This is a genomic window from Flavobacterium sp. HJSW_4, assembly GCF_042436695.1.
In the GTDB taxonomy this organism is placed as follows: Bacteria; Bacteroidota; Bacteroidia; order Flavobacteriales; family Flavobacteriaceae; genus Flavobacterium.
The window spans coordinates 57,672-114,489 of record NZ_JBHNPP010000018.1 but is presented as its reverse complement, the minus strand read 5'-3'; the positions used below and the strand labels follow the sequence as shown (position 1 = coordinate 114,489).

The window sequence follows — 56,818 nt, the reverse complement described above, 5'->3', positions numbered from 1 at the left end:
AGGACTCGAACCTAGAAAGACGGCACCAAAAACCGTAGTGTTACCATTACACCATAGACCAGCAGTGCGGTTAAGCGGGTGCAAAATTAAAACTTTATTTAATTTATGCAAACTTTAAATGAAAAATTTTTAAATAAAAAAAAGTCTCTCATTTCTGAGAGACTTTTCTGTTGGTCTACTAGGACTCGAACCTAGAAAGACGGCACCAAAAACCGTAGTGTTACCATTACACCATAGACCAGCAGTGCGGTTAAGCGAGTGCAAATTTAAGTCTTTATTTAGTTTGTGCAAACTTTTTGAGCAAAAAAAATCATTTTTTTTGTTTTTTTTCACATTAAAATCTGCTTCATTACCAAAAACACCTCATAGCCAATATATTACTTTCAACTTATAGTTTTGTAGAATTTTTTGTTAATGCTCGTTTCTTTACACAAAAAAACATTTTCTTTGTAGGATAGAAAAACATTCAAATTTTTAACACCTAAATATGGCACAATTCAATTTCAATAAATGGAATACAATTATTGGTTGGTTTGCATTTGCAATCGCTTTAATAACTTATACATTAACAGTTGAACCTACAATGAGCTTTTGGGATTGCGGAGAATATATTGCTACCGCAGCCAAACTTGAAGTAGGTCACCCACCGGGAGCTCCGCTTTTCCAAATGATGGGTGCATTTTTTGCAATGTTTGCAATAGACGCCCAGCATGTGGCGGTAATGGTTAACATGATGTCTGTTTTCTCTAGCGCATTTACCATATTATTTATGTTCTGGTCATCTTCTATGATTTTGAAAAAGATCGTAGGGCGTTTTGCAGAAATTGACCAAAACAATTCGATTGTTATTTTAGGCAGTTCTTTTGTAGGAGCCTTAGCTTATACATTTTCTGATAGTTTCTGGTTCAATGCAGTAGAAGCCGAAGTTTACGCAATGGCTTCTTTATTAATTGCATTGCTTTTCTGGCTTGGTTTACGTTGGGAACAAGACATGGACAAACCGAAAGGAAACAAATGGCTTTTAATTATTTCTTTGGTTATTGGTCTTTCGTTTGGAGTTCACTTCATGGCTCTTTTAACTATTCCTTCTATTGGATTTTTATACTATTTCAAACATTACGAAAAAGTTACAATCAAAAATTTCATTATTGCTAACATTGTAGTTATTGGAATTTTATTATTCATTTTCAAATTACTTCTTCCTCTTACTATGGCATTTTTCGGAAAAACCGAAATCTTCATGGTAAACAGTATGGGACTTCCATTCAACTCAGGAACTATTTTTGTAGCATTAGTATTTATTGCGTTTTTCTATTTTGGATTAAAATACACAAGACAAAAAGGCTTAATATTCTACAACACTATTATATTATGTATTTTATTCATTTTGATTGGTTTCTCAACTTGGTTAATGCTTCCTGTTCGTGCAAATGCGAATACAGTTATTAACGAAAACAAACCATCTGATGCTACTGAGGTTTTAGCTTACTATAATCGTGAGCAATATGGTGTAAACCCTCTATTTTACGGACCTCAATACACTGAACTTTTTGCTGGTCTTGATGCTAAAACACCTTATTTAGATAAAAAACCAAACTACGAAAGAGATTATAAAACTGGTAAATACATTATTACCAATAATTATAAGAACGCAGAACAAAATTCTGATGACAACCAGAAAGCGGTTCTACCAAGAATGTGGAGTACTGAAACTGGTCATATTCAAAACTATATCAACTTTACAAATCCTCCGAAATTCCGAATCAATCCTAATTACAATTATGATGAAGATTTGGCAAAATACGGAATCGATGCTAGCCAATTAAGTGAAGATGAATACAATAAAGCTACAGCTCAATTACGCAATGAAGTAGAAAAAACAGTTTCTGAATTCAGAAAAGCTTATGCTCAAAAACAAATTGACAACGAAGGTTATGTAAAATTCTTAAGAAGTTACGGCGAATATTTACTTATAGAAAAACCAACTACAGCAGACAATTTCAGTTTCATGTTTGAATATCAATTTGGATACATGTACTGGAGATATTTAATGTGGAATTTTGTTGGACGCCAGAATGACGTTCAAGGTAAATATGATAATCTTGACGGAAACTGGATTAGCGGTATTAAAGCTTTAGATTCTGTTCATTTAGGTTCTCAAGACAATTTACCTTCTGATGTATTAAACAATAAAGGACGCAATGCTTATTATTTCCTTCCTTTTATTTTAGGATTAATTGGTATTATGTACCATGCAAACAAAGATTTAAAGAGTTTCTATGTTCTTTTGGCTTTATTTTTATTTACAGGAATTGCATTAAAAATATATTTAAATGAAAGACCTTTTGAGCCTCGCGAAAGAGATTACGCTCTTGTAGGTTCGTTCTATGTCTTCGCCATCTGGATCGGATTTGGTGTTTATTCGCTCTATGAAAGTCTACAAAAATACTTGGCTCCAAAAATTGCTGGACCAGTACTTATTGCAGGAAGTTTATTGGCTGCACCTGTTTTAATGGCGGCTCAAAACTGGGACGATCACGACAGATCTGGAAGATATACAGCAGTTGCAATGGCAAAAGCTTATTTAAGTTCTTGCGATAAAGATGCTATTTTATTTACGATTGGAGATAACGACACCTTCCCTCTTTGGTACGCACAAGAAATTGAGCATTTCAGAACCGATGTTAAGATTGTAAATACGAGTTTATTTATGACAGATTGGTATATCGATCAAATGAAAGCGAAGTCTTATGAATCTAATCCGTTGCCAATTTCTTTCCAACATAGTCAATATGTGGGAGATAATTTGGATTACACGGCTTATATTCAAAAAATTGATACCCGTTGGAATATTAAAGATTTCATCGATTTCATCAAAAACCCTAAATCGACTGTTGGTTTACAAAACGGACAAACTATCCATTTCTACCCAACAAACAAGATTAGAGTAAATGTGGACAAAAATGTGATTATCCAAAATAAAGTGGTTAATCCTAAATATTACGATTCTATTGTTCCTTATTTAGATATTGATATCAAAGGAAGTGCATTATACAAAAACCGTTTAATGATGCTTGATATCTTAGCGAATAACAACTGGAAAAGACCAATCTACTTTAGTGGTGGTGCTTTTGACGATGAAGATTATTTATGGCTAAAAGATTATCTGCAATTGGACGGAATGGTTTACAAATTGGTTCCAGTTAAAAACGCTCCTTCTAAAGATGGCGGACCATTAGATATGGGACAAATCGATGCAGATAAAATGTACGATATTGTAATGAAATGGGATTGGGGTAACAGCGAAAGTGAAAAAATCTATCACGATCCTGAAACTAGAAGAAACAGTATTACATACCGTACAAATCTTTCAAGATTAATGAATCAGCTTATTGCTGAAGGCAAAATTGACAAAGCTAAAAACGTGATTAACTTAGCAATGACCAAAATGCCTTTAGACAAATATGGCTATTATTCATTAGTTGAAGCTTTTGGAGACGGTTATTATAAAGTTGGAGAAAAAGCTAAAGCGCAAGATCTTCTAAACAAATTGGTTCAGAAATATAAAGAGAACTTGAACTATTACAGCACATTGACTCCTTCTGATCAAACCGATTTAGCAGTAGATATTATTACTGATATTGAACGTTACAGAAGCTTATTGCATGTAATGGATGAAAATAAAGACACTGCTTTTTACAACCAACACAAAACTACATTCAACACTTATGTAAATGTATTTGAGCGTTTTGGACGTGAAAAAGAGTAAATAATATACGAAAATCTTACTTATTAAAAAAATGCAGCGCTGTTTGATAAATAGCGCTGCATTTTTTAATTTTATACATATAATACAATCTTAATTCAAATGAGCTTTTATTGGGTAAAAACTAATGCATTTATCAAAAAGGTGTTTTCTAAATATTGCTGGGACATTCCTAACAACGAAAAGAAAATATACCTCACGTTTGATGATGGCCCAACTCCAGAAATCACAGACTGGGTTTTATCTGAACTAAAAAAGTTTGATGCAAAAGCTACTTTTTTCTGCATTGGAAAAAACATTAAAGCAAACCTAGCTTTATTTGAAAAGTTAATTACCGATGGACATTCAATTGGCAACCATACCATGAATCATGTTAATGGATGGAAAAGCCATACGAATGAATATATCGAGAATGTAAAAAACTGCGCCGCTATTTTAGATGAGCAAGAAAAAACTCCTCACCGCCTACTATTTCGTCCTCCTTACGGAAAAATCAAAAAAGCACAGTCTAAAATCCTTAGAAGTTTAGGCTATAAAATTGTTATGTGGGATGTTTTAAGTGCCGATTTTGACCAAAGCATTACGCCAGAAAAATGTCTTGAAAACGTAACAAAGAATGTGAAATCAGGTAGCGTAATTGTATTTCATGACAGTATTAAGGCTTCTCCAAACTTAAGATTTGCCTTGCCTAGAACACTGCATTTTTTAAAAGAAAACGGATATAAATTTGACATTATTCACTAAATAACATCAATAAAAAGAAGTTATTTAGACGTTAAATTGTTCCTGAACAATTCCGATAATAGTATTCGCATCAAGCTCTCCAGATTGTCTCCAGATCATTTGCCCTTCTTTATAAATCATTAAAGTTGGAAGTCCTTTAATGCGAAGCGCTTCTGCTAGTTCCTGATTTTTATCTACATCAATTTTGATTACTTTGGCTTTATCACCAAGCGCAGCAGCTACGTCCTTAATAACAGGATGCATAGAAACCGAAGATTCATTCCAATCTGTGTAAAAATCAATTAACACTGGAACTTGGGCATTTATTAGTTCTCCAAATTTTGACATAAAACCAAAAAATTTAAGTTTTTTAAATCTTTAAAAAGAAATAAATATAATACAAATTTAGCATTTTTAACGAATTAAGCGACATTACGGCCTTTTTTTAGTTCAATGACTGTTATTTCAGGCATAATTCCAACTCGTCCTGGATAAGCGTGAAAACCGAATCCACGGTTAACATAAACGTATCTTCCGACGTTTTCGTACAATCCAGCCCATTGTTTATAAATATATTGTGCCAAACTCCATTTAAAATATCCTGGAATTTCAATTCCGAATTGCATTCCGTGCGTATGACCTGCAAATGTCAAATGAAAATTCTTTGGATGGTCTTTAATTTCAGCATCCCAATGACTTGGATCGTGACTCATTAAAATTTTAAAATCGTCTTGATGCACATTTTCAGAAGCTTTGTTTAAATCTCCTGCTTTCTTAAAATTCACACCCCAGTTTTCTACACCTATCAAAGCAATTTTGTCATCGCCTTTTTGAATATAAGTGTGTTCATTCAGCATAAGATTAAAACCAATCTGACCGTATAAACTTTTAATTTGATGGAAATTTTCGTCTTTTTCTTTCTCAGACGGCCATGTTACATATTCGCCATAATCATGATTTCCTAAAACAGCAAATTTTCCATATTTATAATCCTTTATACGATTGAAAGTTTCCAACCAAGGATGCATTTCTGTAGCATGCGTATTTACAATATCTCCTGTAAATAAAATCAAATCTGCTTCTTGCGCATTGATCAAATCAATTGCGTAATTAATCTTCTCTGGATTATCAAAGCTTCCGCTATGAACATCAGAAATTTGAGTGATTTTAAAACCGTCAAAAGCATCCGGAAGATCTGGAAAAAACACAGTTTGTTTGATTACTTTGAAGTTATATTTGCCTTCGAAAATTCCGTAAATAATAGACAAAAACGGAATCGCAGCCAATCCTAAAGCGATTTGGCTAACAAATTTTCTTCGATCTGGCATCATTTCCTTTCGCGGAGTATTGTACACGAAATAATTAAGTATGCTGGCTCCTATTCTAATAATATCTTCACCAAACATTATTAAGGTAAGCACAATTTTAGGCACATATACTGCCAGCATCAATCCTGTGGTAAACATAAATTGCTTAGTCTGTCCAACAGATCGGTCTACTTGCGAAAAAGAATATATGATATAGATTAAAATAAGTAAGCTTATAACTTGATAGCTAATCAAAACCCAGCGTGTTTTGATTAAAGTTCGAAAAGCCTGATATGAATAGAACTCAATAAATAATAAAAGAGCGCATAGAATTATAAAACGAAAGATCATTTAATTTATAGTTTTAAACAAAGTAACAAAGAATGAGAATTCTATTTCTTTTTATTATAAAAAATTTAACGCTGTAAAATAAAAAAGCTGAAAGATGGCTCTTTCAGCTTTAACCTACCAACCTTTAAAACTATTTAATCTTAAGACTTAAAATCTTGTTTTATTTTGCTTTTGGTGCTTCTGGTTTTGCAGTTTCTGCTTTTTTCTCACCTTTAGCTTTTTTGTCTGCTTTCTTTTCTGCTTTTTTATCGTGTTTTTCAGTTTTTGTTTCTTTTGCTTGCGCTGGGGTTGTTTGTGCGTTTGCTATTACAAATGTTCCTAAAACTGCTACTGCTAAAATTGCTAATTTTTTCATGATCTTAATTTTTATGATTTGTTATTTTCATTATTTATAAGTCAAAGATAGAATCGCAAAATGAAGACAAAATGAAGATAAAGTCTTACAGGAAATTTTAACTTTTAATTAGCTTTTTCAAACAACAATGTAAAAGTAGTTCCTTGATTTAAAACCGATTTAACTTTGATTTGAATATGATGAAAAGCAGCAATACTTTGTGCAATAGCAAGTCCTAACCCCTGCCCTTCTTGATCTGAACTAATTCTAGCAAAACGACTGAATATTTTTTCAAGTTGTGATTCGTCCATTCCTATCCCTGAATCTTTTACCGAAATAAAATAATGTTCATTGACAAAACCGTCTTCTATAATTATTCCGCCTTTAGGCTTATTATATTTTATAGCATTCGTTACGAGATTATATATAAGGATATGAACTAAGGTTTTATTTCCTATAAAAACAAAATCATTCTCCATTTCGTTCATGAATTGAATATCTCTATCCTCAATTCGATCTTGAAGATCTTCCTGCAAATCAGAAACGATTTCTCTAAGATTAATTTCTTCGTTTGCTTCATATTGATTGTTATCTATTCTAGAAATCAACAGCAAATTATTAATGATTTTTTTCAGCATGTCTAAGGTCTTCAGCGAACCTGCAATTTTATCAACGGCATTATCGTCTAAAGATTCATTTTGCAACAAGTTTTCAAGTTTGTTTTTAAGGAGTGCAATTGGCGTTAAAAGTTCATGTGAAACATTCGAAATAAATTGTTTTTCCTTTTTAAAAACTTCCGTAATTCGATCCATCATTTGGTTTAAAACAAAATCCAATTCTCTAAAATCTCTTGAAGTTGCTTTTATCGGAGTATGATCAAATGTTTCGGGTTCGTTTACACGCCTTATTTTGGTATCAATAATTTTATAAAACGGTTTTAAAAGATATTCGATATAAAAAGTATCAGCCAAAAAAGTAAAAAGAAGAATGACCACAAAAACAATTATAATGAAGAGCTTGATAACAAAAGTCAAATCGTTAACCTCGCTCAAACTACTTCCAATTTCAAGCTGATAATCTTCGCCTTCGTACGTAAAATGATGCTGCAAGATTCGATACTCGCTTTCTTCTCCTTCTATTTTTCGGTATTCATTACTGAAAGTTGTTTTCTTTTGGTGCGGTTGTATTGAAACTCTAGACAACACCAAAAACTCACTATGAAGCGTCGAAAATTCAGAAAAAGCATCTGTTGAATCGTTTGGATCTTCTATAAAATCATTTATTTCTTCTTTATTAAGATGCTCAATAAACTTTTTCTTTTTTTCTAATAAAGTGTTATTGATATGATGATAAACCACATTTTCTACCAAAATAGGAAGCATCAGCCATAAAATCAAAATGACCAATAATCTGGTCAGGGCATTAAAAATGGCTAATTGATGTTTTATTTTCACAAGAATCGATTTATTCGTTTATACGATACCCTACATTTCGAACAGTTTCGAACCAATCTATAGCAGTATGTTTATCCAGTTTTTTTCGGAGATTACGAACATGCACATCTATAAAATTGGAATCTGAATTGACTTCCAAAATATCGCCCCAAATATGCTCTGTTAATTGCAATCTTGTAATAACACGGTTTTTATTGAGAACCAAATACTGAAAAATATCAAATTCTTTTTTGGTTAGATTGATTGGCTGATCGCTAAAGCTTACTTTATAATCCTGAAGTTGCAACAAAAAACCGTGAATGCTCAAATTATTTAAAGTAAACCCATGAATTCTGCGAATAACTGCAAATAATCTAGCGGCCAATTCTGTCAAAGCAAAAGGTTTTGTCAAATAATCATCGGCTCCTAGATGAAGTCCGTTAATCCTGTCATCCAATTCTCCACGCGCAGTTAGCACAATTACCGCAATTTTCGATTTTGTTTTTCTGATTGCCTGCAAAACTTCAAAACCATCGCCATCGGGCAAACCAAGATCCAAAAGCATAACATCATAATCATTACTTCCAAATTCGTCTAAAGCATCAGCACAATTATTGGCAATTTTACAAATATAACCTGCGTTGCATAGAAAATCATACACTTCTACAGCAAGCTCTTTATTATCTTCAACAATTAAAACATTCATAAACCTAACATTTAAGCGCAATTAAAATTAATCAATTATAAAAAATGGAGTAGCGCATTATTAAAAAATTAACGAATGCAAAAAAGCTGATAAATTTCTTCATCAGCTTATTCAATCGCATTCTCATAATCATTATTCCTGTTTTGCCTTCGTTACAATGCTTCGAAAACAAAACGAGAGCAATTTTTATTTTTTAGCTTTTGCAGTTTCTGGCTTAGCAGCTTCTGGTTTGGCTGCCATTGGTTTTGCAGCTTCTGTTTTCGCTTTTTTATCAGATTTGTGTTTAGGATGTTTTGTCGCTTTTACTTCTTTTGCTGGAGCTGTTTTTCCATCTTTTGCAGGAAATGCGTGAATCATTGCACTTGTTCCTAAAACTGCCACTAGTAACATTAATAAATTTCTCATGATTTCTAATATTTATGAATTAATAATTTTTATTTTACAGATCAAAATTACCTTCTGAAAATGAAGCCTAAATGAAGAAATCACTGAATAAAAAATTTTAACTTGATATTAACGCTTTGCTGGTTTTCTACCACATAAGTTATATAAGTTCATTTAAATTAAACGGTAAAGATCTAGACGCACTGCAGTGCGTCTCTACTAAAATGAACTTATATAACTTATATCGTTCAAAAAATTAATTTTCGAAAACCAAATCGTTTTTTAAAACCCAATTGTTTATTTTTACAGACTAATATTTTTAATATGTCAACTCAAAAACGCCTTTTTCTTCTAGATGCTTATGCACTAATTTTTCGTGGTTATTATGCCTTTATAAAAAACCCGAGAATCAACTCAAAAGGAATGGATACATCTGCAATTATGGGTTTTATGAACTCACTTTTGGATGTTATTAAAAGAGAAAAACCAGATCATTTGGCCGTTGCTTTTGACAAAGGCGGCAGTCATGTAAGAACTGAAATGTTTGTTGAATACAAAGCAAACCGTGATGCTACACCAGAGGCAATTAAAATTGCCGTTCCCTATATTCAGGAATTATTAAAAGCCATGCACATTCCGATTATTGAACTTGAAGGTTGTGAAGCCGACGACTTAATTGGAACTATTGCAAAACAAGCAGAAAAACAAAATTACAAAGTCTTCATGGTAACGCCAGATAAGGATTTTGCTCAATTGGTTTCTGAAAATATCTTTATGTACAAGCCTGCCCGAATGGGTAACGGAATCGAAATTTGGGGTGTTCCTGAGGTTTTGGCAAAATTTGAGATTGAAAGACCTGAGCAAGTAATTGATTTTCTTGGAATGATGGGTGATGCTATCGATAATATTCCAGGATTACCAGGCGTTGGAGAAGTAACAGCTAAGAAGTTCCTGAAAGAATTTGGAACAATGGAAAACCTTTTAGAAAATACCCATTTACTAAAAGGGAAGATGAAAGAAAATATCGAAGCAAACAAAGAAAAAGGTATTCTTTCTAAAAAACTGGCAGCAATTATTACAGATTGTGATGTTGCTTTTAATGAAGAAGATTATGAGCTTTCTCGCCCAGATATCGAAAAAACAGATGCTATTTTTCAGGAATTAGAATTCAGAAGAATGGCTGAACAGTTTGACAATTTATTTAAAACAGACGGCACTCAGACTGCAACTTCAGATGCTAAACCAGCGAAAAAAGCAGCGGCTAAAAACGAAGATCAATTTGATCTTTTTGGAAGTTCAGATGAAGATGGAGATACAGATGCGCCGAGAACTTCTTTCTATAATACTTTAGAAAACACAGAACATTCGTATCAGACTGTTCAAGGTGATTTAGGAATTAAATTGCTTTTGCAAAATTTACAAAAACAGCCTTCGGTTTGTTTTGATACTGAAACAACAGGAATCGATGCGCTGCATGCAGAATTGGTCGGAATGTCTTTTGCTTATGAAAAAGGGAAAGCATTTTATGTTCCGTTTCCAGAAAATCAGGAAGAAGCAAAAATTTTAGTGGATAAATTTGTTCCGTTTTTTGAAAATGAAAATATTGAGAAAATCGGACAAAACTTAAAATACGATTTAAAAATCCTTTCTAATTACGGAGTTACTGTAAAAGGAAAACTTTTTGATACCATGATCGCTCATTATCTGATTAATCCAGATATGCGTCATAATATGGATATTTTGGCGGAAACGTATTTAAAATATTCTCCAAAATCTATTGAAACTTTAATTGGTAAAAAAGGAAAAAACCAGCTTACTATGCGCGATGTTCCTTTGGAAGACATTAAAGAATATGCTGCTGAAGATGCCGATATTACTTTACAATTAAAAGAAATCTTTACAACGCAATTAGATAAAACTGAAACGAAAAAGTTATTTGATGATATCGAAATTCCGTTAGTAAGCGTTTTAGCAGATATGGAAACGGAAGGTATTCGTTTAGATGTTGATTTCTTAAAAGGAATGTCAACAGAAATGGATGTCGAAATCAAATCTTTGGAACAAAAAATCTATGAAACGGCTGGAGAAAAGTTCAACTTAGCTTCACCAAAGCAGTTAGGAGATATTTTATTCGAAAAACTTAAAATTGGCGGAGCAAAACAAAAGAAAACTAAAACGGGTCAATATGCAACTGGTGAGGAAGTTTTGACTTATCTAGCAAATGACAACCCAATTGTAAAAGATATTTTGGATTGGCGTCAAATGGTAAAACTTCAGAGTACTTATATTTTGGCTTTACCAGAACAAGTTGACAAAAAGACTTTACGTGTTCACACCGATTATATGCAGGCGGTTGCGGCAACTGGTCGTTTGAGTTCTAACAATCCAAACTTGCAGAATATTCCAATTCGTACCGAAAGAGGACGTCAGATTCGTAAAGCTTTTGTCGCTCGCGATGAAAATTACACTTTAATCTCTGCCGATTATTCTCAAATTGAATTACGAATTATTGCAGCTTTAAGCGGAGAAGAAAATATGATTGCCGCTTTCCAAAACGGAGAAGATATTCACAGAGCTACAGCAGCAAAAGTATTTGACGTAGCTTTAGAAGAAGTTTCGCGCGAGCAAAGAAGTAATGCTAAAACAGTAAACTTCGGAATTATCTATGGTGTTTCTGCTTTTGGTTTGAGCAACCAGACTTCGCTTTCTAGAAGTGAAAGTGCCGCTTTGATTGATGCTTATTACAAAACATATCCGCGTCTTAAATCTTATATTTCAGAGCAAGTAGATTTTGCAAGAGAAAAAGGTTATGTACAGACTATTTTAGGTCGTCGCAGATATTTAAAAGATATTAACTCTGCAAATGCTGTTGTTAGAAGCGCCGCTGAACGAAATGCCGTAAACGCACCAATTCAAGGAAGTGCTGCCGATGTGATCAAAATTGCTATGATCAACATTCATAAAAAACTTCGTGACGAAAACTGGAAATCTAAAATGTTGCTTCAAGTGCATGATGAGCTTGTGTTCGATGTTCACAACGATGAACTCGAAAAAATCCAACCTATGATTAAACACGAAATGGAAAATGCATTTAAAATGTCGGTTCCTTTAGAAGTTGAAATTGGTCTAGGAAAAGACTGGTTAGAAGCGCACTAAAAATTAAATTACCTTAATATTATAAAAAGCCATTCGAATTGAATGGCTTTTTTTATTCAACAAAATAAGCCCCTTTTAAATATGTAAGATTTTTACTTTTATTACATTTGCGGTTTAAATTAAAAAGAAGTTAAAATGAAAAAAAGGTTGTTGTACCTATTTATATTTTATTCGACAATTTCATTTTGTCAAGAGAAAATTTATTATTTGGAAGGAACTTTAGGTAAAAGCACCATTTTCATGACGGTGCAGGTTTATAAATCGGATAGAGAAACTAGTTTAAATGCCGTTTATTTCTATAAAAACTCGCTAAAAGATATTAAACTGGAAGGAAAACTAAAAGACAGCAACAATTTTACTTTCTATTTTAAGCCTGGAGATATTGTTAGTGAAAAATTTTATCTGAAAAAATCAGGCAATACTTTTGATGGTTTTTGGTATGATGCGAAAAACAAACAATTGGCTGTTACACTTAAGCCTGTAAATTTTGACAATTACAAATCGAATATCAAAATTAGATTTGATGACGAACGTTTAAATTTGGTGAAATATAAATTTCTTGAATTTAAAAAACAGAAGACCACACTTTACAACAACAAAGAATTTGTTTGGTATTCTGAAAAACATTGCGACTCAGATTTCTTTAGATTGGGAACTAATTTTTCTGAGAAAAACAAAACCTTGATTAATCCGATTTTAGAGCAAATTCATATCGAAAATACCTTAAGTCAGCTTGGTTGTTCTTCTAGTTTTGAATATAGCAATGGGCAAGGAATAGAAAGCAACACCACAATAAATTATTTAAATGTAAATTTGTTAGGCTTTCAAACTTCTGATTATTGGTACTGCGGAGGCGCGCATCCAGATTTTGGAAGCAGCGGTTATTTAATCGATTTAAACAACGGAAAAAAATATGGAATTGACGATATTCTTGCTTTCGATAAAAGTGTAACTGGAGACAGCGAAAATAATTTTGATGCTTACTCTAAATACCGAAGCGATTATTTTGCACCTAAATTACTTGCTGTAATTAATTCTCAGCAACATTTTGAAAAGCCAAAAAATGAAGATGATTATTGTGATTACACCAATGAAGAATACTGGGATTTTCCGTCTTGGAATTATACAGAAAAAGGAATTGAGTTTACTCCTATCTTTTATAGAGCCGCAAGATCCTGCGAAGAATCTTTTTTAGTTCCGTTTGAGAAGTTAAAAAACTACAAGAATCCGAAATTTCCTTATGAGTTTAAATAAAAAAAATCCCTTCGCTATGAAGGGATTTTTTAGTTTTATTTTTTTCGAGTTGATTCTCTTTCTTTCAATTTTGTCTTGATTACGATTGTTTCGTATTCTGAAACTGTTCCTTCTGGCTCTTCCAATCTTTCGATTAATCTTTTCGCAGCCACTTCTCCAATTTCAACTCCATGCTGACTTACTGTAGTCAAACTAGGTGATAAACGTCTTGAAGCCAAAATACCATCTGCAAAACCAATAATAGAAATATCTTCTGGAACTCTGTAGCCTTTTTTCAAACTTACTCTTAAAGCGGCAACCGAATCATTTTCGTCTAAAGCAAAAATTCCGTCAATTTTATGATCAAAAATGGAATCAATTCTTGCTTTCATGTCATCTTCAGAATCAGTACGAAGAATAATTTTTTCGTTAACCGGAATATTATTGTCTGCTAAAGCTTTCAAATATCCGTCTGCTCTCAATTTTCCAACACTTAAATTATCTACAGAAGAAATTAAAGCAATGTTTTTACATCCTAAATTAATTAAATGTTGAGTCGAGTTTAATGCTGAATCAAAATCGTCTACAACAACTTTATCGCAATCTACTTCATCCGCAATACGATCAAACATCACAATTGGCGTTCCGTCACTAATGATTTCAGAGAAATGATTATAGTCTTGAAGTTTTTGAGCTTCTTGAGAAACCGAAAGAATAAACCCGTCAATAGTTCCATTACTCAGCATTTCAAGTGTATGAATTTCTTTTTCCAAAGACTCATTAGAAATACAAGTAATTACATTATAACCTTTTTTATCAGCTACTTTCTCAATACCGCTAAAAACTTTCGCAAAGAAAGAATTTAGAATATTAGGAATAATTACCCCAATCGTTTTTGTTTTACGATTCTTAAGATTCAAACCAATAACATTCGGCTTATAATTTTTGAGTTTGGCATACTCTTTAATCTTCACCTTGGTTTGTTCACTAATTTCCGGACTGTCATTCAATGCTTTAGACACAGTCGAAACAGAAACACCCAGTTCCTTCGCAATTTGTTTTAGAGTTGCTTTAGCTTTCATCCAATTGAATTTTATGTAATTAATACAAATATAGTAGAATTACCTAAAATAAAACAAAAACAAGCCATTAGTATTTAAAAATATACGTCATTTCGAAATAATAATTAATTAAACGGATATTCTAAAACCGAACTTACTAAAATCTCGTTAATATCTAAATACCAATTAACTAACCAATGTTGTTAACCTAATAAAAAACTTGATTATGAAAAACGAAGTTAAAATTCATGAAGTTGACCCTTCACTGAATAGCAGAAGGAGCTTTCTTAAGCTCAGTGGATTAACATTAGTGACCACAGGTTTGGTTTTAGCTGGCTGCAGCGACAATGACAACGATAATGACATGCCAGACAATTCTTTACCTGGAATAAGAAATGGCGTTTTTGATTTAGGCTCTGGAGATTTTGGAGTATTGACTTACGCATATGCTCTGGAACAACTAGAAGCCGACTTTTATACCAAAGTAGTAAATGCTAGTAGTTTTAACTCTGCCTTTAGCAGCCTTGAAAGAGAAGTTTTAACAGATTTGTATCATCATGAAGTGGTTCACAGAGACTTTTTTAAAGCTACTTTAAATGCATTGCTCCCAAATCCGAGTTCTCAATTGCTTCCTTCCCTAGCCTTTAATTATGGCTCTTTAAATTTCAATAGCCGAACTGAAGTTTTAGCTACTGCAAAAGCATTAGAAGATACAGGCGTTGCCGCTTATAATGGCGCTGGAAAATTGATTAAAACAGCTGATTATTTATTATTGGCAGGAAAAATTGTTTCTGTCGAAGCGAGACACGCCTCTGCGATTAGAAGTTTGATTAATCCGAATTCTAAAGATTTTGCCGGAGATGATATTGTAAATATGTCAACAGGTTTAGATGATGCAAAAGATCCTTCTAAAATCCTGCCGATTGCTGCTGGTTTTATCACTACGAAATTCACAGCTAAATACTTACCATAATCTTAACCGCTAAAACTTAGAAATTATGAACATTTTAAAATTTATAGAATCCTTTACTGATGATAATTTAATAAATAGTACTGGTTCTCGAAGAGACAGTTTTTCACAGTTTGGGAATATCGGAAAAAATTTAGCTTTAGCTTCTATTCCTTTTGGATTATCAGCTCTAACTAATAAAGCTTTCGCAAAAGACATCACAGCAACACCTGCAACTCCAATTGGAGCTTTGCAATTTGCTTTGACCTTAGAATATCTTGAAAACGAATTTTATGCCATGGCATTAGATTCTGGAGTAATTCCAGCTTCTGAAAATAGCGGAAGAGATTTAAAAGTATTTCAACAAATTGCAGATCACGAAGCAGATCATGTGAAATTTTTAATTGCAGGATTAGGCGGTACAGCCAGTCCAAACTTTGTTCCAAAACCAACTTTTGACTTTACAGTTGGAGGCGCTTTTGATCCTTTTAATGATTATCCAACATTTTTAGCTTTGGCACAAGCCTTTGAAGATACTGGAGTTAGAGCATATAAAGGACAAGCCGCAAATTTAATTACGACACCCGATTTATTGACCGCAGCATTGCAAATTCATTCTGTTGAAGCACGTCATGCTTCAGAAGTTAGAAGATTACGAGGTTTAAAAGGATGGATTTCAAACGCAGAACGAGGAGCAGGAATGCCAGCAGCAACTCAAGCCGTTTACGATGGTGAAGGTGTAACGATGCAGGCAGGATTTAATACCGCAAGCGCGTTTGGCGCAGCAGCAGGCTCAGAAGCTTATGATGAGCCACTTACAACACAACAAGTAGTTGATATTGCCAATATATTTATTGTATAATTGATTTTTTTCCTAAATAATTAACCGTCTTTACTTTATTGTAGAGGCGGTTTTTTTATTGTTTAATTAATTAAAAAACTGAAGTCCTGATTTTCAGCAGATAAAATATTCTTTCAGGTATTTGGTTTTAAAATAATTAATTGTACTTTTGCATCCCCTTTATTGGGGATGGAATGTTTAATTAAAATAATATTATGGACGCATTAAGCTACAAAACAGTTTCAGCAAGTAAAGCCACTGTAACTAAAGAGTGGATTGTTGTTGACGCTGAAGGTCATAACTTAGGACGTCTTGCTTCAAAGGTTGCAATGATCTTAAGAGGTAAGTACAAACCAAGTTACACACCGCACGTTGACTGTGGAGATAACGTAATTGTTATCAACTCAGAAAAAATTAACCTTACAGGTACAAAATTGAATGACAAAATTTACATGCGTCATACAGGTTACCCAGGAGGACAAAGAACTTTAACTGCTAAAGTATTGCAAGCTAAAAACCCTGCATTATTAGTAGAAAAAGCTGTAAAAGGTATGTTACCTAAAAACAAATTAGGAGCTGAACTTTTTAGAAATCTAAATGTTGTTGTAGGATCTGAGCACACTCACGGAGCTCAAAAACCTAGAACTGTTAACCTAAATGATCTTAAGTAATGGGAGTTATTCACAAAATCGGTAGAAGAAAAACCGCTGTTGCACGTGTTTACGTTTCTGAAGGAACTGGAAACATCACTGTAAACAAAAAAGAATTCGCAACTTACTTTCCAACTGCAACTTTACAGTACAAAGTTTTACAACCGCTTTCTATGACAGAAAACGCTGGTAACTTTGACGTAAAAGTAAACGTTTACGGAGGTGGTACAACTGGTCAGGCAGAAGCTGTAAGAATGGCATTAGCACGCGTAATGTGTGAAGTTAACGCTGAAAACAGAGGAATCCTTAAACCAGAAGGTTTATTAACAAGAGACCCAAGAATGGTTGAACGTAAGAAATTCGGTCAGAAGAAAGCTCGTAAGAGATTCCAATTCTCTAAACGTTAATATTACCTGTCTTGTTCAGATGGGACAAGACATTATCAATTATTTATTGAAATTAAAAAACACAGTTATTGTTGCTCTCCTATCGAGGTAGGATATAGTTTAGCATCTAAATGTATAAAGCCAGAGAAATCGCCATTTATACATTGCTAATCAACAGAACGTAAACTAGTACAAAAATGGCAAACAAAATAGAAGTAAAAGAATTACTAGAAGCAGGTGTTCACTTCGGACACATGACTAGAAAATGGGATCCAAATATGGCTCCTTACATTTATATGGAGCGTAATGGTATTCACATTATCAATCTATATAAAACTGCAGCTAAAATTGAAGAAGCTAACGAAGCTTTGAAAAAAATCGCTGCATCAGGTAGAAAAATCTTATTCGTAGCTACCAAAAAACAAGCTAAAGACATCGTTGCTGATAAAGCAAAAGCTGCAAACATGCCTTACATCACTGAAAGATGGCCAGGTGGAATGTTGACTAACTTCGTAACTATCAGAAAGGCAGTTAAAAAAATGTCTTCTATCGATAAAATGAAGAAAGATGGTACTTTCAACACTTTATCTAAAAAAGAGCGTTTACAAGTTGATCGTCTACGTGCTAAATTAGAGAAAAACTTAGGTTCAATTGCTGATATGTCTAGACTACCTGCAGCATTGTTCGTAGTAGATATCAAAGCTGAACACATCGCAATAAAAGAAGCTCAAAAATTAAACATTCCAGTTTTCGCAATGGTTGATACGAATTCTGACCCAAGAGAGGTTGATTACGTGATTCCTGCAAATGATGACGCTTCTAAATCAATTGACAAAATTTTATCTTTAGTGACTACTGCAGTAATCGAAGGTCTTTCTGACAGAGGTGCTGAAAAAGAAGTTGAAGCTGCTGAAGAAGCTCCTGCTGTTGAGGCTGAAGCTGCTCCTGCAACTGAAGAATAAATCAAATTTTAAATTCCAAATTTTAAATTCCAAATTCCAAAATACAAAATTAAAAACGTTATGTTGATAATTTAATAAAATTGGAGTTTGGGATTTAGAAGATGGAATTTTTACTTTTAACATTAAAATTCAAAATATTATGGCAACAATTACTGCTGCAGACGTAAATAAATTAAGACAATCTACAGGTGCCGGAATGATGGACTGTAAAAAAGCTTTAGTTGAAGCTGATGGAGATTTCGATAAAGCGATCCAAGTTCTTAGAGAAAAAGGACAAAAAGTTGCTGCTAACCGTTCTGACCGTGACTCTTCTGAAGGAGCTGCTGTTTCTTTTATCAATGCTGACAACACTAAAGGAGCTATCATCACTTTGAACTGCGAAACTGACTTCGTAGGTAAAAATGAGGCTTTCGTTACTTTAGCTAAAGATTTAGTTGAAAGAGCTATCAACTTCTCTTCTAAAGAAGAATTTTTAGCTTCTGATTTCAACGGAATTACTGTTGCTGAGAAATTAATCGAGCAAACAGGAGTTATCGGTGAGAAAATCGAAATCGGTGGTTTCGAAATTTTAGAAGGTGCTTTCGTTGGATCTTACGTTCACGTTAACAAAATTGCTGCTTTAACAGCTATTTCTGCTCCAATCGCTAACGCTGAGACTTTAACAAAAGACGTTTCTATGCAAGTTGCTTCTATGGGAGCTGACACATTATCTTACAAAGATTTTGATCCTGCTTTCGTTGAATCTGAACTTGCTGCTCGTATTGCTGTAATCGAAAAAGATAATGAAGAAGCTGCACGTTTAGGAAAAACTTTAAAAAATGTTCCTAAATACATCTCTTTCTCTCAATTAACTCCTGAAGTTATCAAACAAGCTGAAGAAGATGCTAAAGCTGAATTAAAAGCTGAAGGAAAACCAGAGCAAATCTGGGACAAAATTCTTCCAGGAAAAGTTCAACGTTTCATTTCTGATAACACTACTTTAGATCAAGAAAAAGCTTTATTAGATCAAAACTTCATCAAAGATGACAGTAAAAAAGTTGGTGATTACGTTAAAGGATTCAATGTTGAAATCACTGGTTTCAAAAGAGTTACTTTAGGTTAATATATTATTTTCAATATTAAAAAGCCCGAATATTTAGTTATTCGGGCTTTTTTATTTCATTTAATTTTCAACTGTAAAGTTTCTCGCTCGCATCAACGCATCCGATTTTGGAGCATGTCCTCTAAAATTCTCGTACATTTCTTCGTTATCAATAGTGTTTCCAACGCTTAAAACTGTTTTATAAAGACGTTCTGAAATATTCTTATCAAACGGTCCATTTGCTTCCAGAAAAGCCTCATAAGCATCTGCATTAATCACATCTGCCCACAAATAACTGTAATATCCTGCCGCGTACCCATCGCTTGAAAAAATATGAGCAAACTGCGGAATTCTATGTCGCATCACAATTTCTGAAGGCATGTTAATTTCACTTAAAATCTTCTTTTCAAACGCATGCGGATCAATAGTTTCGGTTGTCAAATGCAGTTTCATATCAACAAACGAACTTGAAATCGTTTCTACTGTTGCAAAACCTTCATTAAAATTCGCCGCTTTCCCGATTCTTTCCACCAATGATTGAGACAAAGGTTCGTTTGTTTTATAATGAAGCGCAAACTTATTTAAAACCTCTGAAGTTGCTAACCAATGCTCCAACAACTGCGATGGAAATTCGACATAATCTCTAGCAACCGAAGTTCCTGAAAGACTCGGATATGTCACATCAGAACACAATCCGTGCAATGCGTGGCCAAATTCGTGAAATAAAGTTGTTGCATCATCCCACGAAATTAAGACAGGTTCGTTACTGCTCCCTTTAATAAAATTGCAGTTGTTTGACACAATTGGAAGCACATTTCCTTTTATTTTCTGTTGATCTCTATGTGAATTCATCCAAGCCCCAGAGCGCTTACCCACACGTGCGTAAGGGTCAAAATACCACAAACCAATTGGCTCTCCAGTATTTTTATTATTCACTTCCCAAACACGAACATCGGGATGATACACAGGAACATCAAATAATTGTTTGAAACCTAAATCAAACAATTCGCCCGCCGTCCAGAACATTCCTTCTCGTAAATTCTCTAATTGCAGATATTGCTTAATTTCATTCTGATCTAAATCGTATTTTGCTTTTCGCACTTTCTCTGCATAAAAACGGTAATCCCAAGGTTGGATTTTAAAATTACATCCTTCATTATCAACCATTTCCTGCATCGCTGAAACATCATTTTTCACTTTCTCCACTGCGGGTTTCCATACAGAATTCATCAAATCAAGTGTTTTCTGAGGATCTTTAGCCATTTTGTTAGACAAACTCCATTCAGCAAAATTGGCAAAGCCTAAAATTTTAGCTTTTTCTGCTCTTAAGTTTAAGATAGAAACAAGCGTTTCATTTGTGTCATTTTCGTTCTTATTATCGCCTCGTTTTACAAAAATATCAAACGCTTTTTCTCTTAAATCTCTTTGATTAGAGAAAGTCAAAAAAGGTTCTATCGAAGATCTTGTATTTCCAATACATCCTAGAACACTCAAATTTCTTTCTTTCGCTTCTGCGATAGCGGCATTTTTGAATTCTTCGGGCAAACCGTCAAAATCAGCTTCTGTTTTTAATTCTATAAATTGATCGTTTTCTTCTGCCAACAATTTTTGGCTGAAAGCAGTAAAAAGTCCTGCCAATTCCTGATTTATTTTAGCAACTTTATTTTTATCCTCTTCATTTAACTCTGCTCCTTCTCTAACAAAATCAGTGTAATACAACCAAAGCAAACGTTGTTGTTCCTTCGTTAAATTACTCTTTTCGTCTGATTTGTATAAAGCTTCAATTCTAGAAAATAATTTCTCGTTTTGATACAGTTTATCACTAATTTCAGCCAATTTTGGCGACATTTCGGTGTCAACAATATTAAACTCTGGAGTGCTTAAATTGGATCTATAAATACCATAAACAGCATGAATTCGATCCAATTTTTCACCAGAAAGCTCTAAAGCTTTGATTGTATTTTCAAAAGTCGGCTTTTCCGAATTATTTGTGATTGCATCAATTTCTTCTAATTTTTCCTCAATAGCGAATTCTATTGCTGGCTTAAAATCTGAAACTTTATATGTTGTAAAATCCGGAATTCCTCCATAAGGCCCCGTCCAATCTCTCAACAATGGATTATTTAACTCTATTGGTGTTTTCATAACAAATACATTAATTAAAATCTGTGCAAAATCTGATTATCAAAAAATGCAACAGCATCTCAAAATTAACCAATCGAACGCAAACTTCATATTTAAACAGATTATAAAAATTAATCGGTTTTTAAGATTTAAAAGAAATAGTTTATTTTTGAAATATCAATACTAAAAATCAAATGTTTAAAACCAGAAAAGAAATTGTTTTTGTAATTTTATCAGGAATATTTATAACCAATGCTGTTGTTGCTGAGCTAATTGGAGGAAAACTTATCCAAGTTGGCCCTTTTGTAATGAGTATCGGAATTTTGCCTTGGCCAATCGTATTTCTAACTACCGATTTGATCAATGATCATTTTGGTGAAAAAGGTGTAAAAAAGCTTTCTTTCATAACTGCATGCTTGATTGCTTATGCTTTTTTAATACTTTTTATGGCAATTACCATTCCGGCTGCAAAAGGAATCAGTCCTGTAAATGACGATCAATTTCAGGCAGTATTTGGACAGAGCATGTGGATTATAATTGGAAGTTTAATTGCCTTTATGGCTTCTCAGCTTATCGACGTTTGGATTTTTTGGTTTTTCAAAAACAGAACTGGCGAAAAGAAAATATGGCTGAGAGCAACCGGTTCGACCGTGATTTCGCAATTATTTGATTCTTTTATTGTTTTAGGAATCGCTTTTTGGCTTCCTGGAAAAATTGATTTTGAAACCTTTATATCTTCAGGTTTAATAGGATATACTTTTAAGTTAGCTATAGCCATTATATTAACGCCTGCAATTTATTTAGGACATTATTTGATTAAAAAATATTTGGACGAAGATCCTGCACATAAGGGATAAAAAAACTATTTAGGTCATGAAAAAAAATTGCTTGCTTATTTTATTCTCTGTTACCTATTTCTTTTTCAGCTGTGGCAATGACGAAAAAAAACAGCCCAAAAAAGTCATTCAGCCTGTCAATAAATTGACGCCAGCCACTGTGAAAACAAATCCCAAAGTTTCTTCAAAAAGCATCATTGCTTCAAAAGAGTTTAGTTCGAAAAAAACTGTTGCTCCAAAAAATCCATTTTCAGTTAAAAGTCCAATAGAGGTTAATGCATTAAGTCCTCAAATAACACATCATGCTGCAAGTCAGCCAATCTCAATAAAAAAAGAAGTTAACGAAGAATTATTGAATTTTGTCAATGTTCGCAAAATATTAGCCAAATGCAAAATGGGCCAGACTATGACTCAAAAGCAGTTAACAGAACATTTTGAAATTCCAGAAGAAGCGGTTAAACTAGTAAAAAGCGTAACCAAAACAGCTGAAAATGAATTATCAGTAAAATGGCAGTCGACTTGGCTTGTCGAAAAAGTATCTGACGCCGAACTTGAAGATGGCAAAATGAAAGTAGTTTTTAAGGCCAACAAAATGTACACTTCTGGGAATGCGATTGGCATTAAATACAATAGAAAAATTTACAACAATCTTGTTATAGTTGGTCGTTCGGCATATATTCCGAGTGTAAAAGGATACAGCTGGCAGATTGGAAGATAATAATGAAGATAATTTTATAAAACCTCAAACTAAATAGTGAGTGGTTTTATTCTTAGAAAAAACAAATGGAACCAATAAGATGCGGCTGGTGCACTTCCAGCGATTTATATAAAAAATATCACGACGAAGAATGGGGCGTTCCCGTTTATGACGACCCGACTTTATTCGAATTTTTAATTCTTGAAACCTTTCAAGCCGGTTTGAGTTGGATTACGATTTTAAACAAAAGAGAAAACTTCAGAGCCGCTTTTGATTATTTCGATTATGAAAAAATGGCTAATTATTCTGAAGATAAAATCGAAGAATTAATGCAGAATACTGGAATTATTCGGAACAAATTAAAAATTAAAGCCGCCGTTTCCAATGCTCAAGCTTTTATGAAAGTGCAGGAAGAATTTGGAACTTTCTCTGATTATATTTGGAAATATACGGATGGAAAGCCAATCATAAACAATCTGAAAAATTCTAAAGATGCTCCGGCTACTACTCCGCTTTCAGATGAAATCAGCAAAGATTTAAAGAAACGCGGATTTAAATTTGTTGGCTCAACCGTTATCTACGCGCACATGCAAGCAACCGGAATGGTCAATGATCATACGGAAGATTGCTTTACGCGCAAAAAATAGTTTCCAGTCGTAGTCGCAGTTTTCAGTATTTTGGATCCAGTTAAAAACTGAAAACTGAAAACCGAGACTGAAAACTTAAAAAAAAACATTACATTTGCTTCACACTTTAGGGGTGTCTACAAACTTGTAGGCTGAGATTTTACCCTCTGAACCTGATCTAGTTCATACTAGCGTAGGGAAAAGTAAGATGACTTCTGCGCGCATTTTTATGCGTTCTTGTAGCCATTCCTAAGGTGTATCTATACACTAAACTCAACAAGGAATGGAACTAAAAATCAACCAACAAACCAAAATTTTCAATGCTGAATCGCTAAGCGTTCAATCATTGCTCGATCTAGAAATTCCGCAAAATCAAAACGGAATCGCTGTTGCTGTCAACAATACTGTTGTTCCAAAAACCAAATGGAACGAATTCTTCGTACGCGAAACTGACGATATTTTGATTATTTCTGCTACACAGGGAGGTTAAATTCCAATTTAAAATTCCAATTTCCAATTTATCATTACGAATAAACACAATCAGAGTTAACCTGAAACTTGAAACCTGAAACAAAAATCAACAAAAATGAAAGAAGAACAAATATCCAGAACCCCGTTTCCGAATTCTAAAAAAGTATATATCGATGGAGAAATTCATCCGATAAAAGTTGCTATGCGCGAAATTGCTTTGAGCGATACTAAACTTTCTAATGGAGGAATTGAGAAAAATCCACCCGTAACCGTTTACGATACTTCGGGCGCTTATACAGATCCTAATATTGAAATTGATATTAGAAAAGGATTGCCGCGCTTACGCGAAAGTTGGATTCTTGACCGAAATGATGTTGAAATTTTAGGCGAAATAACTTCTGATTATGGCCAAAGCCGATTGAAAGATGAAAGCTTGAATCATCTTCGTTTTGAGTATTTACATCAGCCAAAACGTGCTAAAAAAGGCGCTAACGTAACGCAATTGTATTACGCCAAACAAGGAATCATTACTCCTGAAATGGAATATATCGCGATCCGTGAAAATCAGCGAATTGAACTTTTAAACGAACAGACCAAAGCAATGCAATGCCAACACGGCGGAAATAGTTTTGGCGCAAACACTCCAAAAAATAAAATTACTCCAGAATTTGTTCGTTCTGAAGTAGCTTGTGGAAGAGCTATTATTCCAAATAATATCAACCATCCTGAAAGCGAACCAATGATTGTGGGTCGAAATTTCTTGGTAAAAATCAATGCGAATATTGGAAATAGTGCGGTGACTTCGAGCATTGAAGAAGAAGTTGAAAAAGCCGTTTGGGCTTGCCGTTGGGGAGCTGACACAATAATGGATTTATCTACAGGAAAAAACATTCATGAAACCAGAGAATGGATTATCAGAAATTCTCCTGTTCCAATTGGCACTGTTCCAATTTATCAGGCATTAGAAAAAGTAAAAGGAATCGCCGAAGATTTAACTTGGGAAATTTTCCGTGACACTTTGATTGAACAAGCAGAACAAGGTGTTTCGTATTTTACGATTCATGCAGGAGTTTTACTTCGCTATATTCATTTAACGGCAAATCGTGTTACTGGAATTGTTTCGCGAGGCGGGTCAATTATGGCAAAATGGTGTTTATTCCATCATAAAGAAAACTTTTTATATACTCATTTTGAGGAAATCTGCGAAATCATGAAACAATACGATGTTGCTTTTTCTCTTGGAGATGGTTTGCGTCCGGGTTCGATTGCAGATGCTAATGATGCTGCTCAATTTGCTGAATTGGAAACTTTAGGTGAGTTGACAAAAATCGCTTGGAAACACGATGTTCAGGTTTTCATTGAAGGCCCAGGACACGTTCCGATGCACATGATTAAAGAAAACATGGACAAACAATTAGAACATTGCCATGAAGCTCCGTTTTATACTTTAGGCCCTTTAACTACAGATATTGCACCTGGTTACGATCATATCACTTCGGCAATTGGTGCAGCTATGATTGGCTGGTACGGTTGTGCGATGTTGTGTTATGTAACACCAAAAGAACATCTTGGTTTACCAAATAAAAAAGATGTAAAAGACGGCGTAATCACATATAAAATTTCTGCTCATGCTGCCGATTTGGCGAAAGGTCATCCGGGCGCACAATATCGTGATAACGCGTTGAGTAAAGCACGTTTTGAATTCCGTTGGGAAGATCAATTTAATTTGGCTTTAGATCCAGATACGGCACGAGAATTCCACGATGAAACACTTCCGGCAGATGGTGCAAAAGTGGCGCATTTCTGTTCGATGTGCGGACCAAAATTCTGTTCTATGAAAATATCTCAGGAAATTAGAGATGTCGCTGCAGCAGAAAAAGGAATGCAGGAGAAATCAGAAGAATTTATTGAACAGGGTAAAGAGATTTATATTTAGAAAATAGAGGAAAGAAGCTAGAAGAAAGATATGATTGTGATAACTAATCCTTTTTTTGTTGAAGATGAAATAGATATTCTTAATTCTTTGTTTGAAGAAGGATTGTCTTTGCTTCATATCAGAAAACCTGATTTTTCGGAGTTGGAAATGGTGCAGTTTATTCATCAGATAAAAATGGAATTTCGAGCTAATTTGGTTTTGCATAGTCATCATCATTTGGCAGAGGATTTTGGTATTGAAAGATTTCATTTTTCTGAAAAAGAAAGAAAAATTCTTATCGATTTTCCTGCAAGTTTTTCAAAATCTTGTAGGTCTAAATCAACATCAACACATTCAATTGAAGATTTTAATTCTCTTGAAAATTTTGATTATGCTTTTCTAAGTCCCGTTTTCACGAGCATTTCTAAAGAAAATTATCATCCTAAAATTGATCTTTTTTCAGCAATAAAATCAAGAACAAATCATAAAGCAAAAATGGTCGCTTTAGGCGGAATTGATTCAGAAAACATTCAAAAAGTCTTAGAAAATGGCTTTGATGATTTCGCGCTTTTAGGAAATATTTGGAAGAATGAAAACCCATTAAAACAATTTAAATTATGTCAACAGATCGTCCTTTCGTACTCACAATCGCAGGTTTAGATCCGTCTGGTGGCGCTGGGATTTTGGCTGATGTCAAAACATTTGAACAGCACAAAGTGACTGGTTTTGCTATTTCGACAGCGAACACAATCCAGACTGAAAATCAGTTTTACGAGATTCAATGGACTGATTTAAGTTTTGTAATTCGTTCCATCGAAACGCTATTTTTAAACTATAAAATCAACGTAGTAAAAATTGGAATTGTCTCTTCTTTATATGATTTAAACCGAATTGTTTCGACTATAAAAATGCTTTCTCCTTCGACTAAAATTGTTTGGGATCCAGTTTTGAAATCGACCACAAAATTTGAATTTATGAATATTGAAGATCGTATAGATTTAAATAAAATACTTTCGAAAATCGATTTGATAACGCCAAATTATCATGAAGCCAAAATTCTGTTTCCTGATTTTATTTCGAAAGAAAATGAATTTTCAACAAACGTTTTGTTGAAAGGTGGACATAATGAAAAAGCCTTGGGAACTGATCATTTATTTCTAAAAGATGAAGTTTTAGAATTGCTCCCATCAGAAAAAAACTGCTTTGAAAAACACGGTTCAGGTTGTGTGCTTTCTTCTGCAATTGCTTCCAATTTAGCTTTAAATCAGACAATAAAGGAAGCCTGTAAAAATGCTAAAATCTATATCGAAAATTACCTGAGTTCAACATCAACTTTAATCGGATATCATTATGTATAGCAAACTTCAATATATCTCGCAGGGCGAAACTATCGAAAAACAATTGTACAACATTCATCAGGCGCTTGACGCGGGCTGTAATTGGGTGCAAATGCGTTTTAAAAACCAAACCCAAAAAGACGCTTTCATTTTAGCGGAAGCGGTAAAACCTTTATGCGAAAAGTACAATGCCAATTTTATTGTAAACGACAATTTACATCTTACCAAAGAAATAGATGCTGACGGCGTTCATTTAGGTTTAACCGATACCAAAATCGACGAAGCACGAGCTTTTTTAGGCATTTCAAAAGTGATTGGAGGAACCGCCAATACTTATGAAGACATTCAAAATCATGTCAAAAATGGCTGCGATTATATTGGTTTGGGGCCTTTTAGATTTACTGTTACAAAAGAAAAATTAAGTCCGATTTTAGGATTATCGGGCTATTTTGATATTCTTCAAAAACTGAAAAAAAACAAAATAGAAATTCCAGTTTATGCTATTGGAGGCATCACATTGCGAGATGTAAGTCCGTTAATGGAGACTGGAATTCATGGAATTGCCGTTTCTGGAATCATTACCGAAAGTGATGAGAAAGAAAAATTAATTCAACAGATAAACGAAAAATTATATGCAAACATCATTGTTTAATATAGGAGACAAAACCTTTAAATCCCGCTTGTTTCTTGGAACGGGAAAATTTGGTTCGAATGAAGAAATGGAAAGCGCCATTTTGGCTTCAGAAAGCGAATTGGTTACCGTTGCCTTAAAACGCATCGACTTGGAAACCGATACTGATGCTATTTTATCACATTTAAAACATCCAAACATCAATTTATTACCGAATACTTCGGGAGCGCGAAATGCCAAAGAAGCTGTTTTCGCGGCACAATTGGCACGCGAAGCACTAGAAACCAATTGGGTAAAACTGGAAATTCATCCAGACCCAAAATATTTAATGCCCGATCCAATTGAAACTTTAAAAGCAACGGAAGAATTGGCAAAATTGGGTTTTATTGTACTTCCGTACATTCACGCCGATCCTGTTTTATGCAAGCATTTAGAAAGCGCGGGAACTTCTGCCGTTATGCCTTTAGGTTCACCAATTGGAAGTAACAAAGGTCTAAAAACCATTGATTTTCTGGAAATTATTATTGAACAAAGTACGGTTCCAGTCATCGTCGACGCGGGAATTGGAGCTCCTTCTGACGCTGCGAAAGCAATGGAAATTGGTGCCGATGCTGTTTTGGTGAACACTGCAATTGCGGTTGCTGGAAATCCGAAATTAATGGCTGAGGCTTTTAAGGAAGCTGTTATTGCAGGAAGAAAGGCTTTTGAGGCTAAGGTAGCCAATCAGCAAAATTATGCTTCGGCTTCTAGTCCTTTGACTTCTTTTCTTTATGAGTAATTTTTTTGTTTCACGCAGATTTGGCAGATTTAAGCAGATTTAAATTGATTTTTTATCATTCAAACTTGCGCTAATCGATTTAAAAAAAAAAGAAAGAAAATTCTTTATTTTTATACATTTGACATAAATTAAAGAATTATGACTGAGAATGAAATATCGTATCTGATTAGGGGAGCAATTTTTAAAGTATATAACAATTTAGGGCCAGGTTTGTTTGAATCTGTTTATGAAAGTGCTTTGTTTTATGAATTAGAAAAACTGGAATTAAAAGTTTTGAAACAAGTTGAAATTATAATTCCATATGAAGAAATAACATTAGACCCTGCATTTAGGATTGATATTTTAGTTGAAAACAAAGTAATAATTGAATTAAAATCAGTAGAAGATTTAGCGCCAATTCACTATAAACAATTAGAAACATATTTAAGATTAACGCAAAAGAAATTAGGCTTGCTGGTAAATTTCAATACAACAAACATTCTTACTGATATTAAAAGAATTGCCAATAAAATCTAATCGGTAGATTATAAAAATAAAATCATTATTAATCTGCTTAAATCTGTAAAATCTGCGTGAAACCAAAATAAAATGAAAACATTTAAATCCATTTTCGAGCAATACAATTGGGATGAAATCCAATCCAGAATATACAAAACCACATCAAAAGATGTCGAACGAACTTTGGCTAAAACCAAATACAATCTCGATGATTTTTTGATTCTGATCTCTCCTATTGCTCAAGATTATTTAGAGCAAATGGCACAAAAATGTCACGAAATTACCAAGAAACGTTTTGGAAAAACCATTCAAATGTACGCTCCGCTTTATTTGAGCAACGAATGCCAAAATATCTGTACTTATTGCGGATTTAGTTTAGACAATAAAATCAAACGAAAAACACTTACTGATGCCGAAATTAAACTCGAAGTTGAAGCCTTAAAAAATACGGGGTTCGATCATGTTTTATTGGTTACGGGCGAAGCAAATTATACCGTGAACATCAATTATTTTCTGAATGCGATTAATTTAATAAAAGAAGATTTTTCGATTATTTCTGTTGAAGTTCAACCGCTTTCTACAGAAGATTATGAGCGTTTGCATGATGCTGGAGTATATTCTGTTTTGGTTTATCAGGAAACGTATCATCAGGACGTTTACAAAAAGTATCATACAAAAGGTAAAAAATCAAATTTCGATTATCGATTGGAAACTCCTGACCGAATTGGAACTGCTGGAATTCACAAAATTGGTTTAGGCGTTTTATTAGGTTTGGAAGATTGGCGAACGGATAGTTTTTTCAATGCTTTGCATTTAGATTATTTGCAGAAAAAATATTGGCAGACTAAATATTCGGTTTCTTTTCCGCGCCTTCGTCCTGCTGAAAGCATTATCGAGCCTAATTTTATTATGGACGACAAAGATTTGACACAGCTAATTTGCGCTTACCGATTATGGAATGAAGATTTGGAAATTTCGATTTCAACCAGAGAAAATGAAAAATTCAGAAACAATATTATTCCAATTGGAGTTACAAGTATGAGTGCTGGATCTAAAACAAATCCGGGTGGTTATGTGGTTGATCCGCAGTCTTTGGAACAATTCGAAATCAGTGATGAACGTTCTGCTGAAGAAATTTCAAAAATCATCAAAAATGCTGGTTACGAACCAGTTTGGAAAGATTGGACAAAAGCTTTTGTTTAAATTCCAAATCCCAACATCAATCTAAAATCTAAAATTAATCAAATGAGTATTATTCAAGAATTCCTTCGTTATAACAGACAGACTATACTTCCTGAAATTGGCGACGAAGGCCAGGAAAAACTAAAAAAAGCTAGAGTTTTAGTAATTGGTGCGGGCGGTTTAGGTTGTCCGATTTTACAATATATTTCCACCGCTGGAGTTGGTTTCATCGGAATTATGGATTTTGACACTATCGAAATTCATAATCTTCATCGACAAATTTTATATACCGAAAATGAGATTGGACAACATAAATCGATTGTTGCTAAAGATGTGGTTTCTAAATTGAATCCGTTGATTGAAGCTATTGCTATTAATGAAAAATTAACGGCTGAAAATGCATCAAAAATCATTGAACAATATGATATTGTTGTGGATGGATCGGATAATTTTTCTACTCGTTATTTGGTGAATGATACTTGTGTTAAGTTCAATAAACCTTTGGTTTATGGAAGTATTTTAAAATTTGAAGGACAAATTGCTGTTTTCAATCATAATGGAAGTAAAAATCTCCGTGATTTATTTCCCGAAATGCCAGATCCGAAAGATGTTCCGAATTGTAATTTAAATGGCGTTTTAGGAACTTTGCCGGGAATTATTGGCAATATGATGGCGCACGAAACCTTAAAATTGATTTTAGAATTACCAACTTTAAATAATGAATTGGTTCTTTTTAATACTTTAAACTGGAGCTTTACGAAGTTGAATTTCTAAAAAACAACCTCATCGCCTACGCTAATAATTCCTGAATTTAAGCTTACGAGATTAGTCCCAAATAAAACAGAATTATCTACATTTCTGTATTTGCTTAAGGTTTTTAAAGGTTCTTTTTTTACAATTCCTTTCTGCGGATCGTTATTTACCATAATACATCTTCCGCAAGGTTTTATATTTTTAAATTGAACTTCTCCAATTGTAAAAGACTTAAAATCATCTTCTTCATGTGCTTTTTTTGTACTCACAACAATGTTCGGTCGAAATCTTTTTATGGTAATTTTCTCTTCTAATTTTCCATTTAAAAAATCAAGACTTTCAGTTCCGATTAATAAGTACGGGTATCCATCGGCAAGACTAACATTATACGTTTCATTTGTTCTCGAACTTTCATGTTTACGGGCACCAATTGTATTAATTTTTACCAATCTGCATTCGAAACCTAATTTATCGCTAAACCATTTCGATGAATTTTTATTTACTTCAAAAACTTCACTTTTATCATCCCAAACTTGAGATTCTATTGCGTTTTGTAAGTGTTCTTTTGTAGAAAATTCATGCGTTTCTCCTTCAAAAGTAATTTGAATTTTATCACCTAAAATCTCTGGATAAAACTGACTCATTATTGGATATTCCCTTTGGGTAACATGAACATTTTCAGCATTAATCAACATCCATCTTCTGTCATTTTCAAAGCCCATTTCTTCTGCATTGGCACTTTTCAAACTAATACCTGCCAAACTTTTTATAGGGTAGATATAAATTTCTTTTACACTGTAAACTGCACTCATTTCTATTTACTTTTTAAAATGGACATAAATTCTTCACGATCAATTTCGCGGCAACCCAAACTTTCCAAATGCGGATTATAAACCTGGCAGTCGAGCAATTTGTAATTTTCTTTTTTCAAATACAAAGCTAAAGCAATAAATGCTGTTTTTGAAGCATTTGAAACTTTAGAAAACATACTTTCTCCGCAAAAAACATCTCCCAAATCAATTCCGTACAAGCCTCCAACCAAAACATCGTCTTGCCAAACCTCAACAGATTTAGCAATACCTTCTTCGTTTAGCTTGCAGTATGCTTCAATCATTTCGTCAGAAATCCAAGTTCCGTTCTGACCGTCGCGTTTTATCTGCTGGCAATTGGAAATTACTTCCCTGAAATTTTTATTGTAAGTAACCTTAAAGATTTTCTTATTGAGAATCTTTTTCATGCTTTTGGATATCACCAATTCATCAAAAAACAATACCATTCTCGGATCTGGAGCCCACCAAAGAATGGGTTCCCCTTCATTAAACCAAGGAAAAATACCGCTTTTGTAAGCCAGCAACAAACGTTCTGAACTTAAATCGCCACCGATTGCCAAAACACCTTCTTCATCTGCTTCGGTAACTGGCGGAAAAAATAAATCGTTGAATAAATAATACATCTTTTAAAATAATCAAATTTTAAATTCCATCATTTCATTTCTCCTTTCAGTTGAAATGATAAAAATAGCTTAAAAATAAAATTCCAAACTCCAAATTCAGTCGAATGAATTGGAATTTGGAATTTAATCCCGATAGCTATCGGGATGTATTTCTAAACTCTTAGAACGGTAAATCGTCTGGTTCGTCTTCGTTTATGCTTGTTGCTGGTGCAAAAGTTTCTGCAGCTGGCATTGGCGCACCTTGGCTAGGTCCTTCTGGAGCTAATTTTTCGATTCTCCAACCTTGAATACTATTGAAATATCTAGTTTCTCCTTGTGGATTAACCCACTCTCTTCCTCTTAAATTGATAGAAACTTTTACTGCATCTCCTTGTTTATAGCTACTCAATAAATCGCATTTATCTTGTGTAAATTCGATTAAAATATGTTGTGGATACTGCTCCTCAGTAGTAACAACTAACTCTCTTTTTTTGAATGAGGCACTAACTTGCTGCTCTGGGTTAACCACTTTTACTTTTCCTGTAACTTCCATCTTCGTCTATATTAATTATTGTTTCTATTTCTTTATTTCTTAGCTAAAAGCACTTTCCAAGCCGATTCTACATAGCCATTATCCAAATATTTTTTAGCCTCTAAGTGTACTTTTTTCTGGTCATCTGAGCTTAAAACTCCTTTGACTGCGAAATTTTCTTTCACAAATATAGTAACTTCTTCAATTGTAGGCAAGGCTTCAATGTTACCAAGTTTTCCTAAATCATTACCATCAAAAACATCACTTTCTTTTACAAAATTAGGTATCACATCTACTCCTACTCCTAGTGTTGTCAAAGGTTTTGCCACTTCAAAAAGTCCTTGATTTGATCTTGAATACCAGTTATTTCCAAGTCGTGAAACCAAATCAATTTTGTGCTGGTCGATTGCTCCATTTTCATCCAAAATAGATTCAGCGATATGAATTTTCACAACTTCGCACAAAATCAAATTTCCCGCTCCTCCTTCTGTTCCTAACGGAATAATCTGCGTAATCTTGCATTCAAACTGAACTGGAGATTCTTTTACGCGATATGGTTTTACCAAATCTGACGGAATTTGCGTTAATCCCGCTTTAATAAATTCGTTTACTCCATCTCCATATTCTGTACTTGCCAAAGAAGTTTGTTGTACGATATCGTAATTTACAACATTTATTACTACTTCGCGAGTCGCTTCGGCATTAATCAAAGTATGTTTAATTGTATTGTCGCGAACACGTCTTGATGGCGAAAAAACCAAAATTGGAGGATTGGCACTGAACACATTAAAGAAACTAAACGGAGATAAATTTGGAATTCCTGATTCGCTAATTGTGCTCGCAAAAGCAATCGGTCTCGGCCCGATTGAACTCTGTAGATAGCCCTGCAACTTGGCCGTTGGAATTTCTTTTGGATTAATGCTAATCATACTTTTTTATTTAAACAGAATCTCACTTTATTCTGTTACAAAAGTATTGAAATCGTTTAATTAGAAGAAATAGTTTTGTAGATAAAACGAAAAATCTTTAAGCTTTAGCAAAATATAAAATGTGTATATTTCGTTATATTTATACCTCAAAATAACTGATATGTCTTTTTCTGAAAGAACAAATACAACGCGCTGGATTATTATTTCTGTTTGCTTTATAATCATTTCTCTAATTCTTTGGAACACTTATTCTTTCTTCCAAATTTTTAAAAATGAAGAACGTTTAAAAATGAACCTTTTTGTAAACGCGCAAATTACCCTAGTTAATGCAAACGAAAATACCGACGTAGAACTCCCGCTTCAGATTTTTAGCAACAACACCTCTATTCCGGGCATCATAATGCTTTATGATAACGTTGTGAGCTCTGTAAACGTTCCTGAAGAAATTCTTAATGATAAGAAAAAAAGAGCAGCCTTTTTAAATAAGCTAAAAAACGAAAACGAACCTATTACTTTTGAATATGCGCCAGGAAAATACCAGACCTTATATTATGGTAATTCTGCGTTGCTAAACAAACTTAAATATTATCCGATTGCCTTACTTCTGATTATATTCTTGTGTATTGCTTTGATTTATAATTTTTACAAAAGCACAAAAATGGCAACCCAAAACAAACTTTGGGCAGGAATGGCAAAAGAAACAGCACATCAAATTGGAACTCCGCTTTTTTCATTAATTGGTTGGGTTGAAATTTTAAAAACTGAAGATATTGATCCTTCTATTAGTATCGAAATCGAAAAAGACATTGAACGCCTGCAGACTATTACAGATCGTTTTTCAAAAATTGGTTCAATTCCGGTTTTAGAACTTCATGATATTGTTGAAGAAACAAAAACGGCTTATGAATATTTGCAATCTCGTTTTTCTAAACAAGTTGCATTTTCGTTTCAAGCGCCAAATAAACCTATTTTAGGAATGATAAACCCAACATTGCACAGCTGGACTATCGAAAATTTGGTGAAAAATGCAATTGATGCCATGAAAGGAAAAGGAACTCTTGATCTTCAAATTGAACAAGATGCTCATCAGATAAAAATCAATATTAAAGATTCGGGAACTGGAATTCCTAAAAAGCAGTTTAAAACTATTTTTGAAACTGGATATACGACAAAAAAACGCGGTTGGGGACTTGGCCTTTCTTTAACGAAACGAATTGTAGAAGAATATCACAACGGAAAAATTAAAGTCCTTAATTCTGAAATTGGAAAAGGAACCACTTTTCAAATAGCATTAAATAAAAAAGTGCAGTAATTGATTTTACTGCACTTTAAATATATAACTAAGGCTTCGACTTCGCTCAGCCTGACAATTCTGTATTACAAATTAGATTGAATATCTTTTGCTAAAGCTTCGAATTCTTCTTTAGAAAGTGATACTTTATTTATGAAACGCATTTCATCCATTTCGTTTAACGGAATCAAATGTACGTGTGCATGAGGCACTTCAAGTCCGACAACTGCAATTCCTACTCTTTTGCATGGAACTGTTTTTTCTAAAGCTGCGGCAATCTTTTTAGAAAACTTCATTAAACCTAAATACAGCTCTTCATCCATATCAAAAATCTTATCGATTTCTTGTTTTGGAATACAAAGTGTATGTCCTTTCGCATTTGGATTTACATCCAAAAATGCTAAAAAGTTTTCGTCTTCAGCAATTTTGTATGCGGGAATTTCTCCGTTTACTATTTTAGTGAATATTGATGCCATTTTGTTTATTTGTTTAATCGTTTATTCGTTTAACCGATTTAAGGATTTAACGAATAAACTAGAATTAGTCTCTTGAAATTTCAAGAATTTCAAATTTAAGAACTCCGTTTGGAACAGTAATTTCAGCTACTTCTCCAACAGATTTCCCTAGTAAACCTTTCCCGATAGGAGAAGTTACAGAGATTTTTCCAGTTTTTAAATCGGCTTCGCTTTCAGCAACAAGCGTATATTTCATTTCCATTCCGTTGCTTTGATTTTTGATTTTTACATTCGATAAAACCAAAACTTTAGAAACATCCAATTGAGATTCGTCAATTAATCTTGCATTTGCATAAACTTCTTCCAGTTTAGCAATTCTCATTTCTAATAAACCTTGTGCTTCTTTTGCTGCATCATATTCTGCATTTTCAGACAAATCACCTTTATCTCTTGCGTCTGCAATATCTTGAGATGCCTTTGGACGCATTACACTTTTCAGGTGCTCCAATTCATCTTTTAATTTTTTTAATCCTTCAGCTGTATAATAAGATACTTTACTCATAACTTCATCGTTTATATAAATACAAAAAATCCCATCGCGACGGGATTTTCTTACCACAAATATACTATAATTTTTAATAGTACATAATTATATGTTAATCATATAGATTTCAAATCTAAATAAATTATTTTTGTTTTTAACTAATTCTTATTCAAATAATGAAAAAAATCTGGTTTTTTATCGCATTTACTGCTATTTTATTCTCTTGCAGTGACAACAACAGAAGCAACAGCAATCCTTACATCCCTAATTATTCTATAAATGCATATCTTGACACCAATTTGCCAACATACAACAAATTGTTGTACCCTAGTAATCCTGTTTATGTTTCCAATTATGGCGCAAAAGGAATTATAGTAATGAAAACCGGAGAAGGAACCTATACTGCTTTTGATGCTGCGTGTCCAAATCAAGCGCTAACTTCTTGCACAGCCATGACATTAGACGGAATTTACGCTGTCTGCTCTTGCGATAAAACTCAATATAATTTATTTACGGGACTTGGAGGAAAGGAATATCCGATGAAACAATATCGTGTTGAATCTTCTGGAACTGTAATTCACGTATACAACTAAAAACAAAAAAGCCTGAAAGTAAATTTTCAGGCTTTTTTTGTGTTTTAACTTAATTAGAATTTCAAATTCAAACCAATTAAGAAGTTTGTTCCTGCTTGAGGATAGTAATATGGATAAACATCCCACATTGCTCCGTTTGAAACATATTTTTTATCGAAAATATTATTTACCAAAGCCGTAATAGTTATTGATTTAAATATCTTGTTTGGTTTTATTTCGTAAGAAGCATTAAAATCGTTTACAAAGTAATCTGCCAATTTTGCTGCCGGAAGTTCGATATTATTCATGTATTGTTCGCCAACATATTTTTGCAATAACGAAAGGTATAATCCTTCAATTGGTTTGTACACCACAACGTTTCCTGCGATAACTTCTGGAGAATACGCAATTTTTGTTGTTCCGTAATATTCGCCATCAACTGCCAAATCAACATTTTTGTTGCTGCTTAAAGTAAAGTTTGGTCTTAAAGTAAATTTCTCAGAAAGTGCAATTGTTGCATCAAACTCAAAACCTAAACGGTAACTTTTCTCCGTATTGGCACGAATCGGATTTCCAACATCGTCTAATCTTCCTGTTAAGATTAACTGATCTTTGTAAGCCATGTAATAAACGTTAGAATTCAATTGGAATTTCTCTGTATTGTATCTCCATCCTAACTCATAATCGTTTAATTTTTCTGGTTTTACATTTCCTCCTTCGTAATCGGTTCTGTTTGGCTCACGATTCGCTCTAGCATAAGAAAAATACAAAGTACTGTTTTGAGTAAAAGCATAATTCAAACCTGCTTTCGGATTGAAGAAATTGAAATTATCATCGACCAAGCCTGTTTCTGCACTATTCGCTTTATAAGTTACATTTCTATATTGTAAATCTCCATAGAAACTTAATTTTTCTGTGAATTGATAATTTGCTTTCGCGAAAATATTTCCGTCTGTTTTTGCAGAGTAATCATCGTAATAATGATCTCCTAATTCAGATTGAGAAGCATATCTTGCCCAAATCACTTTTCCGAAATGATCTCCTTCATATTTGTTCCAGCCTCCGCCTACAATAACATTCAAATCTTCTGTTACATATTTTGCAGAGAAAGTAGTTCCGTAGAAGTCATTATCCAACCACTTTTGGCGAATCAAATCTGTCGTTGTTACAGCTCCAACAGGATTTAAACCGTACTCCACCATATCTGAATCTTCTTTATAATTTTCGAAATAGCCTTTTCCTTTTGTATAATGAAGCGCGAAGTTTGTACTCCATTTATCTGAAATAGATTCGCTCCAATGCAATTGATAATGATCTTGGTTATAATTATCGGTTTCATTATCGTAAAAACGAACATTTCCAGCTTCATCCGTATACATTCCGGCAGAATTAAAAGTACGATCTCTATTTAAAGTTTCGCCGTCAATTCCGTTCCAAGATTGATATGTTTTTTGAGTTCCTCCAAAAACCAAAGCTTTAATCAAAGTGGTTTTGCCAACATAAGTTCCCTGAAGAAAATATGATTTTAAGTCTGCACTACCGCGATCAATATATCCATCTGTTTTTATTGTAGACAAACGTCCCGCAATTTCAAAATGATCATTCATTAAACCCGTACTGAATTTCACAGTATTTTTAAATGTATTGAAAGATCCTGCAGAACTTGAAATTTCGCCAGTAGCTTTATTAGCATAACTATCTGTTAGCAAATTTAAACTTGCACCAAATGCACCTGCACCATTTGTAGATGTTCCAACTCCACGCTGCAATTGAAGACTTTCTACAGAAGAGGCAAAATCGGGCATATTTACCCAAAACGTTCCTTGGCTTTCTGCATCGTTGTACGGAATTCCGTTTATGGTAACGTTTACACGTGTAGCGTCGCTTCCACGCACACGAATTCCGGTATAACCAACACCGTTTCCAGCATCTGAAGTTGTTACAACCGAAGGAAGATAATTCATCAGAACAGGAATGTCCTGACCTAAATTTCTATACTTAATTTCCTTTTTATCCATATTACTAAAACTCACTGGAGTCTTTGAAGTAACACGAACGGCAGAAACCAAAACCTCATCAAGAGAATTTACTTTTGTAGAATCTTTCTGCTGTTGTTGAGCATAAGATAATAGCGTAAAGAAGAAAGAAGAAAGAAATAAAATAGATTTGGTTCTATTGAGATTTTCAACCTTAGAACCTTTGCAACTTAGTACCTTAGTACATTCAAAAATAGTTTTCATTCGTAAAGAATTACGAATAAAAGGGGGAATTATTCTTTTGTTAAATTAATAAATGTGTTTCACGACAAAATAAAGTGTGCACGCTCGATAGTGTCGTTTATTCCCTTAGCAACATTACTCGCTCAGGTTCTTTGGGTATGATCTCAGCTCGTTATTTAGAGCACCCCTTTGAGACAGTGCAAAGGTAATGTTAAAATATTTAAAACGCCAAAAAAGAAATTCCAAATTCCAAACAGTTTAATTGCTTTGGAATTTGGAATTTTTTCTTTTGAATTTAATCTATGTTTGGTTTTCTTCGAGATTGTTTCAAATCAGAAACATTCTTTTTGTCTTTAATTCTCTTTTTAATTACCGCTTTCGGAACTTTAGTAGCCTTTCTAACTTTCGGAACGTACAATCCTTTTTTAATGATTTCTAAAAATCGTTTGATAACTATATCTTTGTTTTTAAGCTGACTTCGATCTTCGTCACAATTTAAAATCAGAATATTTTCAGAAGTTAATCTTGCTGATATGTTATCTTGCAAAAGCAGTTTTTCTTCATCAGACAAAGCTTGAGAAGCATTCAAATCAAAATTCAAAACTACTTTTGACGAAACTTTATTTACGTTTTGTCCGCCCGAACCACTGCTGCGAACGGCTTTAAAATTTAATTCTGATATGATTTTTTCTGCATCCATATTATTGTGGCTGATGTGCCGCTTTCAATAAATCATTTACTGTTTTTACCGGATTAAAAGTAATCAAAGGAACAGCAACAAAAATAGTTAGCCAATTTGCCATTGAACCATTCCATAATCCTGGTAATTCATAATTTTTAACAGGCTTGCCGTCAACACTTTTTTCTACAATAAATCCAGCCTTTTGATCAACAAATTCTAATAGATTAAAACTTTCATTTTTGTAATTCTTAATTCCGCAAACTAAATCTACTGGGTTAAAATGCGTTGCTTCTGCCAAGATTTTTTCTTGTTTTTTATCCTGCAAATCTATTTGTGAGGTTTCTACAATTTGAAGTGATTTTATTCCTTTTCCACTTAAAACCCAGAAAGGACCTCCACCAGGCTCTCCTTCATTCTTAACCATTCCGCAAACGCGAATTGGTCTATTCAAAAGCTCTTTTAGTTTGCTTATTTTATTTTCAAAAGTAAATTTATTGAAGTCTGTTGTCATTTCAACATTAAAGTCTTTCTCCAAAAAATGAAGTATTCCTTCAATATTCTCTTCTTTAATTTTTCCTTGGTCAATTAATCTTAAATTTTCAAAAACTTTTTGCTGCATTTCGATTAAAATACCTGCCAAAGACTTTTTATATAAGGTAATTTGATCAATATGATTTTGAATTACATTATCTATATTTTTAATAAAAATGACATCAGCATCAAGATTATTCAGGTTTTCAATCAAAGCCCCATGTCCTCCAGGTCTAAAAATCAGATTGCCCTCTTTATCTTTTACCAGTTTGTTTTTTGTATCAATTGTGATCGAATCTGTGCTTTTGCTTTGATAAGAATATCCTATATTGATCTTAATTCCTGACGGTTTTTCAATTTTTTCTTTTACTTCCAGAACTCCTTTTTCAAATAAATCCTGGTGTATTTCTGAAACCGTAAAATGTAAGTTAGAAATGTTTTTAGATGAAGCATAATGCACACATTCATTCAAATGTTCCTCAATCGGATTGGCAATATGAGTTTTGTATTGATGAAAAGGTAAAACAGCCTTAGGTTTATTTGCTGAATTAAAATAATCTGGAGACAATAGCAATTTTATAAAATAATAATTTTTATAATCTCTTTCTAAAGTCTCAAAATCAGAATAAATTTCTCTTAACTTTTTATCTACTGTTTCAAAAAACGGAAATTTCTCCATACCAACAATAAAGATGGCAAGCTCTTTATCGTTTTTTCTGTTGATGTAAGCATTTATAGTTTCTTTTTTAATGTCAAAATCATTTAGAAACGCTGTTAAAAATTTATACATCCTTGTAGCGGCACCAGAAGCAGGAACAAATTTTTTAATTTTAAATTTATCTTTCTGTTCATCAAAAAACAAAGCTTTCTGCTGAAATTCGTTATCTGACAAATTTAAAATACCGTCATTTATAGTGGCCGGTCTAATAAGATTACTTTTAGCGATACCTTTTTTAAAACTTTTTAGTTGTTTTAAAATAGCATCAAAAGAAATTCCGCGATTATATATCTGCACAAAATCATTTGGAGAGAAATCATGTTCTTTAGCAATAGTCAAATTATCGATAATAGCGGTTGCTTTCGCCAATCTCGTTTCTTTATCACCAGATAAAATTATGAAAGGCTTTTTTGTATCTATTAAAGTCTGTTTAAAAACCGAAAAAACGGTTTCACGTCCTTTGGGAGTATCACGAATATCGTCTTTTTCCCAAGGCACATCAATATCAGTCAAGAAAAATAAATCGTATTCGTGTTTTAATGCCGCTTCATTCAAAAGCGGATCACAAAAACCGTAATACATTTCAGAAAATACTTTGGTGACCATCAAGTTGGTATCGCAGAACAAATATTTATTTGCGTTTTCCAATTTTTCGTTTTCCAATGCAGTCTGTCCGTAAGCAATAGGCATCATATCATCGGCCACGCAAATATGCTTATTTTCCTCCCATTTTTTTTGCAAATAATCACGTGCAAACTCAGGAACCCATTCTGTTTCGTAGTAATCTGCAAGTTGCTTTGCTAATGTTGTTTTACCTGTACTTTCAGGGCCAAACAAAGCAATTTTTATGATGGTTGTTTTTTGCTGTCTAAGATCTTTCTCCATTCTAAATAAGCTGAAATAGCTAAAATTGTAAAAATTATATACTGAAGTGACAGCATCCCTAAGCCGCGATAGGCATAAAGAGGCACAACAATAATATCACCAATAATCCAAAGTGTCCAGTTTTCTATTTTTTTTCTGGCCATGTACCACATTCCAGCAAAAAATATTCCAGACGAAATCATATCAACATAATTGTCTTTATGAATTTCATAATCAAAATACTTATAAATCCCGAAAACTACAAAAACGGTTATAATAAACAGTAAGATTCCGATTATTTTTTCATTAAAATTTGTACGGGTAATCGGCAGATTGTCTTCAGCAGTTCCTCCTTTTGCCCATACATACCAGCCGTAAATACTCATTATTGAGAAATAAGCATTAATAATCATGTCTCCTATGTAACCTGCAATATAAAGCAGATAAACGGATATAACTGTAGCGATTAATCCTGTCGGATATACCCAAATGTTTTCTTTTTTTGCAAACCAAACGCTCAAAATTCCGCAGACGAAAACTAAAAACTCTAAAGCAATATGCCATAGCGGTGCATTTTTATAACTTTCTAGAAAAAAATCTATCATCGGAAATATGGTATTTGGCGTTTATTGTTCAAAAAAATGGCTGTCATTTTCAAAAGCAGTTCCAATAACCACCAAATCTGCTCCAGCCTGATATGCTTTTTGAATTCCATGCAAATCTACAATTCCTCCACCAACAATAACAGGAATTTCAATATTTTGAGAAACCAGTTCAATCATTTCTGCCGGAACAGGCTGTTTTGCACCACTTCCCGCTTCTAAATAAATCAATTGATTGCCTAGCATTTCTCCCGCTTGAGCTGTTGCTAAGACTAAATCAAGATTTTCTCTGCTTAAGGGTTTTGTTTTACTTACACGAGCAACTGCAGTTTCATTACCGCTTTCTATTAAAATATAACCTGTAGAAATAACCTCGAGATTTGTCTTTTTAAGAATTGGAGCTGCTTGAACCTGATATTCGATCAAATAATCTGGATTTCTCCCAGACAATAAAGACAGAAACAAAATACCATCTGCTTTTGGCGAAATCTGAGAAGGATCTCCTGGAAACAAAATAACAGGCAGAATTGTCTTTTGTTTTAATGCAGCAATTAATTCTTCTAAAATATTGTTCTGAACAATACTTCCTCCAACAAAAATATGTGTTGCCGGAGATAAATTAATTTTCTCAATTAAATGATTTAAATTTTCCAACACAATTTTATCTGGATCCAAAAGCACTGCCAATAATTTTTGGCCATTGCTTTTAGCTTCTAAAATCTGTTGTCTAATCGTGAGTAATTGTTCTTGCATACAAGGTGTAAAAGTAAAAGTTTTTTAATGTAGAAGAACTATCTTGAATGAATTATATTTGTTGAACGTTTTTTTATAACGTAAATAATACATTATGATTACAGTTGAATTACTAGAAAAGTACGGTGTTCTAAAAAAATCATTTGCCAAAAATGATATTATTTTTGAAGAAGGAAATCTGCCATTGCACTATTATCAAATTATTTCTGGAGAAATAAAAATGAGCAATTATAATGATGACGGACGCGAATTCATCCAAGGTATATTTTATAAAGGACAGTCTTTTGGCGAACCTCCCTTATTCTTAAATCAAAAATATCCTGCAAATGCAGTTGCTGTAGAAAACACTGAGATTTTTATTCTTCCAAAAGAAAGCTTCATGAAGCTATTAGAAGAAAATCCAAAATTCAGCATTAAAGTGATTGAAAATCTTGCGCAACGATTGTATTATAAATCGGTTATGGCGGCAGAAATATCTACGCATGAACCAGAACATCGTGTCTTAAAACTAATAGATCACGGAATCGCTTATTTCAATTTTCAGAAAGATAAAAACGGATATCTGATTAGTTTTACGAGACAGCAAATTGGAGATTTAACCGGTTTACGAGTTGAAACTGTTATTAGAACCATAAAAGCATTGGAAAAAAAAGGCGAATTGAAGATTATTAATCGAAAAGTATACAGATAAAAAAATTCCCATTTTATGATTAAAATCATAAAATGCAGCTGTATTGTCGGCGTAAATTTGTTGATATAAAAAACTGAATATCATGACACTATATCAAACAACATTCGACATTTTCAATAGAAATTATATGGGTTCTGCTGCAATGGCAGTAATTGGACAAAGCTGTTTAGGAGGCGCTGCTGCAATGTACGTTTTAGCTAACGGGACTTCAATTCCGCAAATGATTCAACTAGGAATTATTGTTTTAGCTTGTGTATTCGCAAACACGTCTATCTTAGCACAAATGAAACATAAAGTAGTTTTCAACCTTATTGTGTTAAGCGGATTTTTAAGCTTGTTCTTTATACTTTTAAATAGTTTAATTCTATGAGAAAACAAATAAAAAATAGAGCTGATGTTTCCTTTTTGGTTCATCAGTTTTATGCTAAAATAAGAGCCGATGAAGAAATCGACTTTTATTTTAATGAAATGATTTCTGATTGGGACGCACATCTCGAAAAACTAACTGATTTTTGGGAAACCAATTTATTCGGTGTTCGCAAATACAAAGGAAATCCGCATGCTGTGCACAATGAAGTTGATGCTCATTTTGACGAAAAAATCACATCAAACGAATTCGGAATTTGGTTGAATCATTGGTTTCAAACCATTGACGAACATTTTGAAGGCGAAAATGCTGACACATTAAAAAGACGTGCCAGAAAAATGAGTACTTTTTTGTATATGAGTATGTTTCAACATCGTCAGAAAGAAAGTGAAGTTTAAAACTGAAAACTGAGACTGAGACTAAAAACTATTTCTCAAAAGCATAAACCAAAGTAAACTTACCCTCAAAATTATTTGATTGGACTTCTTGATAATGCACATCAAAATCCTTAATCAAATTATCAAAATGAAGACTTGCCTGCGTTTGGGTTTCTCCTAAAGAAAAGTTGCTCACATTAATATGATCTTTAAAACTAATACCTTTTTCATTTCTGATTTTAAAGATCGCCTCTTTGGCTCCCCAGATTACGGTAAGTTTTTTTATGTATTCTTCTGTAGACGACGGATCTAAATAATCGCATTCGAAATCTGTGAACTTATCTGCAATTCTCTGAATTTTTTCTCGTTGCAATTCCATGTCAATTCCGACCTTTTCATGGCTTATGATAATTGCCGCAAAATGGTAAGAATGCGTAATTGAAATATGATTATGACAATCGAAATAAGGTTTCCCGAATTCGTCATAATGCAGATCTTTATCTGTAAAACCCATTTCCTGAATCAGCATACGAACGCTCAAAAAAGCACGCTGATGCATTTGAGACTTCATTCCGTCCAATCTCTTTTGTGTTTTCTCTTTTAAAACAACTTTACTCAATAATTCTTCGAGAGATTCTGTTATTTCCCAAATTAAAAGTTTCGTCGAAGAATTATAGTTGATAGTTTTATAAAGTGGCATTACTTTTTTGTTTCAAATTAGAAATATTTGTACTGTATTTTTCTGATATACAAAATAAAAAATATTATTTATATCTGCATTCATTTCGTAAATTTACAACTTTTACAAAATATCTACCTTAATTAGAGTATTCATAAAGATTGTCTTTGCAAGTGACTAACAAAAATAAAGTATCAAAAAGAATTATTGAGCAATTTTTATTTCCTAGTGTTACACTTAATCGTACAAAATTACAAAAAACTGTCACAGGAAAAACCATTGTTATAACAGGTGCTAGTTATGGCATTGGAGAGCAATTAGCACTTCTTTTTTCTACCTACAATGTAAAACTAATATTAATTGCTCGAACTGCCGAAAAATTAAACGCAATAGCAGATATTGTAAAAGAAAATGGCTCTCTTTGTAATATAATTGTAGCCGATTTTTATCAGGAAACTGAAACTGAGCGAGCAATTAAAGAGCTTTTTACTTTAACTGATACAATTGATATTTTTATTTCCAATGCAGGAAAATCGATTATGCGTTCGTTAGAAAACTCTCTAACAAGATATCACGACTTTACAAGAACAAACTCCCTTAATTATCTAGCGCCAGTTAACTTAATCTTAGCAACTACTCCATTAATAAAAGCTACTAAAGGCCAAATAATTAACATTTCGGCAATAAATGTATTATTGTTGCCTGCTCCAAAATGGGCGGCTTATCAAGCTTCAAAAACAGCTTTTGATCAATGGTTTAGATGTAATCTTACCGAGTGGAAGATTATGAAAATACAAGCAAAAACAATTTATTTGCCTTTGGTAAACACTAAAATGATTGCTCCAAACGAAAAGTACAAAAATTTTCCTGCCATGCAGCCTGAGCAAGCTGCGTTTAGAATTGCAAAACTTATTTACTCATCAAAGTCTTATGATAAACCTTGGTGGCTGTTATTTTTGCAGACAAGCAGTTTTTTTGGAAAATACATTTGGGAGAAAATTTCATTTTTATACTTGAAAAAACAAAATGAAAAAAGTATCTAAATTAAATATTTTAGGATTTAAGGAAATTTTCGCAATAGCAAAATCTATAAACAAACACGGATTTACCCTATTGGCATTACTGGATTCTGTGAAAAAGACGAATGAAAAAGAGGCTTACATTGAAGACGAATATGAGCATTTATCTTATTCTGAATTGTATAGGGAATCTGTTTTGATGAGCTATTACTTAAATGAAAAATATAACATTAAATCTAATAGTAAAGTTGTTATTGCAAGTTCGAATTCTGTACAATTTGTAAAATCCTTATTTGCAGTTTCTGGTTTAGGCAGTGCTATTTTTTTATTAAACCCTAATCAAAAAAGAGACTATTTTACTGCTTTTTTAAAAACTCAAAAAGTTGATTTAATAATAGCAGAAAGAGAAAGTTTAAATAATTTCTCCTCTCTCCAAATCCCTTTGTTTTGTTATGATGAAATTATTGATTTAAATATCAATCCCAACAAAAAAAATATTTTAAAACGAAAAAAAGGAAGCATTGCTGTTTTATCGAGCGGCACTAAAGGAATACCTAAAATTGAAAATCGAAAATTCAGCATACAAAAAATCCTAAATCCTTTTTTTGATATCATTCAAAAATTACATTTAAGAAAAAACAAATCTACATTAATATCAATTCCTCTTTATCACGGATATGGGATTGCCGCATTATTGCTGTCCCTTTTTATGACTCAAAAAATTCGATTATTTAAAGGTTTTGATGCTAACAAAACATCCGAATTTTTAAACCAGAAAGAAATCGATTATTGGATATCAGTCCCACTTATGATTCAAAAAGTATATTTAAAAGAGACTGCTTTAAATATAAAAACTATTATTTCTGGAGGTGATGTCTTGCAATCGAACATTGTTAAAATTATTCACAACAAAACCCCGTTCACAAAATTGTACAATTTATATGGCACTTCAGAAACTGGCGTTTGTACCATTGCAACTCACGAAGATCTATTAAAATATCCAGACACAATTGGAAAGAATATTAAAGGCGTTACAGTTAAAATAAAAAAAACAGATCAAAATTTTGCGACCGAAAATGAAATAGGCAATTTATTTATAAAATGTAAATGGTCGGCAGACAATAAAAATAATACTGATATCGCAACCGGCGATTTAGCTTTAAAAAACAAAGAAGGATATCTTTTTATTAAGGGAAGGCAAGATGATATGATAATTATTGGTGGAGAAAATGTATATCCTATAGAAGTTGAAAATGTTATTTATAAAAATCCGCAAATACAATGGGTAAAAGCAAAAAAAGTAATCGATGAAAATCAAAAAACCAAAATACATGTAGATTTGGTTATGAATCATAAAGCGGTTTTTAATGAAATAGAATTTCTAAATTGGATGTCAAATGAAGTTCCTAATTATATGCTTCCTAAGTTCTTTTCTGTACTCGAAAATATACCTGCTACAAAATTGATATAGTTTTCCTTATCTTTCTGAACAAAAAACACTTAAAGTTCAAAAGATTAAGAAATTAAAGATTTCACAAATCTTCCAGAAAGTAGTAAAAATAAAAACCTATTACGTAAATTTGCAAAAATTTTACAATTATACAAATATAATATAAATGAGTACTACAACTACGCCTTACGTGGCTTATAAAGTAAAAGACATTTCTCTAGCGGCTTGGGGAAGAAAAGAAATTGAACTAGCTGAAGCTGAAATGCCAGGTTTAATGGCACTTCGCGCTGAATACAAAGACGAACAACCATTAAAAGGTGCTCGTATTGCTGGATGTTTACACATGACGATTCAAACTGCTGTTTTGATCGAAACTTTAATTGCTCTTGGTGCTGAGGTTACTTGGTCTTCTTGTAACATTTTCTCTACTCAAGATCAAGCTGCTGCTGCAATTGCTGCTGCTGGAATCTCTGTTTATGCTTGGAAAGGTCTTGATGAGCAATCATTTGACTGGTGTATTGAGCAAACTTTATTCTTTGGTGAAGACAGAAAACCATTGAACATGATTTTGGATGATGGTGGAGATTTAACTAACATGGTTATTGATCGTTACCCAGAATTAGTTGCTGGAATTAAAGGTCTTTCTGAAGAAACTACAACTGGTGTTCACAGACTTTACGAAAGAGTAAAAGCTGGAACTCTTCCAATGCCTGCAATCAACATCAACGATTCTGTTACTAAATCTAAATTTGATAACAAATACGGATGTAAAGAATCTGCTGTAGATGCTGTACGTCGTGCAACTGACTTAATGTTGGCTGGAAAAAGAGTTGTTGTTTGTGGATATGGTGATGTTGGAAAAGGAACTGCTGCTTCTTTCAGAGGTGCTGGTTCTATCGTAACAGTTACTGAAATCGATCCAATTTGTGCTTTACAAGCTGCAATGGACGGTTATGAAGTTAAAAAATTAAACACTGTAATTGCTAATGCTGATATCATCATTACAACTACAGGAAACAAAGATATCGTTCTTGGAGAGCACTTCGAGCAAATGAAAGATAAAACTGTTGTTTGTAACATTGGTCACTTCGATAACGAAATTGATATGGCTTGGTTAAACAAAAACCACGGTGCATCTAAAATCGAAATCAAACCTCAGGTTGACAAATACAACATCGCTGGAAAAGATATCATCATCTTGGCTGAAGGTCGTTTAGTAAACTTAGGTTGTGCTACAGGTCACCCAAGTTTTGTAATGAGTAACTCATTTACAAACCAAACTTTAGCTCAAATCGAATTATGGAACAACAGTGCAGCTTACAAAAATGACGTTTACATGTTACCAAAACATTTAGATGAAAAAGTTGCTGCTTTACACTTAGCTAAATTAGGTGTTGAACTTGAAGTTCTAAGAGAAGATCAAGCTGCTTACATTGGTGTTGAAGTTCAAGGTCCATTCAAACCAGAATACTACAGATACTAATCTATTTTAGATTTAAGATTGTAATCTTAGATTTATTACATATTCAAGCCCGACAAGTTTTAAAAACTTGTCGGGTTTTCTTTTTTATAGTCTTTTCTAAAAGAAAGATTTTTAACAAAAAATTGCACGTTTACAAATATCTATTTACTTTTAATATCGAAATAAGGTTTTATTTATCAAATACTTAAATAGTAAAAACTTGAAAAAATCAACTTATTTAATCGTCTTCTTATTTTTACTAACTCTCCCACAAATTATTTTTTCTCAGGAAAAAAAACCTAAAGTCGTATTAGTCTTAAGCGGTGGTGGAGCAAAAGGAATTGCGCATATCCCGCTTTTACAAAAACTCGATTCTTTGCATATTGTTCCCGATCTTATTGTTGGAAATAGTATGGGAAGCATTATTGGAGGTTTGTATGCTATGGGCTATTCTGAAGACATCATAGAAACAATGACCAAAAATATCAATTGGGACAAACTCCTTGGCGGAGGCCAATCGTTGAGAGCTGTAAGTGCCGAAGAAAAAAGAGAATTTCAAAGATACTTAGTCGGAATAGGAATTAAAGACGGAAAACTCAATAGTATTGGTTCTCTTTTAAATGATCAAAACCTAAGAGAATACCTTTCCGAATTAACCTTTCCTGTTTATAACGTTAAAGATTTTGACAGTCTTCCAATACCTTTTAGAGCCATGGCCACAGATCTGGCTGAAGGCAGAGAAGTTATTTTAAGCAAAGGAAGCTTAGCTTATGCCATGAGAGCCAGTATGTCGTTGCCTGCTATTTTCAAACCAATGCCTTACGAAAAATCAGTATTGGTAGATGGTGGAGTGTTAAACAATTTTCCTACTGACGTTGCTAAACAAATGGGAGCCGACATTATTATTGGTAGTGACGTAGGTGGCGGAATGGAGCCTGTAGACAAACTAAATAATATTATGACCGTCTTAATGCAAACCAGCATGTTTCCGAGTAATATTAAAAATCCTGCAAATAGAGATTTGTGTACCATATTAGTTGATCATCTGCCCAATCTGCGTTTCTCAACAGCCGATTTTGCCGATAGCAACGAAATCTACAAAGACGGAAAAATAGCAACCAATCAAAACCTTCCGGCTTTAATTGCCTTATCCGAAAAGCTAAAAGCATTTCCACAGCGAGTCCACAAATTGCCCGATATGCCCAAAGAATTTGTTCTTGACACTATCGTTTATAAAAAAATCAGCCCAGAAAACCTTCCTTTGGTAATCGGAAGAGCAAATCTTAAAACACATGTAAAATATACCACAAAAGATTTAATTGCAGGACTTAACAGAGCCATGGGAACCAATCTTTTTGAGGAGATAACATATAGTTATTTCATAAAAGACGAAGACAAACTCGGAATTACATTATTCGGATTTGAACGCGCCAAAAATCAGCTGAACACCTCAATTCATTACGATACATATAGAGGTGTCGGAATCATTTTTAATTACACCGGAAGAAACGTTCTAGCAGATGCCTCTCGCCTTTTAATAACTGCCGATATTGCCGAACAGCCCAAAGCAAGAATTAATTATCAGAAGAATTTTGGCGGACACAGAGAATGGTGGTGGCTAACCGAAGCTTATGGCGCTTTTCTAAGACAAGAAATTTACATCAATGGTAAGGCCTCAGACAATATGCTTTATAACGCTTTCGAGTTCAACAATGAAATAAACAGAAATTTAAACTCTCTGAAAAGCTATGTCGGTTTTGGCCTAAACTATCATTACACCCATGTAAAGCCTAAGTACGATCGAGAATATAATCCGAATTCCATTTCTATAAACGATTACAATTTTAACAACATCGAATTCAACATGCACTATTCCTATAACGATATGGATAAAGTGTATTTTGCCACAAACGGAACCATTATAAAATCAAATGTAGCGCGATCGTTTCTAACCAATATCAACGCTACTTTCTCCGATCCAGATTTAACATCCGTTTCTGGCTCAACAAATAATTACACTAAATTTGGTTTCACTCTTGAAAAACGATTAAGAATCAAAAAGAAAATCACAGGAATCGTTGGGTTTGATTCTTATTTTATTTTTCAAGACAAACTCAAAAATGATCAAATTTCATTTTCAGAATTTGGTTATGCCTCAAAATATTTCTTGGGCGGAATAATTCCAAGCTCTGGCAGTAACCGTTTTCAATTAGCGGGTCTGCACGAAGACGAACTCAATGTTACGCAATACATGGGACTCAAACTCGGATCTCAAGTAAATCTTATTGGAAAAATTTATCTCACGCCACATTTTAATATTGCAACCGTTGGCTTCGGCACTTTTGACAACTATATCGACCACACCTTCAATCCAAAAGGAAAATGGGACGACAACATAGAACCGAGCCTTGTTATTTCTGGAGGAGCCGCAGTTTCTTACGAATCCATTTTAGGCCCAATTCATTTTGATACTTCATGGATCAACAACATCGACAAAGTAAGATTCTTTTTTAGCGTCGGATTATCACTAAATCCGTAAAATAAATTAAATCGAAGCCCTTTTTAAATCTAAAATCAGAAATCTATAATCTAAAACAAGTAGGGCGTACCACCATCGCGATAAGAGGGCCAAAATACTTTGTGTTTATTCGCCCTCTTATCGGCATGCTGTCGGGCTATCCGCTCCGCCGCGGCGGATTGCTCCTATCCCTCACGCACACGTAGACCAAGAACCAATTAATTTAACAAGACATTTACAGCTTTATTCGTTTATAACTTTAAATTTGAAGTTCAAACTCATGAAATGACAGCAGAAAACATCTCTCCAATTGCCTTCAAATTAAACTCCGAATTATTAGAAAATATCAATTCTATGGATTTCGAAAACTTAAAAAACAACTTCGGAATTAATTCAGCTGTTTTTGAAGAAATTAAAGAAGAATTATTCGACTATTTTGAAACCGAAAATTTACCGAAACTAAAAATTCTCCAAACCCATTTCGATATTTTTAAATACGATTCTACAGAAGGATTTGGCATCGAAGCAAAAATTTTCACTCTCGACAATAAAGAAACCGAATTGACTTTACACACCGAATTCTGCAATAATAACCTAAGATTTAAGTTAATTGAAGTAATGTAAATCTGCTTTTAAACCCCAAAAACATTAAAAATGATTGAAGAAATTCTATGTGACATACACGGTTCAAAAGAAATGTCTTTCGCTTGCATTCATATCGCAACAGCAATAGATTCAAAAAATCAAGTTGGCTTTTACTATTCCGAAGCCGAAGGAGATCTTCCGCAAATTGCTTGGTGCGGTTCCTGCGAACAATATCTTTTGGATAATGGCGAAGAATGGACAGAAACTTTTCAATCTCTAGCCGATTTTAAAATGTTATGCTCCGATTGTTTTGACGAAGCAAAAAACAACGAAACAGAAGCTCATCTCCGATAAATACCTTTCTATGAAAAAGATTCTTATCCTCTTTATATTTTTTCTTTTTAGTTCCTTGACATTTGCTCAAAGCAATGATATTTGGACTGCATTTCCGAACAAAGACACCACTTTAACCGGATTTAAAGACAAAAACGGCGTAGTAAAAATAGAACCCAAGTTTAGCGGTTTTACCATTGCGCGTAAATTCGAAAATATAATTGCCGTTACCGAAGAAGAAAGTGGAAAATGGAAAAACTATTATTTAACCAAACAAGGAAAGATTGTCGGACGAGACAGCCTATATGTTTTTGACAATGGTCCAGACTGCGAAAACGAAGGTTTTATCAGGTTTACAGATCGTAAAACAGATAAAATGGGAGTCTTTAATGCCGAAGGGAAAATTGTAATTCCAGCAGAGTACAGCTCTTTAACCAAAGTAAAAAACGGACTGACTGCGGTTTTGAAAGATGCTGAAAAAAAACAAGATGGCGAACACTTTTTCTTGACTGGTGGAAAAGAATTTCTAATCGACATCAACAACAAAGTTCTAGTTCAAGATTTTGCTTACAATGAAAATTTAAATTTCTATTCTTTAGAAAAATCAAAAACAAAAAGCACAGATCCAACTCGAGAAAGCTTTCTTGGAGTTGACGGGCAATACTATTCTTTTATAAATTTTGAGAAAGAGTTTAAATATTGGTTAGAAAACACTTTATTAAAGGATTTATCTAAAGCCAATTTAGATAAATATTCTTTCGATAAAATCATCTATTGGAAAGAACCTGACGGTTGGATAGACGCACCTAAAACTAAATTTATCGCTCAGAATTATACGTACTTAAAACTAAAATTGCAGGAACTTAAAAACCCAAAAACAGATTACTTTATTTCTTCTGGCGGATTAAATCCGTTTATTTTCGAATCAGACGAATACAAGATTTACTTTAATAATTGCAACGAATCTAAAGATTGGATTTATCCAACAAAGAGTATTATAATCAATCCAAAAAAACAAACCGATAATGGACAGGATCATTTTGAGTTTCTACGAACAGAAAACGGATACAAATTGATTAGTGTTTCTTCTAGAACAAATACTCTTAAATAATTTTTTCGGCTTTAAAGTTTACCTTTGTAAAAAAGTGAACTATGAAGAATTTTATATTTTTAGGTCTTGCCATAATCTTCGAAATCATTGCTACATCAGCATTAAAAAAGTCTGAAGAGTTTACCAAATTGCTCCCAAGCATCATTACTGTTATTGGTTATTGTGGCGCATTTTACTTTCTAAGTTTTGCCATTAGAACCATTCCAGTTGGTTTTGCTTATGCCATTTGGTCTGGAGTTGGAATTGTTTTAATCACGATTATTGGCGCTGTTTTCTTCAAAGAAATTCCAGATTTGCCAGCAATTATTGGTTTGGCTTTAATTGTAATTGGCGTTATTGTGATTAATGTTTTTTCTAAGACTGCTGCACATTAAAAGAGTTTCATGTTTAAAGTTTCACGTTCCAAGTTGTAACCTGAAACAAAAAAGCATTTCCGCAAGTTTCGGATTTTATACTTTCTAAAACCAATCGATATTTGTATTATAAAATGGAAAGAAGATGAACACACAGGAAACCATCAATTATAATCGTATCGCGGAAGCTATAGATTATATCAAAGCTAATTTTAAAGATCAGCCCAATCTGGATGAGGTTGCGGAAAAAGTACATTTGAGTCCGTTTCACTTTCAGAGGCTTTTTAGCGAATGGGCAGGAACGAGTCCGAAGAAGTTTTTACAATATACAAGCATCGAACACGCCAAAAAACTACTCAAAGAAAATCAGGCAACCATTTCTGAAACTGCCTTTGAAACTGGACTTTCAGGAACCAGCCGACTTCATGATTTATTTGTAAATATCGAAGGAATGACGCCTGCCGAGTATAAAAACGGAGGAAAAAACCTTGAAATCAATTACAGTTTTGCCGAAAGTCCGTTTGGGAATATTGTTGTGGCATCTACTAAAAAAGGCGTTTGTTTTATGGCTTTCGCCGAAGATGAAATAACTGGATTTATTGCCTTAAAAGATAAATTCCCAAATGCTCAATTTTCTAAAAAACTAGATTTATCACAGCAAAATGCTTTATTCATTTTTCAAAACGATTGGAGCAAATTATCTGAAATAAAACTTCACTTAAAAGGAACCGATTTTCAATTGAAAGTCTGGGAAGCTTTGCTGAAAATTCCAATGGGACAGCTTTCTACTTATGGTTCTATTGCAAATAAAATTCAGAAACCCAATGCATCGCGCGCCGTTGGAACAGCGATCGGAAGCAATCCGGTTGCGTTTTTAATTCCGTGTCATCGTGTTATCCAATCTTCAGGAACATTTGGCGGTTACATGTGGGGAAATACCCGAAAAACAGCTATTATCGGCTGGGAAGGCGCTCAAATAAATCTTTAAGTTTTTTCCGCCACGAATTCACGAATTAAACAAATTCTATGCGCATAGATTTTAAAAATAATTCGTGAATTCGTGGCAGAAAAAAATCTCAATCTTAAATTTAATCATGCAAAATATACAATCAAAAATTGCTTCTCAGAATTGGGAAAGCATCACCGAATCTATGCACGAAAATGGCTTTGCTATTATTCCAAATATCTTAAATAACGAACAATGTGAAGACTTAAAATTCGATTATGATAATCCAAATCTATATCGAAAAACCGTTGTCATGGAACGCTATCGTTTTGGTTTAGGCGAATATAAATATTTTAATTATCCTCTTCCCGATTTGATTCAGGACATTCGAACTTCGATTTATCCTAAACTGGCTCCAATTGCCAATTCTTGGATGAAAGCCTTAAATATCAATACCATTTTTCCAATAAATCATTCCGAATTACTACAACAATGTCACGATAATAATCAGCTGAAAGCAACCGTTTTAATTTTAAAATATGGCAAAAGCGGATTCAATACTTTACATCAAGATTTGTATGGAGATGTATATTTTCCTATTCAAATTGTGCTTTTTCTAAATGAACCTGATGAAGATTTTACTGGTGGTGAATTCGTTTTGACTCAGCAAACACCAAGAGCACAATCTAAAGCTATTGTTTTAAAACCTAAAAAGGGAGATATTCTAGTTTTTACAACCAATTTTAGACCTGTAAAAGGTTCGAAAGGTTATTATCGTGTCAATATGAAACACGGTGTAAGCGAGATTCTTTCTGGTGAACGACATACGTTGGGAATTATTTTTCATGATGCTCTTTCATAATTTTATCTCTCGCAAAGTCGCGAAGTCGCAAAAGCAATTACTTAACTTTGTGTTTTAAGTTTTCTTCCTTTGCTTCTTCAATAAAGACAAAGACTTTGCGTTTTTGCGACTTTGCGAGAAATTTATCTTTAAAAAATATGATTAAACATAATCAAATTCAAGATTCAGATTTTCGAAATAAAATTAAAAAAGGCGAAATTTGCTTTGGTGGAAACCAAAAATTAAAAATCTACGGAACGCTGAAATGTTCTTCGGGAAAGAGAATGAAACGTGAAAATCGGGTTTTCTTTTTATCTGAAAATGAAGCCAAACAAAACGGCTTCAGACCTTGCGGACATTGTATGAAATCGGAATATCAAAAATGGAAAAATGGACTTATTTAATCCTCAAATAGACGAAACAACAAATCTGCTTCCGAAAGATGGAACGGTGAATTATTACGGAAAATGCTTTTCTAGACAAGAAGCAGATTTTTATCGTGATACTTTACTAAATACAATCGAATGGAAAAATGATGAAGCTGTTATCTTCGGAAAATTGATTTTAACTAAACGAAAAGTTGCTTGGTATGGCGATCAAGAATTTGAATATACGTATTCAAATACAACAAAAAAAGCGTTGCCTTGGACTCCTGAACTTTTGGAATTAAAGAAAATTATTGAAGAAAAAACGGGAGAAACTTTCAATTCTTGCTTGCTGAATTTATACCATACTGGCGAAGAAGGAATGGCGTGGCACAGCGATGCTGAGAAAGATTTGAAGAAAAATGG

The 56,818-nt window shown here is 33.4% G+C and carries 59 protein-coding genes, 1 tRNA gene and 1 riboswitch (1 of these 61 running past the window's edge); of the genes, 39 read left to right on the top strand and 21 right to left on the bottom strand.

Going from position 1 to position 56,818, the window contains the following annotated elements:
• Window positions 1-170 precede the first annotated feature (170 nt).
• A tRNA-Gln gene (locus ACE01P_RS16825) sits at window positions 171-241 on the bottom strand.
• A 246-nt stretch (window positions 242-487) separates the two neighbouring features.
• On the opposite strand from ACE01P_RS16825, the gene ACE01P_RS16820 reads away from it, so the two are divergent.
• On the top strand, window positions 488-3,769 hold the full coding sequence (locus tag ACE01P_RS16820) for a DUF2723 domain-containing protein (protein WP_379700047.1): 3,282 nt from the start codon (window positions 488-490) through the stop codon (window positions 3,767-3,769).
• 99 nt (window positions 3,770-3,868) lie between these two features.
• A complete protein-coding gene (locus ACE01P_RS16815; protein WP_379700046.1) occupies window positions 3,869-4,510 on the top strand; it encodes a polysaccharide deacetylase family protein in 642 nt (213 codons plus the stop codon).
• Between the two features lie 24 nt (window positions 4,511-4,534).
• Here ACE01P_RS16815 and ACE01P_RS16810 read toward each other — a convergent pair whose 3' ends face one another.
• The 6 genes from ACE01P_RS16810 to ACE01P_RS16785 all read right to left on the bottom strand — a co-directional run bounded on the left by ACE01P_RS16810 (window position 4,535) and on the right by ACE01P_RS16785 (window position 9,025).
• Window positions 4,535-4,837: a co-chaperone YbbN gene (locus ACE01P_RS16810; RefSeq protein WP_008466807.1), complete on the bottom strand. Its 303-nt coding sequence runs from the start codon at window positions 4,835-4,837 to the stop codon at window positions 4,535-4,537.
• 74 nt (window positions 4,838-4,911) lie between these two features.
• Window positions 4,912-6,147: a metallophosphoesterase gene (locus tag ACE01P_RS16805; RefSeq protein ID WP_379700045.1), complete on the bottom strand. Its 1,236-nt coding sequence runs from the start codon at window positions 6,145-6,147 to the stop codon at window positions 4,912-4,914.
• Window positions 6,148-6,307: 160 nt separating this feature from the next.
• On the bottom strand, window positions 6,308-6,502 hold the full coding sequence (locus ACE01P_RS16800; protein WP_379700044.1) for a hypothetical protein: 195 nt from the start codon (window positions 6,500-6,502) through the stop codon (window positions 6,308-6,310).
• 104 nt (window positions 6,503-6,606) lie between these two features.
• Entirely contained in the window at window positions 6,607-7,935 is a 1,329-nt protein-coding gene (locus tag ACE01P_RS16795) for a sensor histidine kinase (RefSeq protein WP_379700043.1), read from the bottom strand.
• Window positions 7,936-7,945: 10 nt separating this feature from the next.
• Window positions 7,946-8,620, bottom strand: coding sequence for a response regulator transcription factor (locus ACE01P_RS16790; protein WP_379700042.1), 675 nt, complete (start codon window positions 8,618-8,620; stop codon window positions 7,946-7,948).
• A gap of 186 nt (window positions 8,621-8,806) precedes the next feature.
• Entirely contained in the window at window positions 8,807-9,025 is a 219-nt protein-coding gene (locus ACE01P_RS16785) for a hypothetical protein (protein ID WP_379700041.1), read from the bottom strand.
• A 303-nt stretch (window positions 9,026-9,328) separates the two neighbouring features.
• Here ACE01P_RS16785 and polA point away from each other — a divergent pair, with 303 nt between their 5' ends.
• Together polA and ACE01P_RS16775 are read left to right on the top strand one after the other, a co-directional pair.
• Window positions 9,329-12,160 (top strand): DNA polymerase I, encoded by a 2,832-nt coding sequence (gene polA, locus ACE01P_RS16780; protein ID WP_379700040.1) that lies wholly within the window; start codon window positions 9,329-9,331, stop codon window positions 12,158-12,160.
• A 135-nt stretch (window positions 12,161-12,295) separates the two neighbouring features.
• A complete protein-coding gene (locus ACE01P_RS16775; RefSeq protein WP_379700039.1) occupies window positions 12,296-13,414 on the top strand; it encodes a hypothetical protein in 1,119 nt (372 codons plus the stop codon).
• Window positions 13,415-13,449: 35 nt separating this feature from the next.
• On the opposite strand, the gene ACE01P_RS16770 is transcribed toward ACE01P_RS16775, so the two are convergent.
• Window positions 13,450-14,475, bottom strand: a complete 1,026-nt coding sequence (locus ACE01P_RS16770; protein WP_379700038.1) for a LacI family DNA-binding transcriptional regulator — start codon at window positions 14,473-14,475, stop codon at window positions 13,450-13,452.
• A 205-nt stretch (window positions 14,476-14,680) separates the two neighbouring features.
• On the opposite strand from ACE01P_RS16770, the gene ACE01P_RS16765 reads away from it, so the two are divergent.
• From ACE01P_RS16765 to tsf, 6 genes are all read left to right on the top strand, one after another.
• Window positions 14,681-15,427: a ferritin-like domain-containing protein gene (locus tag ACE01P_RS16765; RefSeq protein ID WP_379700037.1), complete on the top strand. Its 747-nt coding sequence runs from the start codon at window positions 14,681-14,683 to the stop codon at window positions 15,425-15,427.
• 25 nt (window positions 15,428-15,452) lie between these two features.
• The gene (locus tag ACE01P_RS16760) at window positions 15,453-16,265 is read left to right on the top strand and encodes a ferritin-like domain-containing protein (RefSeq protein ID WP_379700036.1); all 813 of its coding nucleotides are present in this window, start codon (window positions 15,453-15,455) and stop codon (window positions 16,263-16,265) included.
• Window positions 16,266-16,459: 194 nt separating this feature from the next.
• Complete coding sequence (rplM, locus tag ACE01P_RS16755) at window positions 16,460-16,915, top strand: 50S ribosomal protein L13 (protein WP_095927953.1); 456 nt, start codon at window positions 16,460-16,462, stop codon at window positions 16,913-16,915.
• Window positions 16,915-17,301 carry a 30S ribosomal protein S9 gene (rpsI, locus tag ACE01P_RS16750; RefSeq protein ID WP_035645327.1) on the top strand — a complete coding sequence of 129 codons (387 nt, stop codon included), beginning with the start codon at window positions 16,915-16,917 and terminating at the stop codon, window positions 17,299-17,301. The genes rplM and rpsI overlap by 1 nt, the downstream gene beginning before the upstream one ends.
• Before the next feature lie 176 nt (window positions 17,302-17,477).
• The gene (gene rpsB / locus ACE01P_RS16745) at window positions 17,478-18,242 is read left to right on the top strand and encodes a 30S ribosomal protein S2 (RefSeq protein WP_095927954.1); all 765 of its coding nucleotides are present in this window, start codon (window positions 17,478-17,480) and stop codon (window positions 18,240-18,242) included.
• Between the two features lie 139 nt (window positions 18,243-18,381).
• On the top strand, window positions 18,382-19,344 hold the full coding sequence (gene tsf / locus ACE01P_RS16740; protein ID WP_379700035.1) for a translation elongation factor Ts: 963 nt from the start codon (window positions 18,382-18,384) through the stop codon (window positions 19,342-19,344).
• Window positions 19,345-19,404: 60 nt separating this feature from the next.
• Here the strand turns inward: tsf and ACE01P_RS16735 are convergent, their stop codons facing one another.
• Window positions 19,405-21,468 carry a M3 family metallopeptidase gene (locus ACE01P_RS16735; RefSeq protein WP_379700034.1) on the bottom strand — a complete coding sequence of 688 codons (2,064 nt, stop codon included), beginning with the start codon at window positions 21,466-21,468 and terminating at the stop codon, window positions 19,405-19,407.
• Window positions 21,469-21,641: 173 nt separating this feature from the next.
• On the opposite strand from ACE01P_RS16735, the gene ACE01P_RS16730 reads away from it, so the two are divergent.
• From ACE01P_RS16730 to ACE01P_RS16675, 12 genes are all read left to right on the top strand, one after another.
• On the top strand, window positions 21,642-22,304 hold the full coding sequence (locus ACE01P_RS16730) for a queuosine precursor transporter (RefSeq protein ID WP_379700033.1): 663 nt from the start codon (window positions 21,642-21,644) through the stop codon (window positions 22,302-22,304).
• A gap of 16 nt (window positions 22,305-22,320) precedes the next feature.
• Window positions 22,321-23,001, top strand: a complete 681-nt coding sequence (locus ACE01P_RS16725; protein WP_379700032.1) for a hypothetical protein — start codon at window positions 22,321-22,323, stop codon at window positions 22,999-23,001.
• A gap of 65 nt (window positions 23,002-23,066) precedes the next feature.
• On the top strand, window positions 23,067-23,627 hold the full coding sequence (locus tag ACE01P_RS16720; protein ID WP_379700031.1) for a DNA-3-methyladenine glycosylase I: 561 nt from the start codon (window positions 23,067-23,069) through the stop codon (window positions 23,625-23,627).
• Between the two features lie 98 nt (window positions 23,628-23,725).
• Window positions 23,726-23,823: riboswitch (TPP riboswitch) on the top strand.
• Window positions 23,824-23,889: 66 nt separating this feature from the next.
• On the top strand, window positions 23,890-24,096 hold the full coding sequence (gene thiS, locus ACE01P_RS16715; protein ID WP_379700030.1) for a sulfur carrier protein ThiS: 207 nt from the start codon (window positions 23,890-23,892) through the stop codon (window positions 24,094-24,096).
• A gap of 96 nt (window positions 24,097-24,192) precedes the next feature.
• Window positions 24,193-26,013, top strand: coding sequence for a phosphomethylpyrimidine synthase ThiC (thiC, locus tag ACE01P_RS16710; protein WP_379700029.1), 1,821 nt, complete (start codon window positions 24,193-24,195; stop codon window positions 26,011-26,013).
• A gap of 30 nt (window positions 26,014-26,043) precedes the next feature.
• On the top strand, window positions 26,044-26,652 hold the full coding sequence (locus ACE01P_RS16705; protein WP_379700028.1) for a thiamine phosphate synthase: 609 nt from the start codon (window positions 26,044-26,046) through the stop codon (window positions 26,650-26,652).
• Window positions 26,610-27,350 carry a hydroxymethylpyrimidine/phosphomethylpyrimidine kinase gene (locus ACE01P_RS16700; RefSeq protein ID WP_379700027.1) on the top strand — a complete coding sequence of 247 codons (741 nt, stop codon included), beginning with the start codon at window positions 26,610-26,612 and terminating at the stop codon, window positions 27,348-27,350. The genes ACE01P_RS16705 and ACE01P_RS16700 overlap by 43 nt, the downstream gene beginning before the upstream one ends.
• On the top strand, window positions 27,343-27,981 hold the full coding sequence (locus ACE01P_RS16695) for a thiamine phosphate synthase (protein WP_379700026.1): 639 nt from the start codon (window positions 27,343-27,345) through the stop codon (window positions 27,979-27,981). Before ACE01P_RS16700 ends, ACE01P_RS16695 begins: the two co-directional genes overlap by 8 nt.
• Window positions 27,962-28,738, top strand: a complete 777-nt coding sequence (locus tag ACE01P_RS16690) for a thiazole synthase (protein WP_379700025.1) — start codon at window positions 27,962-27,964, stop codon at window positions 28,736-28,738. The genes ACE01P_RS16695 and ACE01P_RS16690 overlap by 20 nt, the downstream gene beginning before the upstream one ends.
• 138 nt (window positions 28,739-28,876) lie before the next feature.
• On the top strand, window positions 28,877-29,254 hold the full coding sequence (locus tag ACE01P_RS16685) for a GxxExxY protein (RefSeq protein WP_379700024.1): 378 nt from the start codon (window positions 28,877-28,879) through the stop codon (window positions 29,252-29,254).
• A 72-nt stretch (window positions 29,255-29,326) separates the two neighbouring features.
• Window positions 29,327-30,439, top strand: coding sequence for a 2-iminoacetate synthase ThiH (gene thiH, locus ACE01P_RS16680; protein WP_379700023.1), 1,113 nt, complete (start codon window positions 29,327-29,329; stop codon window positions 30,437-30,439).
• A gap of 42 nt (window positions 30,440-30,481) precedes the next feature.
• Window positions 30,482-31,192: a HesA/MoeB/ThiF family protein gene (locus ACE01P_RS16675; RefSeq protein WP_379700022.1), complete on the top strand. Its 711-nt coding sequence runs from the start codon at window positions 30,482-30,484 to the stop codon at window positions 31,190-31,192.
• Here ACE01P_RS16675 and ACE01P_RS16670 read toward each other — a convergent pair.
• From ACE01P_RS16670 to ACE01P_RS16655, 4 genes are all read right to left on the bottom strand, one after another.
• Window positions 31,189-31,983: an MOSC domain-containing protein gene (locus tag ACE01P_RS16670; RefSeq protein WP_379700021.1), complete on the bottom strand. Its 795-nt coding sequence runs from the start codon at window positions 31,981-31,983 to the stop codon at window positions 31,189-31,191. The genes ACE01P_RS16675 and ACE01P_RS16670 overlap by 4 nt on opposite strands.
• A gap of 2 nt (window positions 31,984-31,985) precedes the next feature.
• On the bottom strand, window positions 31,986-32,624 hold the full coding sequence (aat, locus tag ACE01P_RS16665) for a leucyl/phenylalanyl-tRNA--protein transferase (protein WP_379700020.1): 639 nt from the start codon (window positions 32,622-32,624) through the stop codon (window positions 31,986-31,988).
• Between the two features lie 160 nt (window positions 32,625-32,784).
• Complete coding sequence (locus tag ACE01P_RS16660) at window positions 32,785-33,156, bottom strand: DUF3127 domain-containing protein (protein WP_379700019.1); 372 nt, start codon at window positions 33,154-33,156, stop codon at window positions 32,785-32,787.
• Between the two features lie 32 nt (window positions 33,157-33,188).
• On the bottom strand, window positions 33,189-34,064 hold the full coding sequence (locus ACE01P_RS16655) for a flavin reductase family protein (protein WP_379700018.1): 876 nt from the start codon (window positions 34,062-34,064) through the stop codon (window positions 33,189-33,191).
• Window positions 34,065-34,224: 160 nt separating this feature from the next.
• Here ACE01P_RS16655 and ACE01P_RS16650 point away from each other — a divergent pair, with 160 nt between their 5' ends.
• The gene (locus ACE01P_RS16650) at window positions 34,225-35,376 is read left to right on the top strand and encodes a sensor histidine kinase (RefSeq protein ID WP_379700017.1); all 1,152 of its coding nucleotides are present in this window, start codon (window positions 34,225-34,227) and stop codon (window positions 35,374-35,376) included.
• A 65-nt stretch (window positions 35,377-35,441) separates the two neighbouring features.
• On the opposite strand, the gene ACE01P_RS16645 is transcribed toward ACE01P_RS16650, so the two are convergent.
• Both ACE01P_RS16645 and greA read right to left on the bottom strand, forming a co-directional pair.
• Window positions 35,442-35,831: an HIT family protein gene (locus ACE01P_RS16645; RefSeq protein WP_379700016.1), complete on the bottom strand. Its 390-nt coding sequence runs from the start codon at window positions 35,829-35,831 to the stop codon at window positions 35,442-35,444.
• Window positions 35,832-35,895: 64 nt separating this feature from the next.
• On the bottom strand, window positions 35,896-36,372 hold the full coding sequence (greA, locus tag ACE01P_RS16640) for a transcription elongation factor GreA (protein WP_026728641.1): 477 nt from the start codon (window positions 36,370-36,372) through the stop codon (window positions 35,896-35,898).
• Between the two features lie 158 nt (window positions 36,373-36,530).
• Here greA and ACE01P_RS16635 point away from each other — a divergent pair, with 158 nt between their 5' ends.
• Window positions 36,531-36,947 (top strand): hypothetical protein, encoded by a 417-nt coding sequence (locus ACE01P_RS16635; RefSeq protein ID WP_379700015.1) that lies wholly within the window; start codon window positions 36,531-36,533, stop codon window positions 36,945-36,947.
• 53 nt (window positions 36,948-37,000) lie between these two features.
• On the opposite strand, the gene ACE01P_RS16630 is transcribed toward ACE01P_RS16635, so the two are convergent.
• From ACE01P_RS16630 to ACE01P_RS16610, 5 genes are all read right to left on the bottom strand, one after another.
• Window positions 37,001-39,166 carry a TonB-dependent receptor gene (locus tag ACE01P_RS16630; protein ID WP_379700014.1) on the bottom strand — a complete coding sequence of 722 codons (2,166 nt, stop codon included), beginning with the start codon at window positions 39,164-39,166 and terminating at the stop codon, window positions 37,001-37,003.
• Window positions 39,167-39,440: 274 nt separating this feature from the next.
• Entirely contained in the window at window positions 39,441-39,845 is a 405-nt protein-coding gene (gene arfB / locus ACE01P_RS16625; RefSeq protein WP_379700013.1) for an alternative ribosome rescue aminoacyl-tRNA hydrolase ArfB, read from the bottom strand.
• Window position 39,846: 1 nt separating this feature from the next.
• The gene (locus ACE01P_RS16620) at window positions 39,847-41,961 is read right to left on the bottom strand and encodes a DUF4301 family protein (protein WP_379700012.1); all 2,115 of its coding nucleotides are present in this window, start codon (window positions 41,959-41,961) and stop codon (window positions 39,847-39,849) included.
• Entirely contained in the window at window positions 41,922-42,545 is a 624-nt protein-coding gene (gene pnuC, locus ACE01P_RS16615; RefSeq protein WP_379700011.1) for a nicotinamide riboside transporter PnuC, read from the bottom strand. The genes ACE01P_RS16620 and pnuC overlap by 40 nt, the downstream gene beginning before the upstream one ends.
• A 21-nt stretch (window positions 42,546-42,566) precedes the next feature.
• Window positions 42,567-43,295, bottom strand: coding sequence for a geranylgeranylglyceryl/heptaprenylglyceryl phosphate synthase (locus ACE01P_RS16610; protein WP_379700010.1), 729 nt, complete (start codon window positions 43,293-43,295; stop codon window positions 42,567-42,569).
• Window positions 43,296-43,389: 94 nt separating this feature from the next.
• On the opposite strand from ACE01P_RS16610, the gene ACE01P_RS16605 reads away from it, so the two are divergent.
• The 3 genes from ACE01P_RS16605 (at window position 43,390) to ACE01P_RS16595 (ending at window position 44,751) form a co-directional block, all read left to right on the top strand.
• Window positions 43,390-43,986 carry a Crp/Fnr family transcriptional regulator gene (locus tag ACE01P_RS16605; RefSeq protein WP_379700009.1) on the top strand — a complete coding sequence of 199 codons (597 nt, stop codon included), beginning with the start codon at window positions 43,390-43,392 and terminating at the stop codon, window positions 43,984-43,986.
• Window positions 43,987-44,068: 82 nt separating this feature from the next.
• Window positions 44,069-44,356, top strand: coding sequence for a hypothetical protein (locus tag ACE01P_RS16600; RefSeq protein ID WP_379700008.1), 288 nt, complete (start codon window positions 44,069-44,071; stop codon window positions 44,354-44,356).
• Window positions 44,353-44,751: a group III truncated hemoglobin gene (locus tag ACE01P_RS16595; RefSeq protein ID WP_379700007.1), complete on the top strand. Its 399-nt coding sequence runs from the start codon at window positions 44,353-44,355 to the stop codon at window positions 44,749-44,751. The genes ACE01P_RS16600 and ACE01P_RS16595 overlap by 4 nt, the downstream gene beginning before the upstream one ends.
• Window positions 44,752-44,779: 28 nt before the next feature.
• Here the strand turns inward: ACE01P_RS16595 and ACE01P_RS16590 are convergent, their stop codons facing one another.
• Entirely contained in the window at window positions 44,780-45,430 is a 651-nt protein-coding gene (locus ACE01P_RS16590; protein WP_379700006.1) for a 4'-phosphopantetheinyl transferase family protein, read from the bottom strand.
• A 152-nt stretch (window positions 45,431-45,582) separates the two neighbouring features.
• On the opposite strand from ACE01P_RS16590, the gene ACE01P_RS16585 reads away from it, so the two are divergent.
• The 12 genes from ACE01P_RS16585 to ACE01P_RS16530 form a co-directional block, all read left to right on the top strand.
• Window positions 45,583-46,452 carry an SDR family NAD(P)-dependent oxidoreductase gene (locus ACE01P_RS16585; RefSeq protein ID WP_379700005.1) on the top strand — a complete coding sequence of 290 codons (870 nt, stop codon included), beginning with the start codon at window positions 45,583-45,585 and terminating at the stop codon, window positions 46,450-46,452.
• Window positions 46,436-47,899 (top strand): AMP-binding protein, encoded by a 1,464-nt coding sequence (locus ACE01P_RS16580; protein ID WP_379700004.1) that lies wholly within the window; start codon window positions 46,436-46,438, stop codon window positions 47,897-47,899. The genes ACE01P_RS16585 and ACE01P_RS16580 overlap by 17 nt, the downstream gene beginning before the upstream one ends.
• A 145-nt stretch (window positions 47,900-48,044) precedes the next feature.
• Entirely contained in the window at window positions 48,045-49,361 is a 1,317-nt protein-coding gene (gene ahcY, locus ACE01P_RS16575) for an adenosylhomocysteinase (protein WP_379700003.1), read from the top strand.
• Window positions 49,362-49,560: 199 nt separating this feature from the next.
• Window positions 49,561-51,879: a patatin-like phospholipase family protein gene (locus ACE01P_RS16570; RefSeq protein ID WP_379700002.1), complete on the top strand. Its 2,319-nt coding sequence runs from the start codon at window positions 49,561-49,563 to the stop codon at window positions 51,877-51,879.
• Between the two features lie 264 nt (window positions 51,880-52,143).
• Window positions 52,144-52,482: a hypothetical protein gene (locus tag ACE01P_RS16565; RefSeq protein ID WP_379700000.1), complete on the top strand. Its 339-nt coding sequence runs from the start codon at window positions 52,144-52,146 to the stop codon at window positions 52,480-52,482.
• 30 nt (window positions 52,483-52,512) lie between these two features.
• Window positions 52,513-52,797 carry a hypothetical protein gene (locus ACE01P_RS16560; protein WP_379699999.1) on the top strand — a complete coding sequence of 95 codons (285 nt, stop codon included), beginning with the start codon at window positions 52,513-52,515 and terminating at the stop codon, window positions 52,795-52,797.
• A 10-nt stretch (window positions 52,798-52,807) separates the two neighbouring features.
• Window positions 52,808-53,887 (top strand): WG repeat-containing protein, encoded by a 1,080-nt coding sequence (locus tag ACE01P_RS16555; RefSeq protein WP_379699996.1) that lies wholly within the window; start codon window positions 52,808-52,810, stop codon window positions 53,885-53,887.
• Between the two features lie 41 nt (window positions 53,888-53,928).
• Entirely contained in the window at window positions 53,929-54,261 is a 333-nt protein-coding gene (locus ACE01P_RS16550) for a DMT family transporter (RefSeq protein WP_379699993.1), read from the top strand.
• 124 nt (window positions 54,262-54,385) lie between these two features.
• The gene (locus tag ACE01P_RS16545; RefSeq protein ID WP_379699991.1) at window positions 54,386-55,228 is read left to right on the top strand and encodes a bifunctional helix-turn-helix domain-containing protein/methylated-DNA--[protein]-cysteine S-methyltransferase; all 843 of its coding nucleotides are present in this window, start codon (window positions 54,386-54,388) and stop codon (window positions 55,226-55,228) included.
• A gap of 106 nt (window positions 55,229-55,334) precedes the next feature.
• Complete coding sequence (locus ACE01P_RS16540; RefSeq protein ID WP_379699988.1) at window positions 55,335-56,048, top strand: 2OG-Fe(II) oxygenase; 714 nt, start codon at window positions 55,335-55,337, stop codon at window positions 56,046-56,048.
• Window positions 56,049-56,185: 137 nt separating this feature from the next.
• Window positions 56,186-56,431, top strand: coding sequence for an Ada metal-binding domain-containing protein (locus tag ACE01P_RS16535; protein ID WP_379699986.1), 246 nt, complete (start codon window positions 56,186-56,188; stop codon window positions 56,429-56,431).
• Window positions 56,418-56,818: the 5' portion of an alpha-ketoglutarate-dependent dioxygenase AlkB family protein gene (locus tag ACE01P_RS16530; protein ID WP_379699984.1), read on the top strand. Its footprint extends 208 nt past the window's final position; 401 of the gene's 609 nt are visible here — the first part of the coding sequence; it begins with the start codon at window positions 56,418-56,420; its stop codon lies off the right edge, out of view. The genes ACE01P_RS16535 and ACE01P_RS16530 overlap by 14 nt, the downstream gene beginning before the upstream one ends.

Excerpts from the sequence above, each read along its gene's own strand:
- rpsB (WP_095927954.1), top strand. The coding sequence starts at position 17,478 with ATGGCAAACAAAATAGAAGTAAAAGAATTACTAGAAGCAGGTGTTCAC.
- ACE01P_RS16695 (WP_379700026.1), top strand. The coding sequence starts at position 27,343 with ATGTATAGCAAACTTCAATATATCTCGCAGGGCGAAACTATCGAAAAA.
- ACE01P_RS16800 (WP_379700044.1), bottom strand. The coding sequence starts at position 6,502 with ATGAAAAAATTAGCAATTTTAGCAGTAGCAGTTTTAGGAACATTTGTA.
- thiC (WP_379700029.1), top strand. The coding sequence starts at position 24,193 with ATGAAAGAAGAACAAATATCCAGAACCCCGTTTCCGAATTCTAAAAAA.
- ACE01P_RS16730 (WP_379700033.1), top strand. The coding sequence starts at position 21,642 with ATGTTTAAAACCAGAAAAGAAATTGTTTTTGTAATTTTATCAGGAATA.
- ACE01P_RS16580 (WP_379700004.1), top strand. The coding sequence starts at position 46,436 with ATGAAAAAAGTATCTAAATTAAATATTTTAGGATTTAAGGAAATTTTC.
- ACE01P_RS16650 (WP_379700017.1), top strand. The coding sequence starts at position 34,225 with ATGTCTTTTTCTGAAAGAACAAATACAACGCGCTGGATTATTATTTCT.
- ACE01P_RS16810 (WP_008466807.1), bottom strand. The coding sequence starts at position 4,837 with ATGTCAAAATTTGGAGAACTAATAAATGCCCAAGTTCCAGTGTTAATT.
- ACE01P_RS16720 (WP_379700031.1), top strand. The coding sequence starts at position 23,067 with ATGGAACCAATAAGATGCGGCTGGTGCACTTCCAGCGATTTATATAAA.
- arfB (WP_379700013.1), bottom strand. The coding sequence starts at position 39,845 with ATGGATGCAGAAAAAATCATATCAGAATTAAATTTTAAAGCCGTTCGC.
- ACE01P_RS16675 (WP_379700022.1), top strand. The coding sequence starts at position 30,482 with ATGAGTATTATTCAAGAATTCCTTCGTTATAACAGACAGACTATACTT.
- greA (WP_026728641.1), bottom strand. The coding sequence starts at position 36,372 with ATGAGTAAAGTATCTTATTATACAGCTGAAGGATTAAAAAAATTAAAA.
- ACE01P_RS16550 (WP_379699993.1), top strand. The coding sequence starts at position 53,929 with ATGAAGAATTTTATATTTTTAGGTCTTGCCATAATCTTCGAAATCATT.
- ACE01P_RS16690 (WP_379700025.1), top strand. The coding sequence starts at position 27,962 with ATGCAAACATCATTGTTTAATATAGGAGACAAAACCTTTAAATCCCGC.
- ACE01P_RS16700 (WP_379700027.1), top strand. The coding sequence starts at position 26,610 with ATGTCAACAGATCGTCCTTTCGTACTCACAATCGCAGGTTTAGATCCG.
- thiS (WP_379700030.1), top strand. The coding sequence starts at position 23,890 with ATGGAACTAAAAATCAACCAACAAACCAAAATTTTCAATGCTGAATCG.
- ACE01P_RS16660 (WP_379700019.1), bottom strand. The coding sequence starts at position 33,156 with ATGGAAGTTACAGGAAAAGTAAAAGTGGTTAACCCAGAGCAGCAAGTT.
- ACE01P_RS16670 (WP_379700021.1), bottom strand. The coding sequence starts at position 31,983 with ATGAGTGCAGTTTACAGTGTAAAAGAAATTTATATCTACCCTATAAAA.
- ACE01P_RS16685 (WP_379700024.1), top strand. The coding sequence starts at position 28,877 with ATGACTGAGAATGAAATATCGTATCTGATTAGGGGAGCAATTTTTAAA.
- rplM (WP_095927953.1), top strand. The coding sequence starts at position 16,460 with ATGGACGCATTAAGCTACAAAACAGTTTCAGCAAGTAAAGCCACTGTA.
- ACE01P_RS16775 (WP_379700039.1), top strand. The coding sequence starts at position 12,296 with ATGAAAAAAAGGTTGTTGTACCTATTTATATTTTATTCGACAATTTCA.
- ACE01P_RS16815 (WP_379700046.1), top strand. The coding sequence starts at position 3,869 with ATGAGCTTTTATTGGGTAAAAACTAATGCATTTATCAAAAAGGTGTTT.
- ACE01P_RS16770 (WP_379700038.1), bottom strand. The coding sequence starts at position 14,475 with ATGAAAGCTAAAGCAACTCTAAAACAAATTGCGAAGGAACTGGGTGTT.
- rpsI (WP_035645327.1), top strand. The coding sequence starts at position 16,915 with ATGGGAGTTATTCACAAAATCGGTAGAAGAAAAACCGCTGTTGCACGT.
- ACE01P_RS16535 (WP_379699986.1), top strand. The coding sequence starts at position 56,186 with ATGATTAAACATAATCAAATTCAAGATTCAGATTTTCGAAATAAAATT.
- ACE01P_RS16735 (WP_379700034.1), bottom strand. The coding sequence starts at position 21,468 with ATGAAAACACCAATAGAGTTAAATAATCCATTGTTGAGAGATTGGACG.
- ACE01P_RS16565 (WP_379700000.1), top strand. The coding sequence starts at position 52,144 with ATGACAGCAGAAAACATCTCTCCAATTGCCTTCAAATTAAACTCCGAA.
- ACE01P_RS16630 (WP_379700014.1), bottom strand. The coding sequence starts at position 39,166 with ATGAAAACTATTTTTGAATGTACTAAGGTACTAAGTTGCAAAGGTTCT.
- polA (WP_379700040.1), top strand. The coding sequence starts at position 9,329 with ATGTCAACTCAAAAACGCCTTTTTCTTCTAGATGCTTATGCACTAATT.
- ACE01P_RS16820 (WP_379700047.1), top strand. The coding sequence starts at position 488 with ATGGCACAATTCAATTTCAATAAATGGAATACAATTATTGGTTGGTTT.
- ACE01P_RS16785 (WP_379700041.1), bottom strand. The coding sequence starts at position 9,025 with ATGAGAAATTTATTAATGTTACTAGTGGCAGTTTTAGGAACAAGTGCA.
- pnuC (WP_379700011.1), bottom strand. The coding sequence starts at position 42,545 with ATGATAGATTTTTTTCTAGAAAGTTATAAAAATGCACCGCTATGGCAT.
- ACE01P_RS16805 (WP_379700045.1), bottom strand. The coding sequence starts at position 6,147 with ATGATCTTTCGTTTTATAATTCTATGCGCTCTTTTATTATTTATTGAG.
- ahcY (WP_379700003.1), top strand. The coding sequence starts at position 48,045 with ATGAGTACTACAACTACGCCTTACGTGGCTTATAAAGTAAAAGACATT.
- ACE01P_RS16620 (WP_379700012.1), bottom strand. The coding sequence starts at position 41,961 with ATGGAGAAAGATCTTAGACAGCAAAAAACAACCATCATAAAAATTGCT.
- ACE01P_RS16540 (WP_379699988.1), top strand. The coding sequence starts at position 55,335 with ATGCAAAATATACAATCAAAAATTGCTTCTCAGAATTGGGAAAGCATC.
- thiH (WP_379700023.1), top strand. The coding sequence starts at position 29,327 with ATGAAAACATTTAAATCCATTTTCGAGCAATACAATTGGGATGAAATC.
- ACE01P_RS16635 (WP_379700015.1), top strand. The coding sequence starts at position 36,531 with ATGAAAAAAATCTGGTTTTTTATCGCATTTACTGCTATTTTATTCTCT.
- ACE01P_RS16555 (WP_379699996.1), top strand. The coding sequence starts at position 52,808 with ATGAAAAAGATTCTTATCCTCTTTATATTTTTTCTTTTTAGTTCCTTG.
- ACE01P_RS16655 (WP_379700018.1), bottom strand. The coding sequence starts at position 34,064 with ATGATTAGCATTAATCCAAAAGAAATTCCAACGGCCAAGTTGCAGGGC.
- ACE01P_RS16645 (WP_379700016.1), bottom strand. The coding sequence starts at position 35,831 with ATGGCATCAATATTCACTAAAATAGTAAACGGAGAAATTCCCGCATAC.
- ACE01P_RS16595 (WP_379700007.1), top strand. The coding sequence starts at position 44,353 with ATGAGAAAACAAATAAAAAATAGAGCTGATGTTTCCTTTTTGGTTCAT.
- ACE01P_RS16605 (WP_379700009.1), top strand. The coding sequence starts at position 43,390 with ATGATTACAGTTGAATTACTAGAAAAGTACGGTGTTCTAAAAAAATCA.
- ACE01P_RS16760 (WP_379700036.1), top strand. The coding sequence starts at position 15,453 with ATGAACATTTTAAAATTTATAGAATCCTTTACTGATGATAATTTAATA.
- tsf (WP_379700035.1), top strand. The coding sequence starts at position 18,382 with ATGGCAACAATTACTGCTGCAGACGTAAATAAATTAAGACAATCTACA.
- ACE01P_RS16560 (WP_379699999.1), top strand. The coding sequence starts at position 52,513 with ATGATTGAAGAAATTCTATGTGACATACACGGTTCAAAAGAAATGTCT.
- ACE01P_RS16705 (WP_379700028.1), top strand. The coding sequence starts at position 26,044 with ATGATTGTGATAACTAATCCTTTTTTTGTTGAAGATGAAATAGATATT.
- aat (WP_379700020.1), bottom strand. The coding sequence starts at position 32,624 with ATGTATTATTTATTCAACGATTTATTTTTTCCGCCAGTTACCGAAGCA.
- ACE01P_RS16545 (WP_379699991.1), top strand. The coding sequence starts at position 54,386 with ATGAACACACAGGAAACCATCAATTATAATCGTATCGCGGAAGCTATA.
- ACE01P_RS16600 (WP_379700008.1), top strand. The coding sequence starts at position 44,069 with ATGACACTATATCAAACAACATTCGACATTTTCAATAGAAATTATATG.
- ACE01P_RS16590 (WP_379700006.1), bottom strand. The coding sequence starts at position 45,430 with ATGCCACTTTATAAAACTATCAACTATAATTCTTCGACGAAACTTTTA.
- ACE01P_RS16725 (WP_379700032.1), top strand. The coding sequence starts at position 22,321 with ATGAAAAAAAATTGCTTGCTTATTTTATTCTCTGTTACCTATTTCTTT.
- ACE01P_RS16765 (WP_379700037.1), top strand. The coding sequence starts at position 14,681 with ATGAAAAACGAAGTTAAAATTCATGAAGTTGACCCTTCACTGAATAGC.
- ACE01P_RS16790 (WP_379700042.1), bottom strand. The coding sequence starts at position 8,620 with ATGAATGTTTTAATTGTTGAAGATAATAAAGAGCTTGCTGTAGAAGTG.
- ACE01P_RS16610 (WP_379700010.1), bottom strand. The coding sequence starts at position 43,295 with ATGCAAGAACAATTACTCACGATTAGACAACAGATTTTAGAAGCTAAA.